The sequence below is a fragment of the Ramlibacter agri genome (assembly GCF_012927085.1).
GTDB classification, from domain to species: domain Bacteria; phylum Pseudomonadota; class Gammaproteobacteria; order Burkholderiales; family Burkholderiaceae_C; genus Ramlibacter; species Ramlibacter agri.
In genome coordinates this window covers 3,044,424-3,100,778 of sequence record NZ_JABBFX010000001.1, presented here as the reverse complement: position 1 = coordinate 3,100,778, position 56,355 = coordinate 3,044,424, and the positions used below count along the sequence as shown (strand labels likewise).

Genomic DNA, 56,355 nt, shown 5'->3' with positions numbered 1-56,355 from the left:
CCGTCGGTGTCAGCTTGAACATCGCCCGCAGCAAGGCCGGATCGATGCCAGGCGCCGACCGGGGGTGGTACAGCAGCACGAGGAGCAGCGGCTGCGGGTCCAGGACCGGTGCGCCAAGCAGGCCGTAGACCGCCTGCAGGCTTTCCGTGCCGGCCTCGACCCGCAGCGATTCGAAGTGCGTGCCGGACGCGGCGTGCGCCAGCGCGAGCCGGTCGCAGCGCGCCAGCAAGGGCGTCCAGGCTGGCGCGGGCAGGCCGAGGCTGCCATCCGCCCGTTGCAGCAGCGCCGTGTGCTGCCGCAGGTCATGCGCGGCCCGGTTGGCATGCTGCACTTCGCCGCGCAGCGTCAACAACAGGGCTGGCTGCTGCAGGCGGTCCAGCAGTTGGTGCGACAGGTAGTGGGGATTGAAAGCTGGCTGTCCTTCGAGGACGGACTGAAGCGGTGGATCGGACAGATCCATGGACGGTGGGACTCCCTGCAATGCGCGCTCAGATGGCACGCTGCCTTGAGTGTTCCACCGGGTCCAGCGATCCAGCCCCCTCGCGTCGGGGGGGGCCGCTAGCGCGGCTCGTAGCGCAGGGCCACCGTCAACGCCACCTGCGCGATCACTGCAGCGACCACCAGCACCACGGCCGCCGCCAGCGCCGGATCGCCGCCCACCGCGGCGAGCGCCGTGCACGCGGCGCCCACGGCCATCTGCGAGAAACCGTACAGGCCCGCGGCGGCGCCGATGCGCAGCGGATCGACGCTGACGGCTTTCGCCAGCGCCGCCGGGCTCGCCAGGCCGCAGCCGCAGGTGAAGAGCAGCATCAGCGCCATCGTGCTCGCCACGCTCAGGCCGCCCGCGAGCACCAGCACCAGCAGGCCCACGCCGCTGGCGAGGCTCAGGCTGCTGCCCACGCGCAGTAGCACCGCCGAAGGCACGCGCCGGCTCAGGCGGCTGGTGATGGCGTTGCCCGCGGCCATGCCCAGCACCAGCAGGCCGGCGTAGATGCCCACCGCGTGCACCGACTGGTGCAGCGTGTGGGTGAAGATGAAGGGAGCCGCGGCCAGGAAGGCGTACACCGAAGTGGTGGCGCAGCCGCCGCCGAGGGCGAGGCCGACGAAACGCGGCGAGCGCAGGAGGACCGCGTAGTCGCCCAGCACGCGGCGCAAGCCGACGTTGCCGGTGGGCCGCCCGGTCTCGGGCAGCCAGCGCCAGGCGAAGGCCAGCGTGGCCGCGCCCACCACGAACAGCAGCACGAACACGGAGCGCCAGCCCCATGCGCCCGCGAGCGCGCCACCGATCGGCGGCGCCAGCCCCGGGCCCACCATCACCATCAGGTTCAGCATCGCGAGCTGGCGCACGGCGGTCTCGGGATGGGAGGTATCGCGCACCATGGCGCGTCCCAGCGCCAGGCCGGCGCAGCCGCCCAGGGCCTGCAGCAGCCGCGCACCAAGCAGCAGGTAGAGGCCGGGCGCCAGGGCCGCGGCGAGGCCCGCCGCCGTGTACAGCGCGAGTCCGACCAGCAGCATGGGACGGCGTCCCAGCGAATCCGACAAGGGCCCGTAGAACAACTGGCCGACGGCGAGGCCGGCGACGTAGAGGCTGATGGCCATCTGCATCGCACCGGCGCTGGCGCCGAGGCCGCGGGCGGCGTCGGGCAGCGCGGGCACGAACATGTGCATGGCCATAGTGCCGCTGAGCGTGACGAGCACCAGCAGCCAAAGCGGCGGCGCCGCTTGCGGTGCGGAGGAATCTGGCATCGGGAGAACCCTAGGATACGCGAAACCTGCAGACAGCAAGCTGACGGATGCAGAATGGCCCCCATGCAGCGCCCGGAAGCCTTCCTCCTCCAGCGTCGCCGCGCCCTGGCCTGGGTGCCGCTGCTGCTGGTGGCCGGCTGCGGCACGGTCGCCCGGATGGAACCTCTGCGGGTGCAGGTCGTCGACGTGCAGCCGGCCGGCGGCGAGAACCTGGAGATCCGCCTGCAGGTCCGGCTGCGGCTGCAGAATCCCAACGAATTCGACATCGCCTACGACGGCATCTCGGTGGAACTGGAATTGCGCAACGCCCTGGTGGCGACCGGCGTCACCAATGCGAGCGGCACCATCCCGCGCTTCGGCGAAACGGTGGTCACGCTGCCAGTCAGCGCCTCGGCGCTGAACATCGCGCGCGAGGCCTTCAACCTGTTCCTGCGCGGCGACTCCCACCTGCCCTACGTGGTGCGCGGCAAGGTGGGTGGTGCGCTGTTCAACACGGTCAGCTTCGAGTCGCGCGGCGAGCTGTCGCTGCCGGCGGCGCTGCTCGTTCCGGGCCGGTGAGGCGCGCCGCCTCCGCTAGTGCCCGGCACCCGGCTGGCGCGCCTCGAACAGCCGCTGCAGCAGGCAGAAGGCGAACAGCAGCGCGCCGATGGCGATGCGGGTCCACCAGGAGCTGAGCGTGCCGTCGAACATGATCAGCGTCTGGATGATGCCCAGCATCAGCACGCCGAACAGCGTGCCGAACACGTAGCCGACGCCGCCGGAAAGCAAGGTACCGCCGATCACCACGGCGGCGATTGCATCGAGCTCCAGGCCCACCGCATGCAGGCCGTAGCCAGACAACATGTAGAAGGTGAAAACGACGCCGCCCAGCGCGGAGCAGAAGCCGCTGAAGGCATACACGCCCACCAGCGTGGAACGCACCGGCAGGCCCATCAGCATCGCCGACTGCTCGTTGCCGCCGATCGCATAGACCGTGCGGCCGAATTGCGTGTAGTGCGCGGCCAGCATGCCGCCGGCCACCATCACCAGCGCGATCACCGCGCCGACCGACAGCGAGGCATCGGCCCAGGCGGGAATGCGCGCCTGCGAGATCGCCTTGTAGGTCTCGTTGGTGATGCTGATCGAGTCGATCGAGATCAGGTAGCAGAGCCCGCGGGCCAGGAACATGCCGGCCAGCGTGACGATGAAGGGCTGCAGCCGGAAGCGCTCGATCAGGAAACCCATGAGCCCGCCCAGGCTCGCGCCCATCAGCAGCACCAGCGGGATCACCTCCAGCGGACTCCAGCCGTGCCGCTCCACCAGCGCCGCCGACACCATGGTGGTCAGCGCCACCACCGAGCCCACCGACAGGTCGATGCCGCCGGAGATGATGACGAAGGTCATGCCCACCGCGACGATGCACAGGAAGGCGTTGTCGATCAGCAGGTTGAGGAACACCTGCGCCGAGAAGAAACCGGTGTACATCACCGAGCCGACGCCTGCCATCGCGACGAACAGCGTGATGGTGACCAGCAGCGGCACGTACTTGCGGTCCAGCCGCGCGCGGCGACGCGGCGGCGCCGGCTGTGCCACGCGTTCTTCCGCGGACAGGCTCAGGCCGGGGGTCATTGCGCGGCCTCCAGCGGCAAGGGCCTGCGTACCAGGCGCGCCACCGTCCGGCGGAACTCGGGCGACTGCATCAGCATGACGAAGAACACGACGGCGGCCTTCACGACCAGGTTCACCTCGGGCGGCACGCCCATCGAGTAGATCGCATAGGTCAGGGTCTGGATGATCAGCGAACCGATCAGGCTGCCCGCCAGGCTGAAGCGGCCGCCGGTCAGCGCCGTACCGCCCAGGGTCACGGCCAGGATCGCATCCAGCTCCAGCAGCAGGCCGGCGTTGTTGCCGTCGGCACTCTTCACCGTCGAACTGACGATCAACCCCGCGACGCCGGCGCAGACGCCGCAGAAGGCATAGGCCCAGAAGGTGATGCGCCGCGCCGGCAGGCCGGCCAGGTGCGCCGCCGCCGGGTTGACGCCCACCGCCTCGATGAACAGGCCCAGCGCCGTGCGCCGCACCGTGAACAACAGCACGGCGAACACCGCCAGCGCCAGCAGGAAAGGAAAGGGCAAGCCCAAGAGGTAGCCGTTGCCGATGAAGAAATACGGCGCGTAGTACACCGTGATGATCTGCCCGTTGGTCACCAGCTGCGCGATGCCGCGCCCGGCCACCATCAGGATCAAGGTCGCGATGATCGGCTGCATGCCGACGAACGCGACCAGCGCGCCGTTCCAGGCGCCGCACGCCAGGGCCACGCCCAGCGCGCACCCGATGGCCAGCCACATCGGAAAGCGGCTCACATAGGTGCTGACGCCGTCGTGGATGACCAGCGAGCCGCCGATCATCCAGGCCGCCACGCCGCCGGCGATGGCCACCACCGCGCCCACCGAAATGTCGATGCCGCGGGTGGCGATCACCAGGGTCATGCCCAGTGCCACCAGCGCCAGCGGCGCCGCGCCCTTGAGGATGTCGACCAGGCTGCCATAGAGGTGGCCGTCGCGCACCGACAGGCGCAGGAAGCTGGGGCTGAACGCCGCGTTCAGCACCAGCAGCAGGACCAATGTCACGACCGGCCAGAACAGCCGGTGGCCCCAGAACTTCATGCGTCCTCCGCGATCAGGTGGTACACGTCCTGCTCCTGGCTGCCGGCCGGCAGCTCGCCCACCTTGCGCCGGTCGCGCAGCACCGCGATGCGGTGCGACACGCGCACCACCTCGTCGATCTCGGACGAGATGAACAGCACCGCCATGCCCTCGCCGGCCAGCCGGAGGATCTCGTCCATCACTTCCTGCTTGGCGGCGACGTCGATGCCGCGCGTGGGTTCGTCCAGGATCAACAGGCTGGGCCGCGTCGCCAGCCAGCGCGCCAGCAGCGCCTTCTGCTGGTTGCCACCCGAGAGCTGCCCGATCGGCGTCTCCAGGTCGGCGGTGACGATGCCCAGCGCCTTGATGAAGGACTCCGCCAGCCGCGCCTGCTCCTGCGCGCCCAGCTGGTTCAGCACACCGCGCCGCGCCTGCAAGGCCAGGATGATGTTCTCGCGCACCGACAGCTCGCTGACGATGCCGTGGGTCTTGCGGTCTTCCGGCAGCAGCGCCATGCCCAGGCGCACGGCCTCGGCCGGGCGCTCCACCTTCGTCGTCGCGCCGCGCACGCGCAGCTCGCCCTGGTCGGCACGTTCCAGCCCGAACATGAGCCGCGCCAGCTCGGTGCGGCCCGAACCCAGCAGGCCCGCCAGGCCGACGATCTCGCCGGCGCGCAGTTGCAGGTCGGTCGGCTGCACCACGCCCTTGCTGCCCAGCCCGCGCAGTTCCACCAGCGCCGGCGCGGCGTCATCAGCGGCTTCCGGCACCGGCGCCGCCTCGCGCCGCGCCGCGAGTTCGCGGCCCACCATCGCGGCGACCAGAGCCGGTGCGGGAAGATGCTCGACCCGGTATTCACCGACCTGCTCGCCATTGCGCAGCACCGTGATGCGGTCGGCAATGGCGTAGACCTGGTCGAGGAAGTGGGTGACGAACAGGATGGCCATGCCCTCGCCGCGCAAGCGCCGCAGCACCGCGAACAGGCGCCGCACTTCGTCCTCGTCCAGGCTCGAAGTGGGCTCGTCCAGCACCAGCACCTTCGCGGACACGCTGAGCGCGCGCGCGATGGCCACCATCTGCTGCACCGCCACCGGATAGCTCGAAAGCAGGCGGCTGACGTCGATGTCGAGGCTCAGGCGCGCCAGCAGCGCGCGCGTCTGCGCTTCCATCGCCTTCCAGTCCACCATGCCGAAGCGGCGCGGATAGCGGCCGGCGAACACGTTCTCGGCCACCGACAGGTTGGGACAGAGGTTGACCTCCTGGTACACCGTGCTGATGCCCAGGCGCTGCGCCTCCAGCGGCGAGCGCGGCTGCACGTAGTCGCCGGCCAGCCGCATCGTGCCGGCGTCGGCGCCGTACACGCCGGTGAGCACCTTGATCAGCGTCGACTTGCCGGCGCCGTTCTGCCCCATCAATGCATGCACCTCGCCGGGAAAGAGGCGCAGCCCCACCCCGGCGAGCGCGCGCACGCCGAGGAAGGACTTCGAGATGCCGGCCAGTTCCAGCACCGGCAACTGCACTTCCGCCATCAGTACTTGCGGTTCGGGAATTCCTTGGCGGCCGTATCCATCGGGAAGATGCCTTCCTGCGTGACGATGCGCTTCGGTACCGGCTTGCCGGCCACGACGTCCTTCACCGTAGCCATCAGTTGCGGGCCCAGCAGCGGGCTGCATTCGACGGTGACGTTCAGCTTGCCGGCCATCATCGCCTCGAAGGCGCCCTTCACCCCGTCGACCGAGATGATGGTGATGTCCTTGCCCGGCTTCAGCCCGGCTTCCTCGATCGCCTGGATGGCGCCGATGGCCATGTCGTCGTTGTGCGCGTAGAGCACGTTGACCTTCGGGTCGGCCTTCAGGAAGGCCTGCATCACTTCCTTGCCCTTGGCGCGGGTGAAATCGCCCGTCTGCGAGCGCACGATCTTGTACTGCGGCTTGCCCTTGATGATTTCCTCGAAGCCCTTCTTGCGGTCGATCGCGGGCCCCGAGCCCACGGTGCCCTGCAGCTCGACGATCTTGACGTCGCTGCCCTTGACGTTCTCCGTCAGCCAGCGGCCGGCCTTGCGGCCTTCTTCCAGGAAGTCGGAGCCCATGAAGGTGACCCACAAGGTGTCGTCCTTCACGTCCACGGTGCGGTCGGTCAGGATCACCGGGATCTTGGCAGCCTTGGCTTCGCGCAGCACAGTTTCCCAGCCGCTCTCGACCACCGGCGAGAAGCCGATCACGTCGACCTTCTGCGCGATGAAGGAACGGATGGCCTTGATCTGGTTCTCCTGCTTCTGCTGCGCATCGGAGAACTTCAGGTCGATGCCGGCATCCTTGGCGGCCTGCTTGATCGACTCGGTGTTGGCGGTCCGCCATTCGCTTTCCGCGCCGATCTGGCTGAAGCCCAGCACGATCTTCTTCTGCGCGAAGCTGGATAGCGGCAGGCCGCTGGCGAGGGCCAGGGCCAGCGAGGCGTGGCGTCGGTTCATCATGGTGTGTCTCCTTCTCGTGGTTGGGTGGATGGAACCGTTCAGGCGCAGGTGTAGGCGGTCTTCATGGTGGTGAAGAACTCCGCCGCCTGGCGCCCCTGTTCGCGCGGCCCGAAGCTGCTGGCCTTGCGGCCGCCGAAGGGCACGTGGTAGTCGACGCCCGCCGTCGGCAGGTTGGTCATGACCATGCCGGCCTGCGCGTTGCGGCGGAAGTGCATCGCCCGCTTCAGCGAGGTCGTGCAGATGCCGGCGCACAGGCCGTAAGGTGTGTCGTTGGCGAGCGCGAGCGCGTGCTCGTAGTCGTCGGCGCGCAGCACCACCGCGATCGGGCCGAAGATTTCCTCGCGCGCGATCCGCTGCTCGGGCGTGGCCAGGAACAGCGCGGGCGACATGAAGTGGCCGCGCGTGGGCCGCTCCAGCACTTCGCCGCCGCAGATGTGTTCGGCGCCTTCGGTCCGGGCGACCTCGATATACGAAAGATTCGTGTCCAATTGCGCGCGGCTCGCCACCGGCCCGATGTCGGTGCCGCGCTCTTCCGCGTGCCCCACCTGCAGCGCCCGCGTGCGCTTGCGCAGGCGGGTGAGGAAGGTGTCGTGCACCTTGGCGTCGACGATGAGGCGGCTCGACGCCGTGCAGCGCTGGCCGGTGGAGTAGAAGGCGCCTTGCAGCGCGCAGTCCACCGCGCGGTCCAGGTCGGCATCGGCCAGCACCACCAGCGGGTTCTTGCCGCCCATCTCCAGCTGCACCTTGGCGCCGCGAGCGGCGGCCTGCTGCAGCACCTGCTTGCCGGTCGTCTCGGAGCCGGTGAAGGTGATGGCGTCAGCGAGGCGGTTTTCCACCAGCACGCGCCCGACCTGCCGGCCGCTGCCATTGACCAGGTTGAACACGCCGGCCGGCAGCCCGGCTCGGCTCAGGATCTCGGCCAGCGCCCAGCCGCAGGCCGGCACCAGCTCCGCCGGCTTGAACACCACCGTGTTGCCGTAAGCGAGCGCCGGTGCGATCTTCCAGGCCGGGATGGCGAAGGGGAAGTTCCAGGGCGCGATGACCGCCACCACGCCTACCGGTTCGCGCGTGATGTCGACCTCGATGTCCGGCCGCACGGAGGCGAGCTTCTCGCCCGGCGTCCGCAGCGCCTCGCCGGCGAAGAACTTGAAGATGTGTCCCGCCCGCGCGACCTCCGCCACAGCCTCCGGCAGGGTCTTGCCCTCCTCGCGCGCCAGCAGGCTGCCGAGTTCGTCCCGGCGTGACAGCAATTCGTTGCCCACGAAGTCCAGCACGTCGGCGCGGCGCTGCGGCGTGGCGCCGGCCCAGCTGGCGAAGGCCTCGCTGGCGGCTTCCAGGGCCGCCTCGGCCTGGCGGGCGTCGGCGCGGGCGTAGTCGGCCACGGGCGCGGCCAGGTCCGAGGGGTTCTCGCTCGTACCCGTGGTCACACCCATTTCCCAGTGGCCGTTGATGTAGTTTTTCAGGACTTCGCCCATTTGCCCACACGCTCCTTCGGGGTGGGCCGCATGGTAGGTGGGTCAGGGATACACGACCAATCGCGATTCGGCCTTCTGCGATATACGATTCGGCATTCATACAAACCCGGGGGAGGCAGTCTTGGTCAACTACTCGCACTGGTTCATCCGCGCCCGGCTCAAGACGCGCCAGCTGCTGCTGCTGGTGGCGCTGGACGAGGAAGGCAACATCCACCGGGCCGCCGAGGTGCTGGCCATGACGCAGCCGGCGGCGTCCAAGCTGCTGAAGGACCTGGAGGACGTGCTGGGCGTCCCGCTGTTCGAGCGGCTGCCGCGCGGCATGCGTCCCACCGCCTATGGCGAGGCGATGATCCGCCACGCGCGCACCGCCTTGTCGAGCCTCAACCAGGCGCACGACGAAGTGCAGGAGCTGAAGGCCGGCCGCTTCGGCCAGGTGAGCGTGGGCGCGATCACCACGCCGGGCATCATGCTGCTGCCGCAGGCCGTGGCCCGAGTGAAGCAGGCGCATCCGGCCTTGCGCGTGTCATTGCACATCGAAACCAGCGACGTGCTGATGGAACGCATGGCGCAGGGCCGCATCGACATCGGCGTGGCGCGCCTGTTTGCCCAGCATGACAAGACGGCGATCCGCTTCGAGGCGCTGGCCGAGGAGCCCGTCGTGGCGATGGTGCGCCCGGGCCACCCCTTGCTGGGCGTGGACAAGCTGAGCCTGCGCGACCTGAACGGCTGGGGCTGGATCGTGCCGCCAGAAGGCAGCGTGCTGCGGCACCGCTTCGACCTGATGTTTCGCGAAGAGGGACTGGAAGCGCCGGCCAACCTGATCGAGACGGCGGCGGTCCTCTTCATGACCAAGATGATCGCGCAGGGCGACATGATCGGCCTGGTGGCCGGCGACGTGGGCCAGTACTACGCCAGCCACGCGCTGGTGGCGGTGTTGCCGGTGGACCTGCCCTGCCACATGGACGCCTTCGGGCTGATCACGCGCGCCGACCGGCCGCTGTCGCCGGCGGCCCGGGTGATGCTGGCCGCGATCAAGAGCGCGGCGGCCGAGTCGTATGGGGTCGCTTTGGAGGCTGGCGCCTGACTACGCGTACCGCAACACCAGCGGATCCAGGCGCTTCGCCGTCGCCAGCAGACCTTCGCGGACCGCCGCGTTCATCGCCGGAAACGGATGCCGCGGCGCCTCGCAGTCGATGATCCCGCCGGCCTTCATCAGCGCCTTCGCGGTCAGGATGCCGCCCTGCCGGTTCTCGAAGTTGATCAGTGGCAGCCAGCGGTAGTAGGCCTGCGCCGCCGCTTCGCGGTCGCCCTGTTGCCACGGGTCGAGGATCTGCCGGATGCCGTCCGGGAAGCCGCCGCCCGTCATCGCGCCGGTCGCGCCTGCTTCCAGGTCCGGCAGCAAGGTGATGCCCTCTTCGCCGTCCCACGGACCTTCGATCGCCTCGCCGCCCAGCCGGATCAGCTCGCGCAGCTTGCTCGCCGCGCCGGCGGTCTCGATCTTGAAGTAGGCGACGTGCTCGATCTCCTGCGCCATGCGCGCCAGGAAAGGGGCCGGCAAGGACGTGCCCGCCACCGGCGCGTCCTGGATCATGATCGGGATCGCGATGCGGTCCGACAGCCGCGCATAGAACTCGTGGATGCCGGCCTCGCCGACACGCAAGGTGGCGCCGTGATACGGCGGCATCACCATCACCATGGCCGCGCCCTGCTCCTGCGCGCGCCGGCTGCGCGCCGCGCACACCTCGGTGCTGAAGTGCGTGGTGGTTACGATCACCGGCACGCGGCCGGCCACGTGTTCCAGGAGGGTCCGCGTCAGGACCTCGCGTTCCTCGTCGGACAACAGGAACTGCTCGGAGAAATTCGCCAGGATGCACAGGCCCGTGGAACCGGCCGCGATCATGAAGTCGACGCAGCGCTTCTGGCTCGCCAGGTCCAGCGTGCCGTCCTCGCGGAAAGTGGTGGGAACGACGGGAAAGACGCCCTGGTAACGCGTGCGCGGCATGTTGGACCTCAGAGATGGGTGAAGCGGTAGACGGTGGTGCTGTGGAAGGTTTCGCCGGGCCGCAACAGCGTGGACGGATAGTCCGGGTGGTTGGGCGAATCGGGAAAGTGCTGCGTCTCCAGGCACAGCCCGTCGCTTTGCCGCAGCACGCCGTCGCGCCCGGCCAGCGTGCCGTCCAGGAAATTGCCGGTGTAGAACTGCACGCCCGGCTCGGTGGTCAGCACTTCCATCACGCGGCCGGACGTGGGCTCTTCCACCCGCGCCGCGAAACGCAGGCCTTCGCCATCGAGCACCCAGTTGTGGTCGTAGCCGCGCGCGCGCAGCAGCTGCGGATGCGGCTCGCGAATGCGCTCGCCGATCCGCGTGGCAGTGCGGAAATCGAAAGGCGTGCCGGCCACCATTTCCACGCTCTCAGGAATCAGGGAGGCGTCGACCGCGCAATAGCGCTGCGCCGCCAGCGTGAGCGTGTGATCGAGGACGCTGCCGCCGCCCGCGAGGTTGAAGTACGAATGGTTCGTCAGGTTCACCACCGTGGCCCGGTCGCAGCGCGCCTGGTAGTCGATGCGCCATTCGTTGCGAGGCGTCAGCGTGTAGCGCACCTGCACCTCGAGCCGGCCAGGGAAGCCCTGGTCGCCGTCCTCGCTCGCCAGGCGCAGCTCCAGCGAACTGCTGCCGTGCGGCGTGACTTCCCACCAGCGGCGGCCGAAGCCTTCGGGGCCGCCATGCAGGGTGTTCTGGCCGTTGTTCTGCGGCAGCTGGTAGTTGTGGCCGTCGATCGCGAAGCGCCCATGCGCGATGCGGTTCGCATAGCGGCCCACGAGCGCACCCAGGTGCGGATGCGGCTTCTCGTAGTCGGCCACCGTGGGTAGTCCGAGCACGACGTTGGCCAGGCGGCCGTGGCGATCCGGCACCTGCAGGCCGGTGACGATGCCGCCGCGGTTGATGACGGACAGCGCCAGTCCGGCGCCGTTGTCCAGGTGGTATTCGCGCAGGCCGGTGTTCATCGCCGCAGCTGGAAGCGGGTTTCCGGCAGGCCGCGCCAGCCGGTGTCGGCTACGGCGAAGACGCCGCCGGCCGCAGGCTCGTCGCGCAGGCGCTCCTTGCTCAGCGAACCGCGCGCGGAGGTGACGTACAGCACGTCGAGGTCGGGGCCACCGAAGGCCGGGCAGGTCGGCCGCGACACCGGCAGTTCGATGCGCGCCGTCTCGGCGCCGGCCGCGTCGTAGCGCACCAGGCACTTGCCTTCCCACTGCGCGTTCCACAGCCCGCCCTGCGCGTCGATGCAGGAACCGTCGGCAAAGCCTTCCTGCTCGCCCAGCCGCACGAACTCGCGCGGCGTGCCGAGCCAGCCGTCCGCGTGGTAGTCCAGCGACCAGATGGTGCGCGTGGGCGAGTCGGTGTAGTACATCGTCGCGCCGTCCGGGCTGAAGCAGATGCTGTTGCCCACCGCGGCGGGCGGCAGTGGCAGGCGCTCGATCCGCAGGTCCGCATCGACACGATAGAAGCCGCTGATCGCGGCTTCCTTCGGGTTGTACATGCCGAAGACGAAGCGGCCCTGGCGATCGCAGCGGCCGTCGTTGATGCGCGTCGTTGGCTCGTCCGCTTCTACAGCGATCACCGGCGACAAGGATTCGCTGGCCGTGTCGAACAGAGCGATGCCCGAGTCCAGGCCCAGCAGCATCTGCGTGCGGCTGCCGGCGCAGAAAGCGAAGCTGCCCACGCGCTGGGGCAGCTTCCATTCGTGCACCAGGCCATCGGCTTGCAGCCGGCTGATCTTCAGGCCTTCGATGTCGGTCCAGTACAGCGCCTGCGCCGACTCGCACCACATCGCGCACTCGCCCAGGCGGTCGCGCGCGTCGACGGCCAGCCGCACGTCAGGAATCAGGAGAGCCTCCGGGCTTCGCACTCCGGCTCGAGCGCCTTCGGGCGGCCGTGCGGCGCTCACACCCAGCCCCCGTCGACGATGAAGTCCTGTGCCGTGCACATGCCGCTGTCGTCGGCGGCCAGGAACAGCGCCATGCGGGCGATGTGTTCCGGCAGCAGCGGCGCGTCGATGCACTGGCCGCGCTTGATCTCGGCCCGGCCCTCGTCGGTGAGCCACAGGCGCACCTGCTTCTCGGTCATCACCCAGCCCGGCACCAGCGTGTTGACGCGGATGTTGAAGGGCCCGAAGTCGCGCGCCAGGCTGCGCGTGAGGCCCTGCACCGCCGCCTTCGAGGTGGTGTAGACCGGCATGCCGCCCTGCTTCAGCTTCCAGCTGACCGAGCCGAAGTTGACGATGGAGCCGCCGCCGGCCTGCTTCATGTCGCCGGACACCGCGCGCGCCGCGAAGAACTGGTGCTTCAGGTTCACGGCGATGGCCGCATCCCAGGATTCGGGCGTGACCTCCTCGATCTTGTGGCGCTGGTCGTTGGCCGCGTTGTTCAACAGCGCGCGGATCGGGCCGAAGCGTTCGCGCACGGTGCCGATGGCCGCCTCGAGTGCGCGGGTGTCGGTCAGGTCGGTCTGCAGGAACAAGGGCGCGTGGCGGCTGCCGGCCAGCTCGCGCGCCAGCTTCTCGCCGGCTTCGCGCTGCAGGTCGACGAAACCGACCTTCGCGCCCTGCGCGGCGAACTCCTGCACCAGGCTCGCGCCGATGCCGGTAGCGCCGCCGGTCACGAGCACCGTGCGGTCGACAAGGCTGGGATAGCGCGCGAATTCGCTCATGGCAGGGTCTCCGGATTGGAACGGTTGCGGATTATGTAGTCAGACTAATTGGCCGCATTACGGAAATTCCCTCAGGGTTTCCCCGGGAGGACGATTGAATTCGTCTGACTATATTCGCCGGCATGTCCAAGCCGCCCCCCAAACTCCGCTCCGCCGAATGGTTCGGCACCACGGACAAGAACGGCTTCATGTACCGCAGCTGGATGCGCAACCAGGGCATCCCGGACCACGAATTCCAGGGCAAGCCGATCATCGGCATCTGCAACACCTGGTCCGAACTCACGCCCTGCAATGCCCATTTCCGCAAGCTGGCGGAGCACGTGAAGCGCGGTGTCTTCGAAGCCGGTGGCTACCCGGTGGAGTTCCCCGTCTTTTCCAACGGCGAGTCGAACCTGCGCCCCACGGCCATGTTCACGCGCAACCTGGCCAGCATCGACGTCGAGGAAGCCATCCGCGGCAACCCGATCGACGGTGTCGTGCTGCTGGTGGGCTGCGACAAGACCACGCCGGCGCTCCTCATGGGCGCGGCCAGCTGCGACGTGCCGGGCATCGCGGTGAGCGGCGGCCCCATGCTCAATGGCAAGCACCAGGGCCGCGACATCGGTTCCGGCACCGCGGTGTGGCAGCTGTCGGAGCAGGTGAAGGCCGGCCACATCACCTTGCACGAATTCATGGCGGCCGAAGCCGGCATGTCGCGTTCGGCCGGCACCTGCAACACCATGGGCACGGCCTCCACCATGGCCTGCATGGCCGAGGCGCTGGGCGTCACCCTGCCGCACAACGCGGCGATCCCCGCGGTGGATTCGCGCCGCTACGTGCTGGCCCACATGAGCGGCATGCGCATCGTGGAGATGGTGAAGGAGGACCTGCGCCTGTCCCAGCTGCTGACGCGCGCCGCCTTCGAGAACGCCATCCGCACCAATGCCGCCATCGGCGGCTCCACCAACGCGGTGATCCACCTGAAGGCCATCGCCGGCCGCATCGGCGTGGACCTGGCGCTGGACGACTGGACCACGGTCGGCCGGGGCACGCCGACGCTGGTGGACCTGATGCCTTCCGGCCGCTTCCTGATGGAAGACTTCTACTACGCCGGCGGCCTGCCGGCCGTGCTGCGCCGCCTGGGCGAAGCGGGCCGCCTGCCGCACCCGGACGCGATCACCGCCAACGGCAAGTCGCTGTGGGAGAACGTGAAGGACGCCCCTTCGTACAACCCGGAGGTGATCCGCGACTGGGAGCAGCCGCTGGTGCCGGACGGCAGCATGCGCATCCTGCGCGGCAACCTGGCGCCCAACGGCGCGGTGATCAAGCCTTCGGCTGCCACCGCCAGCCTGCTGAAGCACCGCGGCCGCGCCGTCGTCTTCGAGAACCTCGAGGACTACAAGGCCCGCATCGGCGATCCGGACCTCGACGTCACCGCCGACTCCGTGCTGGTGCTGAAGAACTGCGGCCCGCGCGGCTACCCCGGCATGGCGGAGGTGGGCAACATGGGCCTGCCGCCGAAGCTGCTGGAACAGGGCATCACCGACATGGTCCGCATCTCCGATGCGCGCATGAGCGGCACCGCCTACGGGACCGTGGTGCTGCACGTCGCTCCCGAGGCGCGCGCCGGCGGCCCGCTGGCCGTGGTGCGCGAAGGCGACTGGATCGAGCTGGACGCCGATGGCGGCCGCCTGCACCTGGACATCCCCGACGCCGAGCTGAAGGATCGCCTGGCCACCTGGGCCGCTTCGCAGCAGCCGGTGCCGGAGGACGGCTCGGGCTACCGCAAGCTGTACGTCGAACACGTGCTGCAGGCCGACGAAGGCTGCGACTTCGATTTTCTCGTGGGACGCCGGGGCGCCGGCGTTCCCAGGCATTCCCATTAACCACGCAACGCCCCTCAAGGAGACAAGCATGAAACTCACTACACGAAGCTTCCTCGGCGCCCTCGCGGTCGGAGCCGCGCTGCTGGGCCTCGCGCCCGGCGCCTTCGCCCAGGGCAAGGGCATGGTCGGCATCTCGATGCCCACCAAGTCCTCGGCGCGCTGGATCGACGACGGCAACAACATGGTCAAGGTGCTGCAGTCGCGCGGCTACCAGACCGACCTGCAATACGCCGACGACGACATCCCCAACCAGCTGGCCCAGGTGGAGAACATGATCACCAAGGGCGCCAAGGTGCTGGTGATCGCCGCCATCGACGGCACCACGCTGTCCAAGGCGCTGCAGAACGCGGCCGACAAGGGCGTCAAGGTCATCGCCTATGACCGCCTGATCCGCGGCAGCAAGAACGTCGACTACTACGCCACCTTCGACAACTTCCAGGTCGGCGTGCTGCAGGCCACCTCCATCGTCGACAAGCTGGGGCTGAAGCAGGGCAAGGGCCCGTTCAACATCGAGCTGTTCGGCGGCTCGCCCGACGACAACAACGCCTTCTTCTTCTACGACGGCGCCATGTCCGTGCTGAAGCCCTTCATCGACAAGGGCCAGCTGGTGGTGCGCAGCAAGCAGATGGGCATGGACAAGGTCGGCACGCTGCGCTGGGACGGCGCCGTGGCCCAGTCCCGCATGGACAACCTGCTGTCCGCCTTCTACGGCAAGGACAAGGTGCACGCCGTGCTGTCCCCGTATGACGGCCTGTCGATCGGCATCCTGTCCTCGCTGAAGGGCGTCGGCTACTGCACCCCGCAACAGCCCTGCCCCATCGTGAGCGGCCAGGACGCCGAAGTGCCTTCGGTCAAGTCCATCCTGCGCGGCGAGCAGTACAGCACCGTGTTCAAGGACACGCGTGAACTGGCCAAGGTCGCCGCCGACATGGTGGACGCCGTGCTGGCCGGCAAGCAGCCGCAGATCAACGACACCAAGACCTACAACAACGGCGTGAAGGTCGTGCCGTCCTACCTGCTGAAGCCCGTGGCCGTCGACTCCAGCAACTGGAAGAAGGTGCTGATCGACAGCGGCTACTACAAGGAAGCGCAGGTCAAGTGAGCACTCTCCTGGAGATGCGGGGGATCACCAAGGCGTTCCCCGGAGTCATCGCCCTCAAGGACGTGAATCTGTCGGTGCAGGCCGGCGAGATTCACGCCGTGGTGGGCGAAAACGGCGCCGGCAAGTCCACGCTGATGAAGGTGCTGAGCGGGGTCTACCCGCACGGCAGCTACGAAGGCGAGATCCACTTCGGCGGCGAAGCGCGGCACTTCCGCGACATCGCCGCCAGCGAGCACCTCGGCATCATCATCATCCACCAGGAGCTGGCCCTGGTGCCCCTGCTCTCCATCGCCGAGAACATCTTCCTCGGCAACGAACCGTCGAAGCGCGGCGTGGTGGACCGCCACGCCGCCTACGTGCGCACCCGCGAGCTGCTGGCGAAAGTGGGCCTGCACGAATCGCCCGCCACCTTGGTGGACGACATCGGCGTCGGCAAGCAGCAGCTGGTGGAAATCGCCAAGGCGCTGTCCAAGCAGGTGAAGCTGCTGATCCTGGACGAGCCGACCGCGAGCCTCAACGAAACCGACAGCGAGGCCTTGCTGGACCTGCTGCTGGAACTGAAGGCGCAAGGCATCGCCTGCATCCTCATCTCGCACAAGCTGAACGAAGTGGAGCGGGTGGCCGACGCCATCACGGTGCTGCGCGATGGCAGCACGGTACAGACGCTGGACTGCCGCACGCAGGCCGTCAGCCAGGACATCATCATCCGCAACATGGTGGGCCGCGAGATGGCCGACCGCTATCCGCGGCGCGAGCCGCAGATCGGCGAGACGGTGTTCGAGCTGCGCGACTGGACGGTGCACCATCCGCTGTACGCCGAACGCCGGATGGTGAAGGGCGTCAACCTGCAGGCGAAGCGCGGCGAGATCGTCGGCATCGCCGGCCTGATGGGCGCCGGCCGCACCGAGCTGGCCATGAGCGTCTTCGGCCGTTCCTACGGCCAGAAGATCAGCGGCAAGGTGCTGCTGCACGGCCAGGAGATCGACGTCTCCTCGGTGGAAGCCGCCGTGCGCCAGGGCATCGCTTACGTCACCGAGGACCGCAAGGGCTACGGCCTGCTGCTGGACGACGCCATCGCCCGCAACGTGTCGCTCGCGAACCTGCGCGCGGTGTCGAAGCGCGGCATCGTCGACGAAGGCCGCGAGTTCGGCGTGGCCGAGGGCTACCGCAAGCAGCTGCGCATCCGCTGCGCCGGCGTGTCGCAGCCCGTGGGACAGCTGTCCGGCGGCAACCAGCAGAAGGTGGTGCTGGGCAAGTGGCTGTTCACGCAGCCGGAGGTGCTGATCCTCGACGAGCCCACGCGGGGCATCGACGTCGGCGCCAAGTTCGAAATCTACAGCCTGATGGCCCAGATGGCCGCCGAGGGCAAGTGCATCGTCATGATTTCTTCCGAGATGCCCGAGCTGCTGGGCATGTGCGACCGCATCTACGTGATGAACGAGGGCCGCTTCGTCGCCGAGTTCGGCCGGATGGAAGCGAGCCAGGAGGGAATCATGCGGGTCATCGTGAATACATCCGGAGTGCTGCAATGAGCTCCCACGTCGCCGAGCCGGGCGCCAAGCCGGCCGAATCGAGTGGCCAGCGCGCCTGGGCCTTCCTGAAGGCCCACTTGCGCGAATACGGCATGCTGCTGTCGCTGGTGGCCATCATGGCCTTCTTCCAGTACATGACCGGCGGCACGCTGATGCAGCCGCTGAACCTGACCAACCTGGTGCTGCAGAACAGCTACATCGTCATCATGGCGCTGGGCATGTTGCTGGTCATCGTGGGCGGCTCTATCGATCTCTCGGTCGGCTCCGTCTGCGGCTTCATCGGCGCGCTGGCGGCAGTGCTGATGGTCGAGAAGAACATGCCCATCGTGCCGGCCACGCTGATCTGCCTGGCCACCGGCGCCGTGATCGGCGGCGCGCAGGGCTGGTTCGTCGCCTATATGCGCATCCCGTCCTTCATCGTCACGCTGGCCGGCCTGCTGGTGTTCAAGGGCCTCGCGCTGCTGGTGCTGCAGGGGCAATCGGTCGGGCCCTTCCCGTCCGAGTTCCAGCTGCTGTCCACGGGCTTCCTGCCGGACCCTTTCAAGGGCGAGTCCTATCGGCTGTCGTCCATCCTGCTGGGTGTGGTGGCGGCCGGCGCGATGCTGTTCTTCAAGTTCCGCGAACGCGGCCAGGCCGCGAAGCACGGCATGGACGTCGAGCCGCTGCCGTTCTTCCTGGGCAAGAACCTGCTGTTCGTGGCGCTGATCGTGCTGCTGACCGCGCTGCTGTCGGCGTACAAGGGCCTGCCCAACGTGCTGCTGGTGATGGCGGTGCTGATCGTCGTCTACGACTTCGTCGCGCTGCGCACCACGGTCGGCCGGCGCATCTACGCGCTGGGCGGCAACGAGAAGGCGGCGCGGCTGTCGGGCATCAAGACCGAGCGGCTGGCCTTCCTGACCTTCGTCAACATGGGCGTGCTGGCGGCTCTGGCGGGGCTGATCTTCGCGGCGCGGCTGAACACCGCGACGCCGAAGGCAGGCCTGGGCTTCGAGCTGGACGTGATCGCCGCCTGCTTCATCGGCGGCGCCTCGGCCTCGGGCGGCGTCGGCAAGGTGCTGGGCGCGGTGGTCGGCGCCTTCATCATGGGCGTGATGAACAACGGCATGTCGATCCTGGGCATCGGCATCGACTACCAGCAGGTCATCAAGGGGCTGGTGCTGCTGGCCGCGGTGTTCATCGACGTGGCCAACAAGAGCAAGCGCTAGGCCTGCGCGGGCTATATTCATGCGCATGGAAGTCAAACCTTCGCACCGCGACTCCAGTTACCGGAGCCCGCCGGAGCGCAAGAGCATGCACCCCCAGATCGTGCGCGACCTGGGCATGCGCATCGTGGCCGGCGAGTTCCCGCCCGGCAGCCGCCTGCCCGGCGAACCCGTGCTGCTGGCCCAGTTCAACGTCAGCCGTTCCGTGCTGCGCGAAGCGACGCGCGTGCTGGTGGCCAAGGGCCTGGTCGTGTCGCGCCAGCGCGCCGGTGTCATCGTGCGCCCGCGCAGCGACTGGCACCTCCTGGACCCGGACGTGCTGTACTGGCTGATCCAGTCCAAGCAGACCGACGACTTCGTCGATTCGCTGATGACCGTGCGCCGCATCTTCGAGCCGGCCGCCGCGGCGCTGGCCGCCCGCGCCGCCACCGAGGAACAGCTGCAAGGCATTGCCGAGGCTTACACCGGCATGGAGACGGCGCGCACGCCGGAGGAACTGCTGGAGCCCGACCTGGCCTTCCACCGCCGCATCGCGGAAGCAACGGGCAACGACCTGCTGGCCTACATCGGCAACATGCTGTCGCTCGCGCTGCGGGAATCGATCAAGCTCACCAGCAAGCTGCCCAACACGCACGCGCTCTCGCTGCCCCGGCACAAGGCCATCCTCACCGCGCTGCTGAGCCGCGACGCGCTCGGTGCGCGGCAGGCCACGCTGGTGCAGCTGGAGGAAACGCAGGAGGACATCTCCCGCATCCTGCATTCGGACCTGGAACCGGCCTGAAGGCCTAATGCCACGTCGTCGCGCCGCCGTGCGACGCATCGCCCCGGCCGGCTTCGGCCGGAATGTCCTCCGGTTGGTCGTGCGCCCGCAGGTCGGCATGCACCTGGTTGCTGCCCGCGGCCCGCTGCACTTCGCCGAGCAGCGCATCGACTTCGTTCTTCAGCACATGGCCGCGCAGCATCACGTGGCTGTCGTGCACTTCGACCTGCACGGCCTTCGGGTTGGCGACGGCGCGGCCCAGCCGCGAGCGGATGCGGTCCCGCAGCTGCAGGTCGGGGTCGGGCGGGCGGCGCGCCATTGCACGCAGCCTCGGCGTGGCCTGGACGGCCTGCGCCCGGACGAGGTAGTGCAGCGCCACGGCGCCAGCGAGGAAGCCAGCGAGGAAGGACAGGGGATGCTTGGTCATGGCGCACCACTTTGCGGCCCGGCGGCGAGGCTTCTTGTCGGACTGGGCGAGGTGCTGGGGTGCGCTGGCGCGCAACCAGCTCAGGCAATCTCGCCGCAATACAGAAGCCCGCCGCCATCCGCCGGCGACGCCCGCAAAGCCAGCGCAAAGCGCCCACCCGCCAGTTCATCCAGCGGCAGCGGCGCCAGCTGCGACAGCGTGAACGCGCCGCGGCGGCTGGCCGCCAGGTTGCCCTGCGGCGTGCGCACCAGCACCTGCTGCGTCAGCGCATAGGCCGGGGCCGCCGGCAACGCGCCGCAGCGGCCTTCGTACAGATAGGTGTACACGTGCAGCGGCGCGGTCGGCTGCAAGCCCGCGCTGGTGAAGAACAGCTCGATGCGCGTGCCTTCGGGCGCGGCGAACAGCGTGGCGCGGCCCAGGCTGCCGCCGTTGCCCGGCGCCGGCGCCAGCGGCACCTGCATCGGCGGCACGTCCGCCCAGGCGGCGGTGGATGCGCAGGCCGCGAGGACCAGCGCGCTCGTGATCGCCTTCACCGCATTCCTCCTTGACAGCCTCCAGGCCATGTTCGATTCTGGCCCGATGGCAAGCACAACTCCACCCCGCAAGCTGGCCGTCCTCGGGGGCGGCATGGGCTCCATGGCGGCCGTCTTCGCGCTGACGCAGGACGCAGGTTGGCAAAGCCGCTACGACATCACCGTCTACCAGCTCGGCTGGCGCCTGGGCGGCAAGGGTGCCAGCGGGCGCGGGATGGCGCCGGAGGACCACCACCGCATCGAGGAGCACGGTGTGCACGTGTTCTTCGGCTTCTACACCAACGCCTTCCGGCTCATGAAGGCCTGCTACGAGGAACTCGGCCGCCCGCCCGGCAGCCTGCTCGCCACCTGGCAGGACGCCTTCAAGGGCATGAACAACGTGGTGCTGGCGGAGCAGATGCCCGATGGCAGCTGGGACCCGTGGCAATGGAAGCCGGCGCCGCGCCCCGGCGACCCCACGCTGGACGGCACCACGCAAAGCCTCGGGGCTTACCTGGAGACCGTGGCGTCCTGGTTCCACGAAGCCTGGGAAGACCTGTTCGCCACTTCCAAGGCCGCGCCGGCCGACTCCGCGGCGACGGCGCAACTGCAGCAGAAGCTGGGCCTGCACCAGGACCTGATGCAGCACCTGGCCGGCGCGCCGCGCATCGCCGCCGCGCAGCTCCATGCGCTGCAGGCCGGCCCGGGGCAGGCGCCCGCGCTGCAGGGCGCGGTCGACGTCTTCGAGCAATTGCTCGCCGGCATCGTCACGGCGTCGCGCCTGGCGCTGGAGTTCGGCTGGTCGGTGTTCCACGAAGCGATCCAGCAACCGCGCTCGCCGCTGGAGCGCCAGGTCCGCAAGACCTGGATCCTGGGCAACTACCTCTATGCGAACCTGAACGGCATCCACGCCTGCGGCGTGCTGCGCCAGGGCTACGAGAGCATCAACGGCCAGGACTATCGGCAGTGGCTGGCCGCACATGCGATGGCGGACAACGGTGCGATGGCAGGGTCCTCGCTGGTCCGCTGGCTGTACGACGCGCTGTTCGCCTACCAGGCGGGCGACATGGGCAAGCCGAGCCTGGAGGCAGGCACGATGCTGCTCACCACCGTGCGGCTCGCGCTCACCTACAACGGCGACTTCCTGTACAAGATGCAGGCCGGCATGGGCGACATCGTGTTCGCGCCCCTGTACGAGGTGCTGGCCAGGCGCGGCGTGAAGTTCGAGTTCTTCCACCGCGTGCTCGCGCTCGAGGAGGAAGAAGGCAACACCATCGCGCGGATCCGGCTCGAACGCCAGGCGCGCACCAAGGACGGCTCGCCTTACCGGCCGCTCGTGGATGTCGTCGACAGCGAGAACCTCACCCTGCCCTGCTGGCCAGCCGCGCCGGACTACGAGCAGCTCGAAGGCGGCGCAGCCCTGCGCGCCGCGCTTGCAGACAGCGGCAACACGCTGGAGTCCTATGCGCCTTCGCCGCAGGCCGAAACCGTGGTGCTGGAGCGCGACCAGTTCGACCAGGTGCTGCTGGGCATCAGCCTCGGCGCGTTGCCGCAAGTGGGCCAGCAGCTGGTGGACGCCAACGAGCGTTGGAAGAACCTGGCGGCCAAGGTCGGCACCGTCGCCACCTTCGGCGCGCAGCTGTGGATGGACCGCACCTTGCAGCAGCTCGTGCCGGATGCGGCGGCGCCGCTCCACCAGCCGGCCATCTTCGTCGGCTTCGACTACGACGGCCAGCCGCTGGACTCCTATGCCGACATGACGCAGGTGCTGCCGCGCGAGTCCTGGCCCGCTGGCTCCGCCGCGCCGGCGAGCATCGCCTATTTCTGCAGCCCGCTGGACGACGCGCAGGGCACGGAAGGCCAGCCCGGGGCGGACCGTGCCCGCGCGCTGGCGCTCCAGTTCCTGCGCACGCAAGCCAAGGTGGTCTGGCCCGCTTCGCTCGACGCCGCCGGCGCCTTCGACTGGAACCGGCTGGTCGACCCGCGGCCCGAACCGGGCACGGGTGAAGCGCGACTCGATGCGCAATTCTTCATCGGCGTCGCCAATCCCTCGGACCGCTACGTCGCCACCTTCGCCGGCAGCTCGCAATACCGCCTGTGGCCCAACGACTGCGGCTTCGACAACCTCGTACCCACTGGCGACTGGGTGCGCAACAGCTTCAACATCGGCTGCATCGAGGCGACCACGATGTCCGGCCTGCAGGCCGCGAACGTCATCGCCGGCCGCCAGCTCGGCGAAGGCATCGCCGGCTGGGGCTTCCTGGCAAAACCGCTAGCGTGATTGCGTGGCCGCCAGCATGCGGTGCGCGTAGCTCGCCGTGATGGCGTTGAGCCAAACGTCCAGGATGCCATCCAGCACGAAGGTTGGCAGCAGGCACCAGTCGCTGGGCGGCGCGTAGCTCAATTGCTTCTGGCACACCAGCGCGCAGGAGTTCGGCGACAGCTCCACGAGGCGCAGGTAGCCGGAGTCCATGTTCAGGCCGCCCGCCAGGCATTGCTTCAGCGTGAAGTCCACCGACGCGCCGGCGGCTATGGCGAAGTCGATGTTCAGCAGGTTCTGGTAAACGATCGTCTTGTCGAACAGCTTCCAGGCCAGCCGCTCCTCGATGGTGCCCTGCCAGCCGCCGTCGGGCCGCGTCACGCTCTTCACGCAGTTGCTGGTCTGGATCTCCGAGAAGTCGCCCCAGCGCACCGGGTCGATCAGCGTCGCCACCTGTTCCGCCGCGCAGGGGATCTCCACCTGGCGCGTCGTGGCCTGGAAGGGCTGGCAGTCCGAACTGCCTCCCAGCACCGCGGGATGGGCGCTGACTTCCAGCGAATGGAACGAGGACGTCGCCAGGGGCGCGACCGACAGCTTGCCGTCCGCGGCAATGGAGATGGAGCGCAGCTGGGACTGCTGCAGCAGCTGCGACTGCAAGGCCTGGATCGTCATGGCGTCGTCTCCTCCGGTTCAACCCGGTTTGTGGTCACGGAAGCGCAGGTAGCGCAGCCCGCGCGCCGCGTCCCGCTCGGACGGCGGCGCCAGCAGGCGCGTGGCGAAGCACCCGTACACCGCGCGATGCAGCGCCGTGGGCCGGTAGATGCGGGACAGGAAACGCAGGCCGTCACCGCAGCGGCGCTGGTCCCATTGCCAGGCCTTCAGCAGCAGCGCCAGCCCGCTGGCGCCGGCGCTGTCGATCGCCAGCCGGTTCGCGAGCGACGCCACCTGCAGCGGCCGCAGGCGGCGCCGCACCGCCTGCTCGTAGCTGGCGCCGGTGAGGATCTCCTGCGCGGCCAGCCAGCCCGAGGTGATGGCATAGCGGATGCCGAAACCCCAGAAGCAGTCCTGCAGTCCGGCGGCCTCGCCGACATAGCAGCGCGCCGCCTCCTTGTAGTGGCCGGCCAGCGCGAAGCAACCGGCGCCGGTGATGCGATGCGGGTTGCGCCGCTGCAGGGCCGGATAGTGGCGCTGGTAGGCCGCGATCGTGGCGTCGAGGTAGGCGTCGACCTCGTGCTCGCGCCGCAGCAGCACGGTGGCGATCATGCCGACGCCTTGGACGATCACGAGGTAGGTGTAGGTACCCGGCGCCAAGGCCTGGTTCAACTGCAAGGTGACCTGGTCGGGATGTTCGGTCTCGAACAGCTCCGCGCGCACGATGCCGGAGGTGCCGCGCGGGCCGGTGGCGATGACGTCGCAGCTGTCCGGCTCCACGCGCGAGCCGTAGCGGATCTCCACGCCTTGCCGCAGCGCATCGGCCTTGAGCCCCTGGTCGAGGCAGCCAGGCAGCGTGCCGCGGCGCACAACGCGGCAGGCCACGCGCCGGCTGGCAAACCGCGCCACGCTGTCGTCCGCGCCGATCACGCTGATCTCGCGCAGCTCGGTCGCATCGAAGCCGTCCGTGGCGATGCCCCACTGCCGCATCTCGTCGAAAAAATCGACGTCGCTGGTCCAGTTCTCGATGCCCTGGAAATCGTCGGCGAAGCGGGCGCCGCTGTCCTCGCGCAGTTCGTGGATGACGACCTCGCGTCCGGCGCGGGCGAGCGCGATGCCGCAAGCCAGCCCCGACAGGCCGGCGCCCAGGATGCGAACCGGCTCGTTCAGTGGGCAACCTCCGTGCTGCGCACTGCGGTATTCGCCCTTGGGGCGGCCCGGCGGGCTCATGCGCTCACCGCCTGCAGCAGGCCGCGCGCCTCGGCGATCTCCGCCGTCGGCGCCATGCACTTGATCGAAGCGAGCAGCGGCTCCAGCAGCGGCGGCAGTTCGTCGTCGCGCTCGCGCGCCTTCAGCACGCGCGCCCAGCCCAGCGCGGCCCGCAGCTCGAGGCTGCGCGCACCGGTGGAACGCGCGTGGCCCAGCGCCGATGCGTACAAGGTCGCCACGGCATCGGCATCCGCGCCCAGGGCCAGCGCGAGGTCGGCGCGCAGGCGCAGCAGCTCGGAGCGCGAAAGCTGCTCGCCGCTTTCCTCCGCCGCGGCGAAGCCCTCGCCCAGGCTGCGCTCGCAGTCTTCCAGCGCCCCGGCCTTCAACTGTGCCTCCGCGATCGTGGCGAGGTAGTAGGTCTGCGTCAGCCGCGCGCCCGCTCCTCGGTAGCCGCCCAGGCCTTCGTGCATGTGGCGGATGCCGGCGGCCATGCCTTCGCGGTCCGCGCCGGCCGCGGCGACCTCACCCCAGCCCAGTTGCAGCACGCACAGCGCGCCCCAGAACAGGTGCTTCTCCGTGCACAGCGCCAGGCATTCGCGGCCCAGCGTTTTCACGGTGCGCAGGTCGCGGCAGAAATGCGCCAGGAACACGTTGAAGTACAGCGCGAAAGCCAGGCTGATCGGCTGGCCGACCTGGCGGGCGCGATACAGCGACTCCTGCGCGACGTCGCGCGCGCGGTCGACCTCGCCCTGGTGCCAGTAGACGATGGCGAGCCAGGACTTGGTGCTGGCCCGCACGTCCTCGCCGGCGGTGAAGAACTGCGGGCCGTCCGGCCGCCACAGCGCCAGGATGGCCTCGAAGTTGCCGGCGGCTTCCTGCAGCCGGCCTTCGTAGAACGAGGTCAGGCCGGCGGCCAGTTCGCCCTCCATCTGCCGCAGCACGTCGGCGCCGGCGATGCGCTGCATTTCGGTGGCGAGCTGGCGCGACCGCGCGAGGTCGGCGCGCACCAGGTAGTAGGACCACAGGCCGTACAGCACCGTCGCCAGTTCCGCCGTCGGCCCGATGTGCGTGCACAGGTCGAAGGCGCGCGAGAAGGTCTGCTGCACCTCCGCGTTGGCGTAGCCGCGGGTGGCGCACAGCGCCGGCATCAGCGCGGTGAGGAAGCCCAGCTCCTGCATCGGCCGCAAGGCGGGATCGAGAGCGTCGACCTGCGCCAGGCCGCGCCGCAGGTGCTCGATGGATTCGACGTTGGCCAGCCGCTCCATGGCGCGCGCGCCGGCGCGGTACCAGTAGCCGATGGCGCGCTCGCGCCGTTCGCCTTCGCTGAAGTGCTGCGCGACCAGCTCGGGCCGGCTCGCCACGATCTCCGGGAAATGCGCTTCGAAGCTCTCGGCGATGCGCAGGTGCACCGCCTTGCGGTCCTCGCGCACCATCGACTGGTAGGCCGCGTCGCGGATCAGCGCATGCGAGAACTCGTACTCGTCCTGCAATCCCGCGCCGGGAGCAAGCAGGCCCTTGCGTGCCAGTTCGTCCAGCTCGCCCGCGATGTCCAGGCCGCGGAAATCCGGCAGCGCCGCCAGGTGCGCCAGCGAAAACGCGCGGCCATACGCCGCGGCCACCTGCGCGATGCGCTTGGCCGCGCCGATGCGGTCCAGGCGCGTGGCCAGCGATTCCTGCAGCGAGTCGGGGATCGTCACCGCGGCGGCTTCCTGCTCGTTGCCGGCGTCGGCCAGCAGGCTGGTGAACTCCTCCAGGAACAGCGGGTTGCCCTCGGCTCGCTCGACGATCTTCTCCACCAGCGCGGCGGGCACTTCGCGGCCGGCGAGCAGGCTGCGCACCAGGTTGCGGCTGGCCGCGGCGCTCAGGCGCTGCAGCGACAGCGTCGCGCGGCCCTCGGCCTCGCCCCAGGGCGGCACGAAGTCGGGCCGGTGCGTGACGACCAGCAGCAGGCGCGGCGGCAGCGCGCGCTCGACCAGCGACTGCAGGAACTCCAGGGTCGACGGGTCGCACCAGTGCAGGTCCTCCACCACCATCAGCGTCGGCGCCAGCCTGGCATGGGCCGCAACCAGCGCAGCCAGCGTCTCGAGGGTCTCGCGCCGCAGTTCGGTGGGCGCGGTGGGGCCGGTGCCCGCGTCCACGCCCGCCAGCATGGCCAGCGGCGCGACCGCGTGCGCCGGCAGGCCGAGGCGGGCGACGCCGTCCTTCAGCCGCGCCAGCCGCTGGGCGTTCTCCGCCGGGGCGTCGAGGCCGAAGGCGGCCTGCAGTTGGGCGGCCGCGGGATGCAGCGGGCTGCCCTGGTGCTGCGCGGCGCAGCGGTAGGCGACGTGGTTGAAGTTGTCGCCCTGCAGTTCATCGACAAAGGCGCGCACCAGGCGCGACTTGCCGACGCCCGCCTCGCCGGCGATGGCCAGCACGCCGGGCACCGAGCCCTTGGCGCGCTGCCAGGCGCTGCGCAGTGTCTCGCGCTGGGCGTCGCGCTCCACCAGCGGCGAGAACAAGCGTTCGGCGCGGCGCAGGAAGGGGTCGCCCTCGGCGCCGTCCGCATCCACCGTGTACACCGCGACCGGCCGCGCGATGCCTTTCAGCGTCACCTGGCCGGCGCTGCGGCATTGCACCGAGTCGCGGATGCGGTGGTAGGTGGCCTCGCCGACCACGATGCGATTCGGCGCCGCCAGCGACTGCAAGCGCGCCGCCATGTTGGGAACCGTGCCCACAACGGCATCGCGTTCGACCGCCGCGGCGCGGTCGATGTGGCCGATCAGGACCGAGCCGGTCTCGATGCCCACGCGCACCTGCAGGTCGATCTCGCCGTGTCCTGCCAGCGGCACCTTGAGTTTGCGCACGGCGGCGACGATGTCCAGGGCGGCGCGCACGGCGCGCAGCGGCGCGTCTTCGTGCGCGCGCGGGTGGCCGAAGCAGATCAGCAGGCCGTCGCCGACGTAGCGGGCGATGGAGCCGCCATGCAGTTCCACGGCGGCCTTGCAGGCGCGCTGGTAGTGCCCCAGCAGCGCCCGCAGGTCCTCGGGTTCCAGGCGCTCGGACAGGGCCACCGAGCCGACCAGGTCGCAGAACATGACCGTGACCCAGCGCCTTTCGGCCTCCGCCGGCGCCGCGCCGGCGGCGGGCAGCACAGGGGCACCGCAGCGATCGCAGAACGCCGCGTCATCCCGGAGCTCCCGCTGGCAGGCCTTGCAGTGCATGTAACCAAATGATGGCCCTGCGCGGGGATCTTGAGAAGGTCAGCCGGATTGGGGAGGGATCTCCCAATTCCCCTACCTTTGGCTTAGGGCACTTGCTCAAGAAGCGGTAAAAATTTCACACGCTGAAATGCCATAGGACATTTGCAAACAAATTACCAGTTTTTTATTACAGACCCTTAGGCATGGACACGACGGCAGCTCAACCGTTAGGTGATGGAATGACGAGGTCCCCGCAAAGACGGGGAACGGCGGCCCAGGCCGCCGCGGAAATCAACTCGTTGGGGAAACCGTCATGTCCACCTTGCTCTGCTGCGTGGCCGCCGTAGGCCTGCACCTGGCCTCTTATCACAGCAATCCCGGCTTCAACAACCTCAATCCCGGCGTCTACGTCGTGACGAAGGATGGTTGGACCGTGGGCACGTACCGCAACTCGGAGTACCGCCAATCCTTCTACGGCGGCCTCACGGTCCAGGGAGACCTGATGGCCCGGACTTCGGTGAGCCTCACCGTCGGCGGCATCACCGGCTACAAGTCCGAGAACCTGCTGCCACTGGCCGTGCCGAGCTTGAAGTACATGGTGACCGACCAGATCGGGGCGCGGGTCGCCTTCGTGCCGCGCCACGAAAAGGGCGGCACGGCGACCACGCACCTGATGCTGGAATACAAGGTCTGAGCGCGCGGGGCGCCCAGCCCCTTATTTCGCCTCGAGCCCGGCCTCGCGGATGACGGTGCCCAGCCGGCGCACGTCTTCCTGCAGCCACTTCTGGGTCTCGCGGCTGTTCATCCAGGCCACCTGCACTTCGAGCTCCTCGAGCTTCTTGCGCACGGTGGGGTCCTGCATGGCCTTCTCGAGGGCCTGCTCGAGACGCGCAACCACCGCCGGCGGCGTGCCCTTCGGCGCCTGGACGTTGACGAAGGCGTCGTTGCCATCCAGCTCGGGGAAGCCTTGCTGGCCCGTCGTCGGCACGTCGGGCAGCCAGGGCAGGCGGCGGTGGCTCTGCACGGCGAGCACGCGCAGGTCCTTGCCATTCAGCTGCTTGACCAGCGAAGCGTAAGGCAGCACGCAGGCGTGGATGCTGCCCTCGCGCACGGCGGTGAGCGCGGGCGCCAGGCCGTTGTACGGCACGTGCGTGACGTTGAACTCGCGGCCGGTCTTGGCCTTCACCGCGCGCTTGAACATCTCCAGCTGCAGGTGGTTGAGGCCGTTCGCGCCGGTCGAACAGAAGCTGATTTCGCCGGGCTTCGGGTAGTTGGCCAGTTCCTGCAGCGACTTCACCGGCAGCTTGTTGGTGGCGACGATCACCGAGGGGTTCACTGCGACGGCGGCAACCGACACGAAGTCATCGAGCTTCAGGTCCAGGTTGGGCACCAGCATGTGCAGGTAGCCGAAGGCGGAGCCGGAGGTGAAGAACAGCGTGTAGCCGTCCGGCGCGGCGCTGGCGACGGCGCGCGCACCGACGGCGCTGCCGGCGCCCGGCCGGTTGTTGATGATCACCGGCTGCCCCAGCAGGTCCTTTTCCTTCAGCCGGTCCGCGATGATGCGGGCCGTGACGTCCAGGCTGCCGCCCGCCGCAAAGGGCACGACCAGCTGGATCGGCTTGTCCGGGTACTCCGCCAGCGCGCTGGTGGCGGCGAAGGCGGCGAACAGGCCGGCCAGCAGGCCCTTGCCAAGCCAGCGGCGAGTGGGTCTTGCGAAATGCATTCTTGTCTCCTCGTTGTCGGTTCAGCGTGCCGGCCGCGGGCCCGCGATCGTCACGCGCGTCATGAAGCGGTCCTGCCCCGTGTAGTCGGGGATGGCGCGGTGCATGGTGCAGCGGTTGTCCCAGATCAGGATCTGGTCCTTGCGCCAGCGCGCGCGGCAGGTCAGGTCGAAGCGCGCGCAGTGATCGTACAGGTGCGCCAGGATGGGCGCGCTTTCCTCGTGGGTGAAGCCCTCGATGCGCTGCGAGTAGGTCTTGTTGACGTACAGGAACTTGCGGCCGCTGAGCGCATGCGTGCACACCAGCGGGTGGCTCACTTCGCGGTCGCCCAGCTCCACGTCGAGGTTGCTGCGCGCGCCCGAGGAATTGAACTTGCGGCCCTGCGCCAGGTAGGCCGAGCCGAAGATGCGGGTCGCGCTGTGCACGATGTTCAGCGGGGCGATCATGGCCTTGTAGGCCGGCGACAGCGCTTCGTAGGCGGCATACATGCTCATGAAGCCGGTATCACCGCCATAGGCGGGAACATCGACGGCGCGCATCACCACCGCGCCGGGAGGCTCGTCCAGGTAGGTGCTGTCCGCATGCCAGTTCTCGCCGACCACGCGGCCGGTGTCCTTGGCGAGGCGGCGGATGATCTGCACCTCGGGATAGCCGTCCACGTTGTGCAGCTGCGGCAGCCGGATCACCTGGCCGAAGTTGCGCGAGAAGGCCAGGTGCTGCTCGTGCGAGACCGGCTGGTCGGGAAACAGGATGACCTGGTGGTCGGCGAAGGCCTGGCGGATCTCGTCCCACACTTCGGGCGCCAGCGACTGGCGCAGGTCGACGCCGAAGATCTCGGCGCCGAGCACGCCGGTGAGCGGCTGCACGTCGATGTGGCGGTAGGCGCGCGGATGCACCAGCACCGGGTGCGAATCCATGGACGATTGGGCTTGCATCATGCGTTTTCCTGTTGCGGGGCCCGGGCGCGGGCGGTCTGGATGATTTCGTCGGCGGCTTCGGGCGCCATGCCTTCGGGCAGCACGGCCTGGGTCGCGTGCACGTTGTAGAGCCAGGGCTTGGCGACCGCGGCCGGCGCCTGGCCGCTGGCGGCGCAGGCGCTCGCCGCCTCGATGATCGTGCGGCGCATCGCAACCACCGCCGTATCGCTGGAGCCGAGGTGCTCGCGCGAGCGGTCCGCGATCGGGCCGGCGCTTTCCGTCACCATCGCGTCCTGTGCGCGCACGCCGTGGATGCCGGTGAAGGACACGGTCTTCTGCAGCTGGCGGTCGATCAGGTAGTCGTTGTCCTTGCGCTCCATCGGCGTCGTGGTGCCGGGAATGACGCGCCGATGCGAGTTCTCGCCGTTGCGCCAAGCCGCGAGCTCCTGCTCGCCCAGCGGCGCTTCTGGACGCCAGGTCACGCAGATCACCCAGCAGCGTTCGTCCGTCATCGGGATCCACATGCGCACCAGCTGGGCGTCGCCCGGGCGCGGCGGGATCATCGTGTAGAAGGGCAGCAGGAACTGGTTCAAGCGCCAGTAGCGCTTGTCGCCGTCGACGCGCCGGCCGTTGCAGGCCATGAAGCCCGCCTCAGTGGACAGCAGCTTCCACGAGGGCGCAGTGTCTTCCTGGAAGTACTTGCCGGTCAGCGCCTGGTGGTCGGCGTCGATCTTGCTCACCATGCGGTGCAGGAAGCCGACGTGCGCGCTATCGAGCTCGCCCTCCATCGCCTGCGCGTAATTGCACTCCTGGTGCCAGCGCGAGGCGTAGATGCTCTCCCCCGGCAGGCCGATGAACTCGAACGCAGGCAGCTCGGGCGCCGCGCCCTCCCCCATGTACACCCACAGCAGCTTGCCGGCGATGCGGGCCGGATAGGACCTGGCCTTGACGTTGTGCCGCATGCGGCTGGTGGACGGCTCGGTCGGCATCTCCATGCAGGCGCCCGTCACGTCGAATTTCCAGCCGTGGTAGACGCAGCGGATGCCGCCTTCCTCGTTGCGGCCGAAGAACAGGCTGGCGCCGCGGTGCGGGCAGTGTTCCTCCAGTACGCCGACGCGGCCTTCGCTGTCGCGGAACACGACCAGGTTCTCGTTCAGCAGCTGCAGGCGCACCGGCGGCTCGTCGGCCGCGGGCACTTCGGCGGCCGTCATGGCGGGCGTCCAGAAGGAGCGCAGGAACTTGCCCAGCGGCCTGTCGGGTCCAGACTGGGTAAGGATGGCGTTCTTCTCGTGGCTGAGCATGGATGGCTTTCCGGGTTTGCCAGCAGCATAGGAGCGAACCGGATCTTTGATCCAGATCAATAGAATCTCGGATCACGATGCCGGCTCCCAACCTCAACCTGCAGGCCATGAAGATCTTCGTGGCGGTGTTCGACCTGCGCAGCGTCAACCTGGCGGCGCGCGCGCTGGGCATGAGCCAGTCCGGCCTGAGCACCACGCTGGCCAAGCTGCGCCGCGACCTGGGCGACGCGCTGTTCGTCAGCACCGCGGCCGGCATGCAGCCCACGAGCCGCGCCAAGGAGGTGGCAGCGCCGATGCGCGAGGCGATCCAGTGCATCGAGCAGCGCATCCTGAACAAGGGCAGCTTCGACCCGGCGCACGACGAGCGCGAGTTCCGCATCGCCCTCTCGGACACGGCGGAGACCATGTACATGCCGCGCGTGCTGAACGCCGTCCTGCGCGTGGCGCCGCAGGTGCGCCTGCGCACGGTGGCCACGCCGCAGCCGCAGTTGCAGCGCGCGCTGTCCGAAGGCCAGGTCGATTTCGCCCTGGGCTACTTCCCCGACCTGCAATCCAGCGAGTTCGTGCGCCGCAAGATCGACCAGCACGGCTTCGTCTGCATCTGCAGTTCGGCCAACCGCGAATTGATCCGCGACTTCAGCCTGAAGAAATACTGCGAGGCGCGCCACGTGGTCGTCGAAGCGCCGACGCGCACTCAGGGCCTGCTGGAAAGCTTCGTGCTCAAGCGCGGCATCCATCGCGACGTGGCGCTGACCACACCGCACTTCATGAGCCTGCCGGAGATCATCGCCGGCACCGACCTCATCGCCACCGTGCCCGACGCCATCGCCGACGTCTTCGCCGAGATCCAGCGGCTGGCCCGCCTGGACCTGCCCTTCCGCTCGCCGGTGTTCGAGGCTTACCTGCACTGGAGCAAGAGCGTGCACAACGACCCGGCGAACAAGTGGTTCCGGGGCATCGTGTTCCAGGCCTTCGGAAAAACCTAGGAGCCCCACGGCTCGACGGCTTGCGGCTAGGCATTTCGTGGCGGGGGTGATCCGCACGGCGCAGCTGCGCAAGAAGATCGACTGGCGCGTGTTCACGCCCTTTGCCGTGATGTCGGCGGTGTTCACTCTGGCGGGCGCGCTGCTGCAGTCGCGCGTCTCCTCTTCGATCGTCACGCACGTGTTCGCCGCGCTGCTCGTCGTCTCGGGCCTGCTGGGCTTCACCGGCCTCCTGAAGCGCGAGCACAAGGGCAAGGCCGCAGCCTGGGTGCCGGTGGCCGGCGCGCTGGTCGGCGTGGTGGCGGGCCTGTTCGTCGGCCAGAAGCTGTTGAAGAAGCTGCCGCAGGACCTCTTCGACGAGGTGGTGTCGGGAGTGATCGTGGCGGTGGGGGTTCTGCTGTTCTTCCGGCACGAGTGACGCCGCAGACTCGGGCTCGTTTTTCGTAGGGGGCGCAGCTTGCTGCGCACCCCACGGTTAGGTCGAGCCGGGCGTCAGCGACTCAATCCACCCGCAACTTCGCCAGCTTCGCCATCCGCTGCCAGGTGTCGATGTCCTGCCGCACCGTGGCGGCGAACTGGTCGGCGCTCTTGAGCGGCGGGCGCGCCATGTTCTGGACGGCGAACTGCTTGATCACTTCGTCCTTGGCCAGGATCTGATTGATCTCCTGGTTCAGGCGCACGACCACCTCGCGCGGCGTGCCGGCCGGCGCGAACACGCCGTACCAGCCGTCGGCATCGAAGCGGTAGCCCTGCTCGGTCAGCGTCGCCACTTCAGGCAGCGCCGGACCGCGCGCAGAGCCGGTGCAGCCCAATGCGATCAAGCGGCCGGATCGGATGTGCGGCACCGGCGAAGCGATGTCGACGAAGCCCACGCTGAGGTTGTTGCCCAGCAGGTCGGTCACCTCCTGCGCCACGCCCTTGTACGGCACGTGCGGCATGGCGATGCCGTAGTGCGCCTTGATGCCTTCCATCACCAGGTGGCCCGTGGAACCGCTGCCCCAGGAACCGTAGGACAGCTTGTCGGGATGCGCCTTCGCATACGCCACCATGTCGCCCAGCGACTTGAAGCCCGTGGACGGGTGCGCCACCAGCAGGATGCCCGCCGCGCCCACCTGCGCCACCGGCACCAGGTCCTTCTGCGTGTCGTAAGGCATCTTCGGCTGGATCACCGGGTTGATCGCGATCGCCGACGAAGGCGACATCAGGATCGTGTAGCCGTCGCCGGGCGCCTTGGCCACGGCGTCGTTGCCGATCAGGCCGTTGGCGCCGGCCTTGTTGTCCACCAGCACCGGCTGCTTCAGCACGGCCTGCAGCTGGTCGCCGATCATGCGCGCGAAGATGTCCGAGCCGGCGCCCGCTGGGCCGGGCACCACCAGGCGGATCGAGCGCGCCGGCCAGTTGCCCTGGGCGCGCGCCTGCAACGCAAACAAGGCGGCGCTGGCGAGCACGGCGCGGCGGCTGAGGGAAGTGTCGAACATGGCTTGTCTCCTGGTCTTGTCAATGGCCGGCGCCGGGACGCAGCACCTGGCCGGTGAGGAACTGGGCGCGGGCGCCCATCACGTAATCCAGCAGCGGCAGGCAGTCGGCCGGCGCGCTGCCGCGGGCGATCTCCAGCGCGTTGACGCGCAGCCCGCGCTTGCCCCATTCAGCCGCCAAGGTCGCGACCAGCATGCGGGCGGCAGCGGCGTCACCCGCCAACTCCCACGCGAGGTCGGGGGCCGCCGCGGGCAGCAGCAAGGTCAGGCTGGCCTGTGCATCGTGGCTCGCGCAGAAGCGCCGGGCGGAGCGGCGCACCGTCTCGAGCATGTTGCCGGGCGCGGCCTCCAGCGCCGCGCCATCCAGCACGGCGGGGTAAGCGTTCGCGCGCTCACGCTCGGGCGCCCACGCGGCCAGTGCCTCGCGCCAGCCCGGCGCCTGCACGTCGGCGCAGCGCAGCGCCAGCGGGAGCTGCGAATCCAGGGTCGGACGTTCGGCCGGAGGCAGCGCTTCGCTGCCGCCATACACAGAGGAGCCGCCATCCAGCACCAGCAGTTGCCCGCTCAGAACGCGGGCGCCGGGACTGGCCAGGAAGCACAGCGCTTCGGCCATGTCTTCCGGTTCGGCCATGCGCCCCAGGGGAATCTTGGCCACTGCGCGCGTGGGATCCAGGCGTTCGCTTTCGATCAGGCGCTGCACGAGCTCCGTGCGGACGAAGCCCGGCGACAGCGCCGTCACGGTCCAATCGGGCCGCGCGCGGGCCAGCGCCTGCGTCTGCGCGATCACGCCGGCCTTGCTGGGGCTGTAGAGGCCGCGCCAGGGGATCGCGCGCAGGCCGGCGCCCGAGGCCACGTTGACGATGCGCGCGCCGCTGCGCAGCCGCGGCGTGCAGGCTTGCACCAGGCGTGCCGGAGCGGCGAGGTTGAGTGCGAGCAGGCGCGCCACCGCGGCGTCCTCGCTCAAGGCGTCGGCACCGCCGGCCGACAGGCCCGCGTTGTTGATCAAGGCATCGAGCTGCGGGACATCGCGGGCGAGCGCTTCGATCTGCGCCGCGTCGGTGAGGTCCGCCACCAGGCCCAGCGGCGGGATCGCATCCGCCGGCCAGGCGCTGCGCAGGCGCTGCAGCGCACCGGCGTCCGCATCCACCAGCACGCAGTGCCAGCCGGCGCGCGCGAGACGCAGCGCCGTGGCCCGGCCGATGCCCGCGCCCGCACCGGTGAGGAGGACGGCGGGCGGGGAACTCGTGGCGTTGCGGATCATGGGCGGGGACTTTCGGATCGCCGGAGTATCCGCAGCCCCACCCGCGCTTCACCGCCTGGCCCTGCAAAGCAGCTTTGCAGGTTCTTGCGGGCCTTAGCGGCGGAACAGCACCAGGCGCTGTTCCTGCCCGCCGCTCGTGATCCGGATGTCGTAGCGAACGCCGGGCTGCACGAACCCCGTGGGCGAGAAGTTCAGGCGGAAAGTCCCGCTGCCATCGGCGCCCGTCGTCTCGTCCAGCAGCCGCTCGGTGGTGCCGACGACGGTCTGGTTGTCGACCTCGATGCGCACCGACGAGCCCGGCGCGGCCTGGCCCAGCAACTGCACGTTCTCGTAGCGGCTGATGGTGGCGCCGCTCTGGTGGCTGGTCACCATCAGGCGCATCGGCACGCCGGGCGGCACCACGCCGATGGGAGGCACCGGCCGCATCGGCGGCGGCACCACGCCGATCGGGGGCACCGGGCGCACCGGCGGCGGCGCGGGCCGCGAGGCCACTTCGAAGCTCCAGGTAGCGCGGGCCGGATTGCCGGCGTTGTCGCGCGCCACCACTTCCGCGGTATAGCGGCCGGGGCGCAGGTCGGTGCGCAGGCGCACTTCGCCGGCGTTGACGCGCGCATCGTCCGTCACGTCGCGGCCGTTCAGGCGCAGGCGCACGCTGCGCGGGTCGACGCCGCTGCCCTGGTCGAACAGCCGGGCCGAGACTTCGACCGGGCCCGGAGGCACGACCTGGCCGGCGCCGGGCGCGAGATTGCCGATCTGCGGCGGGCGCTCGTCGCGGCCGAAGCGCGAACGCTCGTCACGCTGTTCCCAGTCGCGGCCGCCAGAGGGCTGGGCCAGCACGGGCTGGACGGCCGCCACCGCGGCAAGCAGGACCAGCAGGGACGGGGCAATTCCTTGTTTCATGGGACCTCCGATTCGCATCGGTTCCCAATGTAGAGCGATCCGGATGAACAAAAGCTGAACCGGACGATTCGCTACACGTTTGCAACATCGAAGGGCAGAATGGTCGCGACCCTTAGCCGGGAGTGCCCATGAGCCACGCCCCTGCCCCTGCCCTTGTCGTGGACGACGAGCCGGTGACCCGGCTCCTGGTGAAGCGCGCGCTCGAGAGCCTGGGTTGCAGCCCGGTGCTGGAGGCCGCCGACGGCATCGCGGCGCAGCAGGTGCTGCGCGAGCACCCGGACACCGCCCTGGTCCTTACCGACATCATGATGCCGCGCATGGACGGCCTCGAGCTGCTGCGCTGGGGCCGCGAGGCGGTGCCCGATGCGATGTGGATCGTGCTGTCCGGCCTGGAGACCTTCGATTCCGCCGTCGCCGCCATCCGGCTCGGCGCCTTCGATTTCCTGCCCAAGTCGCCGCGCACCGAGGAGATGGGCGTGACCGTGCGCAACGCGCTCGGCCGGCGCCAGCTGCTGGCCGAACGCGAGCGGCTGCACCGCGAGCTGCAGCGCAAGGTGCGCGAGCTCGAGGAAACGTCCAACGCATTGCGCCGCGACCTGGAGCGTGCCGAAGTGATCCAGCGCGCCCTGCTCCCGCGCAGTCCGCCGCCCATGGAAGGCTTCTGCATCCAGGCCGTGTACCGGCCGGGGCAGCACGTGGGCGGCGACCTGTACGACGTGGTGCGGGTCAACGACCGGCATTTCGCCTTCTATCTGGCCGACGCCACCGGCCATGGCGTGACCTCGGCGATGCTGTCGGTGCTGTTCAAGCAGCGGCTGGTGTTGGTGGATGCAGCCACTGGCCTGGCGCTGCCGCCGGCGCAGGTGCTGGAAGCCGTCAACCGCTCGATCTGCCAGGCGCACGCGTCGCCGGGCCTGTTCCTCACCGCCGTCTTCGGCTTGCTGGACACGGCGGACGGCAGCATCACCCTGGCCTCGGCCGGCCATCCGCCCGTGCTGCACATGCACGAAGGCGGCGAGATGCGCCTGGTGCGCCGCACCGGCCCCGCGCTCGGCCTGGCGCCCGATGCGCAGTTTCGCGAGGAGCGACTGCAAGTCCGCCGCGGCGACCGCATCCTGCTCTATACCGACGGCCTGCTGCCCTCCGGCAGCGAGCGCGACCTGGAGCAGTTGCAGCGCGTTCTGGCTTCACCCGTGTCCAGCGCGCAGGAGGTGATGGTGCAGTTGCAGGAGGGCGCGGAGCCCGCGGCCGACCGCGATGACATCACCATCCTCCTGATCGACGCGCATGCCGGCGCCTCCTGGTTCGACAACGGCGCGGCCCGGCCCACGACGGCGACCTCGGCGCCGCGCGCGCAGGGCGAAGTGGTGTTCTACGGCGAAACCGACACGGCCGACTACCTGGCGCTGCGCGGGCGCGCCAGCTGGCTGCATTGCGATGCCTTCCACGAAACGGCGCTCGCCGTGCTGGAGCGCAAGCATCCGCTGGTGCTGGACCTCTCGCGCTGCGAGTACCTGGACAGCACCTGCCTGGGCACGGTGCACGAACTGGTGGCGCGCGGCGGCGTGATGCTCACCGGCGTCACCGACGGCGTGCGGGCGCTGTTCGAGGAGCTGAGCATGCGGCAGGTGCTGGACGCGATCCGCGACGAGCTGCCGTCGCCGCCCGAGCTGTATGCGCTGGGCAGCGAAGGCGACCAGGCCACGATGCAGAAGCGCATCCTGCAGGCGCACGAGGCGCTGTCCGGCCTGAGCGAGCGCAATCGCGAGGAGTTCCGGGGCGTCGTCGAATCGCTGCGCGGCGAACCGGACGGCAGCGCATGATCCGCGTGCTGCACCTGGAGCCCGACGCGCGCGAAGCCCAGCGCATCCGCGAGCGGCTGCAGGACGAGGAGCTCGCCTGCGAGATCACCTGGGTGAAGACGCTGGACGCGTTCCTGGCCGCCGCGCGGGAGCAAACCTTCGACATCGCGCTGTCGGACTACGAACTGGGCGGCCTGGACGCGCTGCGCCAGCTGCGGCAGCTGCGCCCCGAGCTTCCCGTGATCACGCTGTCCGCCGGCCTCAGCGAGGAGGAGGCAGTGGACTGCATGAAGGCCGGCGCCACCGACTACGTGCTCAAGCCGCGGCTGCGGCGCCTGGCCTTCTCGGTGCGGCGCGTGGTGGTGGAGCGCCAGCAGCAGGCGGCGCTGCGCAGCGCGGAGGAAGACCTGCGCGCCATCAACGCCGAACTCGAATCGCGCGTGCGCCAGCGCACCGCCGAACTGGAGACCACCAACGCCTTCCTGAACTCGGTGATCCAGCACATCCCCTACCAGGTCATCGTCAAGCGGGTCAGCGACATGACGATCGTGCGCGTCAATCGCGCCGTCGAGGAAATGACCGGGCACAGCGAGAAGGAGCTGCTGGGCACGGTGCTGCGCGAAGTCATCGGCACGCAGGAGGAGTCCGAGTTCTTCGCCGCCAAGGACCGCGAGGCGCTGGAACTGGGGCGCGAAGTGGACATCCCCGAGGAGACGCTGCACACCCGCAGCGGCGAGGTGCGCGTGCTGCACGCGAAGAAGCTGCCGATCCTCGACGAGACCGGCCAGCCGCGCTACCTGCTCACCATGTCGGAAGACATCACGGAGCGCAGGAAACGCGAGCGCGAGATCGAGCGGCTCAACGCGGCGCTGGCCCAGCGCACCGACGAAGTGGAAGCGGCCAATCGCGCCAAGGGCACCTTCCTCGCCACCATGAGCCACGAGATCCGCACGCCCATGCACGGCATGCTGGGCATGCTGGAGCTCCTGGGCCTGAGCCAGCTGGACCCCGAGCAGCGCGAGACGCTGGAAGTGGTGCGGCAATCCAGCCGCTCGCTGCTGCGGATCATCGACGACATCCTGGACTTCTCGAAGATCGAGGCCGGCAAGCTGGACATCCATCCCGAGGTGGTGTCGATCAAGCAGGTCATCGAGGAGGTGCAAAGCATCTACCTGGGCAACGCCAGCGCCAAGGGCCTGGTCGTGCGGCGCATGGTGGACCCGCGCATCAGCCCGGCGCTGCGCGTGGACCCGGTGCGGCTGCGCCAGATCCTCAACAACTTCGTCAGCAACGCCATCAAGTTCACGTCCGCGGGCTGGATCGACATCAACGTGCAGTGGCTGGGCCGCGCCGATGGCGTGGAGAGCCTACGCTTCGAGGTGAAGGACACCGGGGCCGGCATCTCGAAGGAGGACCAGGACCGCCTGTTCCAGCCCTTCACGCAGGCTCTCGTCGGCGAGGCGCGGCGGCGCGCCAGCGGCACCGGGCTGGGGCTGGTGATCGCGCGCCAGCTGGCGCAGTTGATGGGGGGCGCGGTCACGCTTGCCAGCGAGCCTGGCCTGGGCACCACGATCACGCTGGACCTGAAGCTGCCCATCGTCGAAGGCCCGGTCGGCAACGGCGGCACGCATGCGCACGGCCTGCCAGCGACCCTGGCCACGCGCCGCGCGGCGCCCAGCGTCGCGGAAGCGGAAGCGGAAGGCACGCTGGTGCTGCTGGCCGACGACCATCCCGTCAACCGCATGCTGCTGCTGCGCCAGGTGGCGACCCTGGGCTATGCGGCGCAGGCAGCGGACGACGGCCGGCAGGCGCTGGAGCTGTGGCAGTCCGGCCGCTTCGCGCTGGTCATCACCGACTGCCACATGCCGCACATGGACGGCTACGAACTGGCGCGCGCCATCCGCCAGAGCGAAGCGCAGGCGGGCCGCAAGCGCATCCCCATCATTGCCTGCACCGCCAACGCGCTGCAGGGCGAATGCGATGCCTGCTTTGCCGCCGGCATGGACGATTTCCTGGTGAAACCGGTGGAACTGTCGGCGCTGGTCGAGAAACTGGATCAATGGCTGCCGTTGCCGCAACAGCCTGCCGTGCCGGCGCGCCCGGAGCCCGCGCGCAGCGAAATCCCCATCGACGAAGCGCTGCTCGCGGCCAACTGCGGCGGCGACGCCGCGATGTTCGGCGAAGTGCTCGCCGCCTTCCGCCGCACGTGCGAGGACGACACGACCGGACTGCGGCTGGCGCTGGCCGCCAACGATGCGGCGCAGGTTTCGCAGTTCGCGCATCGGATGGCAGGCGCCAGCCGCATGGTGGGCGCGCTGGGCTTCGCCGCGGCCTGCGAGCCGCTCGACCGCGCGGGACGCGCCGGCGACTGGCCCGCGATCCAGGCCGCGCTGCCGGCCTTCGAGCGCGAAAGCCGGCGGTTGGCGGACTGGTTCGAAGCGAGGAAGGAAACGGCCTGAGTCGCGAGGCTCAGGGCGCCAGCTCGCCGGTCCCCACCAGCGCCGCCCGCGTCTCCCGCACCGACTCCGCCAGCAGCAGCCGGTGGCCTTGCATGTCCTGGCCGCTGGCACAGGCGCGCTCCAGCGCCTCGGCCAGCGCGCTGATGCGCGCCAGGCCCATCATGCCGGCCGATCCCTTGAGGCGGTGCGCGGCGGCGGCGATGACGGCTGCTTCGACGGCGGTGGCGATTTCCTCCAGCGTCCGCTCCACGTTGTGCATGCCCTTGTGCATGATCATCCGGAACTCCGGCCCGGTGGAGACGCTGCGCAGCGAGGCGATCTGGCTGGTCGCCAGCAGCGGCACGTCCTCGGGCGGGCTGTCCGACTCGAGCGTCTCGAAGTCGTCGGCCTCGCCGTCCCCGGACGCGAAGCGCGCGATCGCGGCGTGCAGCCGATCCCATTCGATCGGCTTGGTCAGGCAGTCGTCCATGCCGGCTTCCAGGTAGCGCGCCTGCTCCTGGCTCATGACGTTGGCCGTGAGGCCGATGATCGGGACGCGGCCCGCCATGCCAGGCATGGCGCGGATGCGCCGGGTCGCCTCGACGCCATCCATCACGGGCATCTGCACGTCCATCAGCACCAGGTCGAAGGCCTGCTGCTTCACGCAGGCCACCGCGGCTGCGCCGTCGTGCGCGAACACGACGTCGTGCCCGCGCGAGCCCAGCACCGCCTGCAGGATGTCGCGGTTGATCTGCACGTCTTCCGCGACCAGGATGCGCAGTGGCAGCGCCGCGGCGATGCTTGCCGCGGCCTCGGCCCGGCCGTATTCCGGGTCGCCCGGCTCGAACGGCACTTCCAGCGTGAAGACGCTGCCCTGTCCCAGCAGGCTCGCCACGCTGATCTGCCCGCCCATGGCCTCGGCCAGCCGCCGGCTGATGGCCAGCCCCAGCCCGCTGCCGCCGAACTCGCGCGCGGTGCTGCGGTCCGCCTGCGTGAAGGGGGTGAACAGGTGGCGCAGCTTGTCGGGCGGGATGCCGATGCCGGTGTCGCGCACCTTGAAGCGGTAGCGCCCGGCTTCCACCGTGACCTCGAGGCGGACGCTGCCTTTCGGGGTGAACTTGACGGCGTTGCCGGCCAGGTTCAGCAACACCTGCCGCAGCCGCGTGGGGTCGCCGCGGACCACGGCCTGCGCTTCCGGCGCCACCTCGAGCTCGAAGGCCAGGCCTTTCTCCATGGCGATCGGATGCAGCAGCGAGCGCACCTGCTCGACGACCTCGGCCAGCCGGAAGTCGACGGTCTCCAGCGCCAGCTTGCCGGTCTCGATGCGCGAGAAATCGAGGATGTCGTTGATGACGCTCACCAGGTGCCGCCCCGAAGCGCGCATGGCATCGACGTAGCGCCGCTGTTCGGCGGTCAGGTCCTGCGCCGCCAGCAGGTCCGCCATGCCCAGCACGCCAGTCATCGGCGTGCGGATCTCGTGGCTCATGGCCGCGAGGAATTCGGCGCGCGCATCGCTCTTGCGGCGCAACTGCGCCCACAGCAGCTCCTGCTGCGCCAGCAGCACGGCAAAAGGCAGGCTGCACATGGCCGTCGCCGCCAGGTAGACCTGCAGCGCCTGCATGCGCGCCGGCAGGGCGCTGGCGAGCGGCAGCAGGTGGGACAAGGCCCCCACGCCGCGCATCGCCATGAAACTGCCAGTGATGGACAAGGCCGCGATCGCCGTGGTGGCGCCGGCCAGGCCGTACCACCAGGTGGTCAGCACCAACAGCGGGAAGGTGAGGAGCAGGAGCGGCGGATGCAGCTCCTGCCGCAGCAGGGCGACGCAGGCCAGCGCGATGACCGCGATGCCGGCCGGACGCCAGCTGCCCCGCGCGCGCTGCAAGGTGCGCTGGCGCACGTCCGCGTCGGTCCACGTCAGCAGGACCGGCGTGAGGATGATGTAGGCGAGGAAAGACGCGAGGTACCACGCCAGCCACTGCGACCCCACCGGCATGCCGGCACCGCTCGAAAGGACGGCAGTGGCGCCGGCGGCGCTGAGGAGCGGGACGGCGCCCACGGCCAGCAGCAGGCGCCCGAGCTGCTCGCGGCCGTACCAGGGGCTGCTGAGGCCGTTGGGTCCGTGCAGCACCGCCGCCACCGCGAACATCTCCAGCACGTTGCAGGCGCCCACCAGCCAGGGCTGCGGCGCCTGCGCGACCACGCGCGCCGCGCTGGCCGCCAGCCAGAGCAGCGGCGCCAGCATGCGCCAGTGCCGCCGCGGCTCCACCAGCAACGCGAACACGGCCACCGCATTGGCGCCGCGCATCGCGGGGATGTCGCCATACAAGGTGGTCGGGATGGCCTGCATCGCGAAGTAGATCGCCGCGAACGCAGTCCAGCGCAGGATGTCCTTCGGTTGCAAGCCGGTCCTCGAAGTCCTGGGGCAGCACGGAAACGCCGTGCTGGACCGCGAGCATAACGCGGCGACCGGGGAAGCCGGAATCAGCGTTCGCTATCCAGGTGCGCCAACTGCGCCGGCGCATAGCGTCCGCCCTGCGCGGCGCCCTTGGGCATGGCCCGTTCGATGGCGGCCAGGTCGTCGGGCGTCAGGCGCACTTTCAAAGCGCCCAGTGCCTCCTGCAGCCGCGTGCGCGTGCGGGCACCGACCAGGGGCACGATGTCCTGGCCCTGCGCCAGAACCCAGGCGATCGCGATCTGCGCCACGGTCACGCCGCGCGCATCGGCAACCTGCCGCAGCGCATCCACCAGCCGCAGGTTGGCCTCGACGTTGCCCTGCTGGAAGCGCGGCGAGGCGTTGCGGAAGTCGCCCTGCACCTTGCTGCCCGCGTTCCAGTGGCCGCCGATCAGCCCGCGCGCGAGCACACCGTAGGCGGTGATGCCGACGCCCAGCTCGCGGCAGGCAGCCAGGATGCCGCTGTCCTCGATGCCGCGCGAGATGAGCGAGTACTCGATCTGCAGGTCCGCGATCGGGTGCACGGCGGCGGCGCGGCGGATCGTCGCGGCCCCCACTTCCGACAGGCCGATGTGGCGCACCCAGCCCGCCTTCACCATGTCGGCGATCGCGCCGATGGTGTCCTCGATCGGCACGGCCTCGTCCAGCCGCGCGGGCCGGTAGATGTCGATGTAATCCACGCGCAGCCGCTGCAGGGTGTAGGCCAGGAAGTTCTTCACCGCTGCAGGCCGCGCGTCGTACCCGTGCCAGTTGCTGCCCGCATCGCGCAGCGCGCCGAACTTGACACTGAGGCGGTAGCTTTCGCGCGGACGGCCCACCAGCGCGTCGCCGATCAGCATTTCGTTATGCCCCATGCCGTCGAAGTCGCCCGTGTCCAACAGGTCGATGCCGGCATCGAGCGCGGCATGGATCGTGGCGATGCTTTCTGCGCGGTCCGCCGGGCCGTACATGCCCGACATGCCCATGCAGCCGAGGCCGATGGCGGAAACCTGGGGGCCGGTGCGCCCGAGCTGGTGCTTGTCCATCGAAGGACAGTACACCATCCGGCCGGAGCGTGGGACGCTACGGCGCTTCGTTTTCCCAGCCGCCGCCCAGCGCCATGAAGACGCGGATCTGGTCGTCGGCCAGCTGGGCCTGCGTGTCCGCGAGCGCAGCGTCGGACGCGGCGAGCGAACGCTCGGCGTCCAGGCTTTCCAGGTAGCCGGTCTTGCCGGCGCGGTAGAGGCGGCGCGCCTGCTCGGCCACCGTGGCGGACGCTTCGCGCGCGGCGGCCAGCGCGGCGCGGCGCTGCAGTTCGCGGGCATAGGCATCGAGCGCGGTTTCACTTTCGCGCAGCGCGGTCAACACCGTGCCATCGAACTTGGCCAGCGCACCGCGCGTGCTGGCTTCAGCCTCGGCGATGCGAGCCTGCACGGCACCGGTGTTCGGGATGGTCCACGAGATCAGCGGGCCGACGTTCCAGGCCAGCGTATCGCGGCCGCCGAAATCGGCGAGCGGGCCCGCGCTGGTGGTCGACAGGCCCAGCCGGATCTTGGGATAAAGGTCGCCGGTCGCCACGCCAATGCGCGCGGTGGCCACGGCCAGCTCGCGCTCGGCCTGGCGCAGGTCGGGGCGGCGCCGCAGCAGCGCGGCGCCGTCGCCCACCGGCAAGGCCTGCGCCAGCACGGGCGGCTGCGCGCAGTCGGCAACCGCGGCGGGCAAGGGATGCGCGGGGTCGCCGGGGATCGCGCCCACCAGCGCCTGCAATTGCAGCAGGGCGGCCTGGCGCTGCGCCTGCACGCTGGGAACGACGGCATGCAGCTGCTGCAGCTGCGCCCTCGCCCGCTCCACGTCGACGACGCCCACGCGGCCGGCCTGTTGCAGGCGTCCTGCCACATCCAGTGCCTCTTGCTGCAGCTCGATGGAATGCTGCGCGGTCCGCAGCCGCAGGCCCGCGGCGCAAGCCTGGGCGTAAGCGCGCGCGGTGCCGCCGGCGACGTTGACGCGCGCCAGGTCCAGCGCGGCCTGGGCCGAGCCGGTGCCGGCTTCGGCCGCTTCGATCGCGCGGTGCACCTGGCCGAACAGGTCCAGCTCGTAGGAGAGCTCCAGGCCGGCACTGGCAAGCCAGTCGGCAGGCGGCTCATAGCCCTTCTGCAGCACCGAGAGGCCCGACACGTGGCCGTAGACCGGCGCGGCAGAAACGCTGGCATGCACGCCTTCGCTGGCGTGGACGCCTTGCTGCAAGGCCTGCACGCGCTGCAGGTTGGCCTCGGCCTGGCGCAGGTCGGTGTTGTGCTGCAGCGCCTGCCGAACCAGCGCGTCGAGCGCCGGGTCCTGGTACAGGCGCCACCACTGCGGCGGCAGCGGCGCGGCCTGCGCCTGCCGCGAATCCGCCACCGCATGGTCGAACGAAGCCGCCGCGCCGGGTTGGCGCACCGCGGCTTCCGGGGGGATCTTGTAGTCGGGGCCGACCGGCGTGCCGCAGCCCGCCAGCAAGGCCGCGGCCGTGGCACACGAGACGAGCGAAAGGACTGCGCGCACGGCTCTCAGCTCCTCGTGCCTTGCACCACTTCCACCGTCACCGTCTCGCCGGACACCAGGCGCAGGTCGGACGGCAGCGCGTCCAGCCGCACCCGCACCGGCACGCGCTGCGCGAGCCGCACCCAGTTGAAGGTGGGGTTGACGTTGGGCAGCAGGTCGGCGCTGGTGGAGCGGTCGCGGTCGGCGATGCCGGCCGCGATGCTGTCGACGGTGCCGCCGATCGCGCGGCTGCTGCCCATGGGCTGGATGCGCACGCGGTCGCCGATGCGGATGCGCTGCAGCTTGGTTTCCTCGAAGTAGCCTTCGACGTAGAGCGATTGCGTGTCCACCAGCGCCAGCACCGGCCGGCCCGCGCTGGCGTAGCCGCCCGCGCGCAGGTCGAGGTTGGTGACGATGCCGGCCACCGGCGCCTTCACCTGCGCGCGCTGCAGGTTCAGGCGCGCCGAGGCCACGGCCAGTTCGCCCTGCGCCACGGCGGCGCGCGCCTGGTCCACGCGCATCGCGGTCTGCTCGCGGGCTTCCTGCGAGATCAAGGTGCCGAGGCCGGTGTTGCGCTGGTTCTCGCGCTGCGCCTGGGCCAGCACCACGCGCTGCGCGGCCACCGCGGCTTCGGCCTGGCGCACCGCCAGCTCGTAGCGGGCGCGGTCGACCGCGAACAGCGTGTCGCCCGCATGCACGGCCTGGTTGTCGTGCACGGCCACTTCGTTGACGAGGCCCGACACGTCGGGGGCGATCTGCACCACGTTCGCGCGCACGCGGCCGTCGCGCGTCCACGGCGCGAGCTCGTAGTGGTCCCACAGGCGCAGCACGGCCCAGGCGGCCGCGGCCACGACGGCCAGGGTCACGAGGGCGCGCAGGGCCTGCGTCATGCGGCCCGGGGCCGCGAGGGTGGTGGATGTCATGCGAGTCTCAGGGATGAAGTGGTGGCGGCCAGCGCCCACACCACCAGCGCATATAGCGCCAGGTCGAACAAGGCCGGGTGCCACACCCAGCGGTAGAAGCCGATGGAGGCCAGCACGCGGCGCAGCGCCCAGGACACGGCGACGCCCAGCAGGCACAGCACCAGCAGCCAGGGCACGTAGAGGCCATAGAGGTCGGCGTCGCCGATCACGCGGGTTCTCCTTGCAGGGGCGCGCCGGCCAGCACGGCCGGCGCATCGGGACAGAGGTTGCGGCGCAGGCCCACCAGCGCGGAGATGGCGCGGCGGCGCTCGGCGCTCTCGTCGCTTGAATCCAGGGCGGCATGCAGCGCGCCATCGAGTTGCGGCAGCAGCACACGCGCATCGGAAGATGTAGCCCGCGCGCGGAACAGCGCGGCGACGGCAGCCAGCACGGCATCAGCGCTGGATGGCGGCAGGCCCGCACGGGCGCGCTGCAGGGCCACGATGTCGGCGCCGGTGCGCAGGTCGTGCAGTGCGTCCTGCGCGGCGCCCGGCGCCACCGGCCCCTTGGCCTGCGCGATGCGCGGCGCCAGCAGGCCGATGCGATCCAGCATGCGCACGGCATAGGCGTCACCGGCCGCGCGCCGGCGCGGGCCGGCCGCCAGCTCGCCCAGCTCCTGCCAGGTGGCGCGCTGGATGCGCCGGGCCGACCAGTCGGCGCTGACGGAACGCACCAGCGCCGTCACCTGCGCCGCGGCCACGGTGCCGAGCACCTGGCCCACCATCGAATTGGCGAAGCTCACGAGGTCGGCGTTGGCGGTGTCGTGCATGGCCAGCGCGCCGGCCACGCCGAAGATGATGGGCATGGCCTGGTTGCCCGGCGTGGTGCGCGGGACGAAGCAGCCGAGGAGCACAAAGGCCGGCGCGCACAGCAGCACCACCATGCCGAAGTCGTGCATCAGCGGCATGGCGACCAGCACGTACAAGGCGGCCAACGGCACCGACCACAGCGTGCCCTTGAGGAAGCCGTTGATGGCCGGCACCGGGTCGTCCAGCGTGGAGAACAGCATGCAGAAGACCGCCGCCATCATCGGCATCGCGGCGCCGCTGGGCCAGCCGGTGAGGATCCAGAAAGCGCAGCACGCCAGCACCGCGAGCACGGTGGAGAAGGCCGACAGCACCGCCATGCCGCGGTCGTAGTGCAGCACGTGGTTGCCCAGCGCCCGCACCTGCGCCGCGGCCGGCTCGCCGCGCAGGCCGCGGTCGATGGCCGCGCGCAATTCGGCGCATTGGCGCCAGCCCACGACCAGTTCTTCCAGCCTCTGCGCCAGGCCGATGCGCAGCGCGCGCTGCCAGTCGTCGCCGCCTTCGCCGGGCAGCGCGCGGATGGCGGCCAGCAGCGTGTCGGCATCGTCCTGCGTCGGCTCGCGCACCCAACGGTCCACGCTCTCGACGAGCGCGGCGATGTCTTCATCGAGCACGCCCTGCTGCGCGTCGCGCAGGGCTTGCAGCCGGTCTTCCACGGCGGAGAGGACCGGCGCCAGGGCCGCGGCCCCGTCCTGCATCGCGCTCAGTGCACCTGCCGTCCAGCGCAGGTGGCTGGTGTCGTAGGGAACGTGCGTGGAGAGCATGCGCAGTTGCGTGATGTCGGCGGCAACGCGGCGGCGGTCGGCATCCACGGTCGTCGCCTCGCGCCGGGGCTGCAGCACGTCGTGCAGCCATTGCGCGGTGTCGCGCAGCGTGCGATCCAGCATCTCCAGCAGCACGGGCGCGATGGAGCGCGGGAACACCAGCGTGTGCACGAGCGAGCCGCACAGGATGCCGAGGCCGATCTCCTCCACCCGGGCGATGGCGGTGTCGAAGACTTGCAGCGGCGTGTCGACCGAGGGGAAGCCGATCAGCGCCGCGGTGTAGCCCGCGAGCATGAAGACGTAGGAACGCGGCGTGCGGTCGCGCAATGCCAGGTACAGGCAGCCGGCCATCCAGAGCGACAGCGCCAGCATCAGCAGTTCGCGCGCATTGGACAGGTTGCCCACCAGCAGGATCGCCGCGGCGCTGCCCACCAGCGTGCCGCCGAAGCGGTAGGCGGCCTTGGAGCGCACGGCGCCTGCCAGCGGATGCGCCACCACGTAGGTGGTCATCATCGCCCAGAAGGGCCGCGGCAGCCCGAACCACAGCGCGATGAACATCGCCAGCATGGCGGCGGCAAAGCACTTGCAGGAAAACAGCAACTCCTCGCGCGTGATGGGCGCGAGCCCGGCCAGCGGCAGCTTCATGCGCGGGCCTTGCGGCGCTTCGGCTTGGCGGGCAATTCGGGCACGGGCGAGCCGAGCCGGTCGCTCAGCGTGCCGAACACGCGCAGGCAGGCCGCGATGTCGGCATCGGGCAGGCCGGCGAACAGCTCCGCGCGCAAGGCGTCGAGCGCCGCTTCGATCTGCTCCCAGGCTTCGTGCCCGGCGTCGGTGAGGTGCAGCGTCTTGGCGCGGCCATCGGCCGGATCGTCCTGGCGCTCGGCCAGCCCGGCCTGCACCAGCTGCTCGATGGAACGCACGACCGAGGCCGCTTCGATGCCCAGCGACTCGGCGACGACGCCCGGGCGCACGCCCCCGCCCAGCCGGCCGATGGAAAGCAGCGGCCAGGCCAGCGCATGGGAGATGCCGAGATGCGCCACTGCGCGATCCGCCGCGGCGCGGTAGGCGCGCTGGAGCGTGGCGAGGCCGCCGGTGAATTGCATGAGGGCGGCGGCGCGGGAGTTTGCGACCGACATGGGAAGATAAATACTTAGCTAGCTAACTATCATAACCCAGCATACCGCAGCGCGGCGGCGGCCCCGCTCCGCTGTTGCTTCCCCGCTTTACTACTTTCGAATCGGCCGCGCGCCACCTTCACGAACGTGTCACCAGCTGTTTCTATCGTGGGCTCCGCCACGAAAAGAACAAGCTGTCATGACGCGCATTTCCCTCTTCTCCGCCCTCGCCTCCAGCCCCGAGCTCGACGCCCGCCGCGAGGACTACGCCACCCTCGCCGCCGGACTGGCGCGCCTGATGCGGCGCTGCTCGCTGCGCCACGCGCGCCGCGAATTCCGCGCCGCGCTGCACGCGCATCGCGTGCTGCAGGTCCGGCTGCGGCTGCGCGTGCCGGTGCGGCTTTCAGCGGCGCTCCTGAGCGACCTGAGCCACGAAGTCGCTCCCTATGTGGAACCGGCGGTGCGGGCCGCGGCCCTGCGCTGCCTGCAGGTGGCCGCGCGCGGCCACTGCGCGTGATGCTGGTCCGGCGAACGCCCAAGGGGCAGGAGGAGCTGCGGGCGCGCGAGCGCACGCTGGGCCTGCGCGAGCGCGGCCTGCTGTTCCTGGCGGACGGCACGCGCACGCTGGCGAGCCTGGCCACGGCGCTGGGGCCGGATACGGGAGTGCTGCTCGATGCCTTGCTGCGCGATGGATATCTCGTCCTGGCTGTGGGCGACTCTGCGCCGCCTGTGGCGCGCCTGGCGGAGGCTGCTGCGCCCGCCCCCGCCCCGCACGCGGCCGATTCCTTCCAGGCGGGCCGTTCGCTGGCGGGCATGCGCATGTACCTGTTCGACGTCTGCGAGCGCATGTTCGCGCGCGGGGCGCCGGAGACGGCGGAGCGCTACCGGCAGCGCCTGCGGCAGGCGCGGGAAGTAGAAGCGATGCTGGCCGTGGCGCGCGAGATGCTGCAGGACGTGGAAGAACTCGCGGGCGAACAGCGGGCGCGGGGCCTGCGCGAACGGATCGAAGCGCTGATGCCGGACGCAGGCGGCGCGTAGCGGCGAGCCGACAGTGTCACGGTTCCGTCACGTGGCTTGCCTATGGTTCGCAGCGCTAAGAACAAAGCAAACATCGAATACACCATGAAATTCGCGAACAAGAAGAGATGGACCTGGCGCGAGGGCGCTTTCGTGCTGCTGGTCGCCACGGGCATCGCGGCCGGCCTGGCCGCCTGCGGCGGCAGCGACGGCCCCAGCGTCTCCGGCCAGGTGCTGGGCAGCTACATCCAGAACGCCAAGGTCTGCATCGACCTGAACGACAACGGCAAGTGCGACGGCGGCGAGCCCTCGGCGACGAGCGATGCGCAAGGCCGCTTCACCATCGCCGACAGCAGCAACGGCAGCTGGAAGAACCTGGTGGCCGACCTGGGCAGCGCCCGCGAGAACGACGCGAACGGCAACGACATGGGCGCCAGGTTCGGCGCCGGCGCCTTCTTCCTGGCGCCCAAGGGCGCCACCGGCACCATCAGCGCCATCACCACGCAGCTGGCGCAGCTGGTCTCCGCCGGCGCCGCCTTGGCCGACGCCAAGAACACGCTGGCCGCCAGGTACGGCGGCGTGGCCGCCGACAAGCTGCTGGCCGACTTCAACAGCGACACCAGCCTGGCCAAGGTGAAGGCCGCCAGCGACAGCTACATCAAAAGCGTCGTCAGCGCGAAGTCCGTGCGCCACGTGTTCGTGATCACGCTGGAGAACAAGAACTACGAAGAGTCGTTCGGCACGACCGCCGCCGCCAGCAACCAGGATCCGTACCTGAAGTCGCTGGCCACGCAGGGCGCGATGCTGAACAACTACTACGGCACCGGCCACGTCAGCCTGGACAACTACGTCGCGATGATGAGCGGCCAGCCGTCGACGGTGGACACCGAGACCGACTGCTTCGGCATCTGGTCCGACATCGTCGACGCCGGCAACGACAGCGCCAACGCCAAGGTGCTGAGAGCCGGCACCGACGCCAACGGCCACGCCGGCGGCGGCTGCGTGTACCCGGCGCGCGTGAAGACCTTCGTGAACCAGCTGGATCACGCGAAGTTCACGTGGAAGGGCTACATGGGCGACATGGGCAACGACCTGAACCGCGACGGCACCAAGGCCTGCAGCTACCCGACGCGCACCGCCAAGCTCGCCGGCAAGGACCTGACGAAGGTCGTCGACGGCACCCAGTCGGCGCAAGCGGCCTCCGCATCCGGGGACGTCAAGGCCGATGCGTACGCGACGCGGCACAACCCCTTCGTGTACTTCCACTCGATCATCGACGACACGGACTATTGCGACCAGCACGTCGTGAACCTGGACGACAACCTGCAGAACGACCTGAAGTCCGTGGCCACCACGCCGAACTTCGTGTTCATCACGCCCAACCTGTGCGACGACGGCCACGACGGCGACGGCACCGGCGCGGCCGGCAAGGGCTGCAAGACCGGCCTGCCCGGCGGCCTGACCTCGATCGACGCGTTCCTGAAAAAGTGGATTCCGATCATCCAGGCTTCGCCGGCCTACCAGCAGGACGGCCTGATCGTCATCAACTTCGACGAGTCCAACGCGGCCGGCGGCACGATGGCGACCTCGTTCAACGCCGACTACTCGCAGATGAACCTGACGATCCCGCTGGCCGGCGCCTCGTGCTGCACGCAGCAGGTCGGCCCGAACGTCAAGCGGCCCGAGGACCAGATCCTGAGCACGCTGCCGATCGCCTACGCGTCCTCGCTGGGCATCGACACCACCAAGCTGCCGGCGAGCGTGAAGACGATCCAGATCGGCATGCACTACGACGGCGTCGGCGGCGACCGCACGGGCGCGGTGCTGCTGTCGCCTTTCATCAAGGCGGGCACCAGCACCGACACCGGCTACAACCACTACTCGCTGCTCAAGAGCCTGGAGAACTTCTTCGGCATCCCGGAGTACCTGGGCTACGCCGACGACGCGAACCTGGCGCCTTTCGGCTCGGACATCTTCAAGTAGCCATGCACCTGCATTGCAGGAAAGGGACCGCCCGCAGGGCGGCCCTTTTTTTCCTGGTGGCCCTGTTCCTGGCGGGCTGCAGCCGGCAGCCCACCCCGCCCTCCGACAAGGAGATCGCGGCGCTCGGCAAGCTGGCGTTCTTCGATGCGTCGCTGTCGGCGTCGGGCAAGCAGTCGTGCGCCAGCTGCCACAGCCCGGAGCACGCCTACGGCCCGCCCAATGCGCTGGCCGTGCAATTGGGGGGCGCCGACATGAAGCACGCCGGCACGCGCGCCGTGCCTTCGCTGCGCTACCTGCGGCGCGTGCCGGTGTGGACGCACACCTATGCGAGCAGCTTCAAGGAGCGGCTGGAAGACGGCGACAACATGCCTTCGGGCGGCTACACCTGGGACGGCCGCTTCGACCGCCCCGCCGACCAGGCCGCCGCGCCGCTGCTGGACCCGAACGAGATGGCGAACGCCGACGCTGCCGCCGTCACCGCGCGATTGAGCAAGGCCGCCTACGCCGGGCGCTTCCGCGACGTGTTCGGCCAGGACATCTTCTCGCGCCCTGCCGACGCGCTGGCCGCGCTGGGCAAGGCGCTGGAACGCTTCCAGTTCGACGACGCGAGCTTCCAGCCCTTCGACAGCAAGTTCGACCAGGTGCTGGAAGGCAAGGCGCAGTTCAGCGTGGAGGAAGCGCGCGGCTTCGCGCTCTTCGCCGACCCGAACCGCGGCAACTGCGCCGCGTGCCACCTGGTCGACAAGGGCGCGGCCGGCGCGCACCCCACGCTCACGGACTACAACTTCCAGACGCTGGGCGTGCCGCGCAACCCGGAGATCCCGGCCAACGCCGCCCCGGACTACTACGACCTGGGGCTGTGCGGCCCGGCCCGCACCGACAAAGCGGACAACAAGTGGTACTGCGGCATGTTCCGCACGCCCACGCTGCGCAACGTCGCCACGCGCCAGGTGTTCTTCCACAACGGCCGCTTCCACACGCTGGACGAGGCGCTGCGCTTCTACGTGCAGCGCGACACCGATCCGCAGAAGTGGTACCCGCACCCGGGCGGCGAGCAGCAGTTCGACGACCTGCCACCGAAGTACCAGAGCAACGTGGATCGGCGGACCGCGCCAATGACGAACCGCAAGGGTGGGAAACCGGTTTGGTCTGAGGAGGAGATCGGGGATGTGGTCGCGTTCCTGAAGACCTTGAACGATGCGGATGCCGCGTCAGCGCATTGAGATGCTGGGCTGACCGATCCTGCCTCATGGGTGTTTTCCCGTAGAAAACACGGGTCCGGGTGGCCCCGACAGCCAAACGACAGCGACAGCCCCTAGAGTTCGCCCCGAACCAGATCCACAACAGGAGACCCCCTCTTGAAGAATTCCCTCACCCGCAAGACCCTGGCCGCCACCGGCCTGGTGGTGGCCGGCCTGGCCGCCGCCCACGCCGCCGAAGACCCGGCGAAGTTCCCCACCAAGACGATGACGCTGGTGGTGCCGTACGCGCCGGGCGGCAGCTCGGACACGCGCGCGCGCATGCTCGCTGCCAAGATGCAGCAGACCCTGGGCCAGACCATCATCGTCGAGAACAAGGCCGGCGGCGGCGGCAACATCGGCACGGCGCAGATCGCCAAGGCGGCGCCGGACGGCTACACCTTCGGCATCGGCAACTTCGCCCCGCTGTCGGTGAACAAGGCCATGATGCCCAAGATGCCCTTCGACCCGGACAAGGACCTGGCCCCGATCATCCTGATCGAGCGCGGCCCGCTGGTGCTGGTGGTGCCCGAGAAGTCCCAGTTCAAGTCGTTCAACGAGATGATGTCCTTCGGCAAGGCGCATCCGGACAAGATCAGCTTCGCCTCCGCGGGCGTGGGCGGCGCCTACCACCTGGCCGGCGAACTGCTGTCCGAAGCCACCGGCGTGCCGATGGTGCACGTGCCCTACAAGGGCGGCGGCCCCGCCACCACCGACCTGCTGGCCGGCCAGGTGACCTTCATGTTCGACATGGCCCCCGCCGTGCTGCCCCACATCAAGGAGCACAAGATGCGCGCCCTGGCCGTGGCCAACGAGAAGCGCCTGCCCCAGCTGCCTGATGTGCCGACGCTGGACGAACTGGGCCTGAAGAACATGGCCATGTCCAACTGGTTCGGCCTGGTCGCGCCCAAGGGCACGCCCCCGGCGATCATCGCCAAGCTGAACGAAGCGGCCAACAAGGCGCTGAAAGAGCCCGAGCTGGTCAAGGCCATCACGGAACCCGGCAACATCATGGGCGGCGGCACGCCCGAGCAGTTCCTGACCTTCGTCAGCGGCGAGACGGCGCGCTGGAGCAAGGTTGTGAAGGACAAGAAGATCACGGCAGAGTGACGCGCGATTGGCCCGGCCGCGGGAGTGGCTGGGCTTCGCGCCGGGGCCGGCAGAGGCCCCACGGACCCAGGGCGAGGCAATCCGGTCCATAATATAGGGCGCCGGTGCGGAACGTGCCGTGCGCCCCACGCGGTGTCGGTCAATTTCGCGCTTTCGAATCCAGTCCCATGCGTTTGTGACTGCGTCCTGGACTCCATCGCTTCCCTTCATCTATGGAGTCCCCATGAGCAGCAAACTTTACGTGGGCAACCTGCCCTACTCTTTCCGCGACAGTGACATGGAACAGGCTTTCAGCCAGTTCGGCACGGTCAGCAGCGCCAAGGTCATGATGGATCGCGACAGCGGCCGGTCCAAAGGCTTCGGCTTCGTCGAGATGGGCAGCGCTGCCGAAGCGCAAGCTGCCATTGCCGGCATGAACGGCAAGGATTACGGCGGCCGCGGCTTGGTCGTCAACGAAGCCCGCCCGATGGAGCCGCGCACCGGCGGCGGCAACCGCCGCTTCTGATGGCGAAGGAAGAACTCATCGAGATGCGCGGCCGGGTGGAGGAAATCCTCCCGGACTCGCGCTGCCGCGTCAAGCTGGACAACGGCCACGAGCTGGTCGCCTACACCGGCGGCAAGATGAAGAAGCACCGCATCCGCATCATCGCGGGTGACGACGTGACCCTGGAGATGTCGCCTTACGACCTGACCAAGGGTCGCATCATGTTCCGGCACCTGCCCGAGCGCAGGTCGGGCCCGCCGGGACAGAGGCCGCCGGTCCGCCGGCGCTAAGAGCTCGAGCCCCGCTTGCGGGGCAAGAGCGCCGGGTGTTCCGACACGAAGGCCGCTTCCACGCGCTGGAAGCGGCTTTTGCTTTTCCGGCCGCTATCATCCTCCGCCAACGAGGCGGGGAGGCCTGGGTGATCAACTGGTTCAAGGGCGCCTTGCGCGCCGCGAAGGCGGGCAAGGCGGCGGAGTGGAAGGCCAAGGGCAACGCCGCGATCCGGGAAGGCAAGCTGGCGGAGGCTGCCCGCTGCTACGAGCAGGGCATGCTGGCCGACACGGCGGACTCCGCGCTGCGCCTCAACCTCGGCTTCGCGCTGCTGGAGCAAGGTGAATTCGAGGGCGCCTGCCGGCGGCTGAACGAGGCGCTGTCGCTGCGCCGACCGGACGAAGATTTCGCGCACGAAGCCCACTACCTGCTGGCGCGCGCGCATCGGGCCGCGGGCCGGCCCGCGGAGGCCCTGCGCAGTTGCGAAGCCGCCCTGGAAGCAGCGCCGGAATTCGCGGAACCTCTCGCGCAAGGGGTGGACGCGCTGCAGGCGCTGCAACGCCATGACGATGCCGCGGCATGGGCACGCCGGCTGCTCGCCCTGCAGCCCGCCCCGGAAACACACCTGCTGCTGGTTCGCGCGCTGGACGCCGCCGGCCGCAAGGCGGAAGCCACCGAGGCGCTGAGGGCGGCATGCGCCGCGGAACCGGCGAGCCGCGACCTGTCGCTGGCCTGCTTCACGGCGCTGTTCCACGCCCGCCGCATGAAGGAGGCATTGGCCGAAGCGCAGCGCCTGCTTGCGGTCCGCGGCCCGGACGCCGGCGTGTTGTGCAACATGGCAGCGGCGCTGGGCAGCCTGGGCCGCCCGGCGGATGCCCTTGCGGCCCTGGACGAAGCGCTGCGGCTCGAGCCCGGCAACCGCGAGATGCTCGTGAACCGCGCCGCGCTGCTGTTCCTGGTCGGCCGGCCGCAGGAAGCCGCGAACTGTGCGGAGGAAGGACTGCGCCTGTTCCCCGACGATGCGCAGTTGCACTGGAACCTGGGCCTCACCCGCCTGCTGCTCGGCGACTTCGAACGGGGCTGGCCCGAGCACGAGTGGCGCGACATGGCCGATTCGCTGGGCGCGCCGGGCCGC

50 protein-coding genes (2 of these 50 running past the window's edge) are annotated in these 56,355 nt (G+C 69.6%); 21 read left to right on the top strand and 29 right to left on the bottom strand.

Annotated elements, in window-relative coordinates; translation table 11 throughout:
• Both HHL11_RS15130 and HHL11_RS15125 read right to left on the bottom strand, forming a co-directional pair.
• Window positions 1–460: the 5' portion of a helix-turn-helix transcriptional regulator gene (locus tag HHL11_RS15130; protein WP_169419176.1), read on the bottom strand. 173 nt of this gene lie to the left of the window's left edge; 460 of the gene's 633 nt are visible here — the first part of the coding sequence; its start codon is at window positions 458–460; its stop codon lies beyond the left edge, outside the window.
• Window positions 461–558: 98 nt separating this feature from the next.
• On the bottom strand, window positions 559–1,746 hold the full coding sequence (locus HHL11_RS15125) for a Bcr/CflA family efflux MFS transporter (RefSeq protein WP_169419175.1): 1,188 nt from the start codon (window positions 1,744–1,746) through the stop codon (window positions 559–561).
• 63 nt (window positions 1,747–1,809) lie between these two features.
• On the opposite strand from HHL11_RS15125, the gene HHL11_RS15120 reads away from it, so the two are divergent.
• Complete coding sequence (locus HHL11_RS15120) at window positions 1,810–2,304, top strand: LEA/WHy family protein (protein ID WP_240980082.1); 495 nt, start codon at window positions 1,810–1,812, stop codon at window positions 2,302–2,304.
• A 15-nt stretch (window positions 2,305–2,319) separates the two neighbouring features.
• Here HHL11_RS15120 and yjfF read toward each other — a convergent pair whose 3' ends face one another.
• From yjfF to HHL11_RS15095, 5 genes are read right to left on the bottom strand one after another with little or no spacing between them, the layout of a single operon-like run.
• A complete protein-coding gene (gene yjfF, locus HHL11_RS15115; RefSeq protein WP_169419174.1) occupies window positions 2,320–3,354 on the bottom strand; it encodes a galactofuranose ABC transporter, permease protein YjfF in 1,035 nt (344 codons plus the stop codon).
• On the bottom strand, window positions 3,351–4,391 hold the full coding sequence (locus HHL11_RS15110) for an ABC transporter permease (protein ID WP_169419173.1): 1,041 nt from the start codon (window positions 4,389–4,391) through the stop codon (window positions 3,351–3,353). The genes yjfF and HHL11_RS15110 overlap by 4 nt, the downstream gene beginning before the upstream one ends.
• The gene (locus HHL11_RS15105) at window positions 4,388–5,896 is read right to left on the bottom strand and encodes a sugar ABC transporter ATP-binding protein (RefSeq protein ID WP_169419172.1); all 1,509 of its coding nucleotides are present in this window, start codon (window positions 5,894–5,896) and stop codon (window positions 4,388–4,390) included. Before HHL11_RS15105 ends, HHL11_RS15110 begins: the two co-directional genes overlap by 4 nt.
• The gene (locus tag HHL11_RS15100) at window positions 5,896–6,840 is read right to left on the bottom strand and encodes an ABC transporter substrate-binding protein (RefSeq protein ID WP_169419171.1); all 945 of its coding nucleotides are present in this window, start codon (window positions 6,838–6,840) and stop codon (window positions 5,896–5,898) included. The genes HHL11_RS15105 and HHL11_RS15100 overlap by 1 nt, the downstream gene beginning before the upstream one ends.
• A 38-nt stretch (window positions 6,841–6,878) precedes the next feature.
• A complete protein-coding gene (locus tag HHL11_RS15095; RefSeq protein WP_169419170.1) occupies window positions 6,879–8,315 on the bottom strand; it encodes an aldehyde dehydrogenase family protein in 1,437 nt (478 codons plus the stop codon).
• Window positions 8,316–8,436: 121 nt separating this feature from the next.
• Between HHL11_RS15095 and HHL11_RS15090 the strand changes: the two genes are divergently transcribed.
• Window positions 8,437–9,399 carry a LysR family transcriptional regulator gene (locus HHL11_RS15090; protein WP_169419169.1) on the top strand — a complete coding sequence of 321 codons (963 nt, stop codon included), beginning with the start codon at window positions 8,437–8,439 and terminating at the stop codon, window positions 9,397–9,399.
• Here HHL11_RS15090 and HHL11_RS15085 read toward each other — a convergent pair whose 3' ends face one another.
• From HHL11_RS15085 to HHL11_RS15070, 4 genes are all read right to left on the bottom strand, one after another.
• Entirely contained in the window at window positions 9,400–10,317 is a 918-nt protein-coding gene (locus HHL11_RS15085) for a dihydrodipicolinate synthase family protein (RefSeq protein WP_169419168.1), read from the bottom strand.
• An 8-nt stretch (window positions 10,318–10,325) separates the two neighbouring features.
• Entirely contained in the window at window positions 10,326–11,321 is a 996-nt protein-coding gene (locus tag HHL11_RS15080; RefSeq protein ID WP_169419167.1) for an aldose epimerase family protein, read from the bottom strand.
• The gene (locus HHL11_RS15075) at window positions 11,318–12,190 is read right to left on the bottom strand and encodes an SMP-30/gluconolactonase/LRE family protein (protein ID WP_342593220.1); all 873 of its coding nucleotides are present in this window, start codon (window positions 12,188–12,190) and stop codon (window positions 11,318–11,320) included. The genes HHL11_RS15080 and HHL11_RS15075 overlap by 4 nt, the downstream gene beginning before the upstream one ends.
• A 68-nt stretch (window positions 12,191–12,258) precedes the next feature.
• Window positions 12,259–13,023: an SDR family NAD(P)-dependent oxidoreductase gene (locus tag HHL11_RS15070; protein WP_169419166.1), complete on the bottom strand. Its 765-nt coding sequence runs from the start codon at window positions 13,021–13,023 to the stop codon at window positions 12,259–12,261.
• 122 nt (window positions 13,024–13,145) lie between these two features.
• Between HHL11_RS15070 and HHL11_RS15065 the strand changes: the two genes are divergently transcribed.
• From HHL11_RS15065 to HHL11_RS15045, 5 genes are read left to right on the top strand one after another with little or no spacing between them, the layout of a single operon-like run.
• Window positions 13,146–14,888, top strand: coding sequence for an IlvD/Edd family dehydratase (locus HHL11_RS15065; RefSeq protein ID WP_169419165.1), 1,743 nt, complete (start codon window positions 13,146–13,148; stop codon window positions 14,886–14,888).
• A gap of 28 nt (window positions 14,889–14,916) precedes the next feature.
• Window positions 14,917–15,990, top strand: a complete 1,074-nt coding sequence (gene chvE / locus HHL11_RS15060) for a multiple monosaccharide ABC transporter substrate-binding protein (RefSeq protein WP_169419164.1) — start codon at window positions 14,917–14,919, stop codon at window positions 15,988–15,990.
• Window positions 15,987–17,522: a multiple monosaccharide ABC transporter ATP-binding protein gene (gene mmsA, locus HHL11_RS15055; protein WP_169419163.1), complete on the top strand. Its 1,536-nt coding sequence runs from the start codon at window positions 15,987–15,989 to the stop codon at window positions 17,520–17,522. The genes chvE and mmsA overlap by 4 nt, the downstream gene beginning before the upstream one ends.
• Entirely contained in the window at window positions 17,519–18,727 is a 1,209-nt protein-coding gene (gene mmsB / locus HHL11_RS15050; RefSeq protein ID WP_169419162.1) for a multiple monosaccharide ABC transporter permease, read from the top strand. Before mmsA ends, mmsB begins: the two co-directional genes overlap by 4 nt.
• 25 nt (window positions 18,728–18,752) lie before the next feature.
• A complete protein-coding gene (locus tag HHL11_RS15045) occupies window positions 18,753–19,505 on the top strand; it encodes a FadR/GntR family transcriptional regulator (protein ID WP_169419161.1) in 753 nt (250 codons plus the stop codon).
• A 4-nt stretch (window positions 19,506–19,509) separates the two neighbouring features.
• On the opposite strand, the gene HHL11_RS15040 is transcribed toward HHL11_RS15045, so the two are convergent.
• Both HHL11_RS15040 and HHL11_RS15035 read right to left on the bottom strand, forming a co-directional pair.
• Window positions 19,510–19,911, bottom strand: coding sequence for a hypothetical protein (locus HHL11_RS15040; protein ID WP_169419160.1), 402 nt, complete (start codon window positions 19,909–19,911; stop codon window positions 19,510–19,512).
• Between the two features lie 80 nt (window positions 19,912–19,991).
• A complete protein-coding gene (locus tag HHL11_RS15035) occupies window positions 19,992–20,444 on the bottom strand; it encodes a hypothetical protein (RefSeq protein WP_169419159.1) in 453 nt (150 codons plus the stop codon).
• Window positions 20,445–20,490: 46 nt separating this feature from the next.
• On the opposite strand from HHL11_RS15035, the gene HHL11_RS15030 reads away from it, so the two are divergent.
• Window positions 20,491–22,704 (top strand): NAD(P)-binding protein, encoded by a 2,214-nt coding sequence (locus tag HHL11_RS15030; RefSeq protein ID WP_169419158.1) that lies wholly within the window; start codon window positions 20,491–20,493, stop codon window positions 22,702–22,704.
• Here HHL11_RS15030 and HHL11_RS15025 read toward each other — a convergent pair.
• From HHL11_RS15025 to HHL11_RS15015, 3 genes are read right to left on the bottom strand one after another with little or no spacing between them, the layout of a single operon-like run.
• Window positions 22,696–23,355, bottom strand: a complete 660-nt coding sequence (locus tag HHL11_RS15025; protein ID WP_169419157.1) for a hypothetical protein — start codon at window positions 23,353–23,355, stop codon at window positions 22,696–22,698. The genes HHL11_RS15030 and HHL11_RS15025 overlap by 9 nt on opposite strands.
• Before the next feature lie 18 nt (window positions 23,356–23,373).
• Window positions 23,374–24,564 carry an NAD(P)/FAD-dependent oxidoreductase gene (locus HHL11_RS15020; RefSeq protein WP_169419156.1) on the bottom strand — a complete coding sequence of 397 codons (1,191 nt, stop codon included), beginning with the start codon at window positions 24,562–24,564 and terminating at the stop codon, window positions 23,374–23,376.
• Window positions 24,561–27,674: an AAA family ATPase gene (locus tag HHL11_RS15015; RefSeq protein WP_169419155.1), complete on the bottom strand. Its 3,114-nt coding sequence runs from the start codon at window positions 27,672–27,674 to the stop codon at window positions 24,561–24,563. The genes HHL11_RS15020 and HHL11_RS15015 overlap by 4 nt, the downstream gene beginning before the upstream one ends.
• A 361-nt stretch (window positions 27,675–28,035) precedes the next feature.
• Here HHL11_RS15015 and HHL11_RS15010 point away from each other — a divergent pair, with 361 nt between their 5' ends.
• Window positions 28,036–28,416: a hypothetical protein gene (locus HHL11_RS15010; protein ID WP_169419154.1), complete on the top strand. Its 381-nt coding sequence runs from the start codon at window positions 28,036–28,038 to the stop codon at window positions 28,414–28,416.
• A 21-nt stretch (window positions 28,417–28,437) separates the two neighbouring features.
• On the opposite strand, the gene HHL11_RS15005 is transcribed toward HHL11_RS15010, so the two are convergent.
• From HHL11_RS15005 to HHL11_RS14995, 3 genes are read right to left on the bottom strand one after another with little or no spacing between them, the layout of a single operon-like run.
• Window positions 28,438–29,445, bottom strand: coding sequence for a Bug family tripartite tricarboxylate transporter substrate binding protein (locus tag HHL11_RS15005; protein ID WP_169419153.1), 1,008 nt, complete (start codon window positions 29,443–29,445; stop codon window positions 28,438–28,440).
• A 21-nt stretch (window positions 29,446–29,466) separates the two neighbouring features.
• Entirely contained in the window at window positions 29,467–30,381 is a 915-nt protein-coding gene (locus HHL11_RS15000) for a TauD/TfdA dioxygenase family protein (RefSeq protein ID WP_169419152.1), read from the bottom strand.
• Window positions 30,378–31,661 carry a Rieske 2Fe-2S domain-containing protein gene (locus tag HHL11_RS14995; RefSeq protein ID WP_169419151.1) on the bottom strand — a complete coding sequence of 428 codons (1,284 nt, stop codon included), beginning with the start codon at window positions 31,659–31,661 and terminating at the stop codon, window positions 30,378–30,380. The genes HHL11_RS15000 and HHL11_RS14995 overlap by 4 nt, the downstream gene beginning before the upstream one ends.
• Before the next feature lie 77 nt (window positions 31,662–31,738).
• Between HHL11_RS14995 and HHL11_RS14990 the strand changes: the two genes are divergently transcribed.
• Both HHL11_RS14990 and HHL11_RS14985 read left to right on the top strand, forming a co-directional pair.
• Entirely contained in the window at window positions 31,739–32,647 is a 909-nt protein-coding gene (locus tag HHL11_RS14990) for a LysR family transcriptional regulator (RefSeq protein WP_169419150.1), read from the top strand.
• Between the two features lie 37 nt (window positions 32,648–32,684).
• A complete protein-coding gene (locus tag HHL11_RS14985) occupies window positions 32,685–33,062 on the top strand; it encodes a TSUP family transporter (RefSeq protein WP_169419149.1) in 378 nt (125 codons plus the stop codon).
• Between the two features lie 82 nt (window positions 33,063–33,144).
• Here the strand turns inward: HHL11_RS14985 and HHL11_RS14980 are convergent, their stop codons facing one another.
• The 3 genes from HHL11_RS14980 to HHL11_RS14970 all read right to left on the bottom strand — a co-directional run bounded on the left by HHL11_RS14980 (window position 33,145) and on the right by HHL11_RS14970 (window position 36,280).
• Window positions 33,145–34,122, bottom strand: coding sequence for a Bug family tripartite tricarboxylate transporter substrate binding protein (locus HHL11_RS14980; RefSeq protein ID WP_169419148.1), 978 nt, complete (start codon window positions 34,120–34,122; stop codon window positions 33,145–33,147).
• Between the two features lie 19 nt (window positions 34,123–34,141).
• Window positions 34,142–35,380: an SDR family NAD(P)-dependent oxidoreductase gene (locus HHL11_RS14975; protein ID WP_169419147.1), complete on the bottom strand. Its 1,239-nt coding sequence runs from the start codon at window positions 35,378–35,380 to the stop codon at window positions 34,142–34,144.
• A gap of 93 nt (window positions 35,381–35,473) precedes the next feature.
• Window positions 35,474–36,280, bottom strand: coding sequence for a hypothetical protein (locus HHL11_RS14970; RefSeq protein WP_169419146.1), 807 nt, complete (start codon window positions 36,278–36,280; stop codon window positions 35,474–35,476).
• Between the two features lie 128 nt (window positions 36,281–36,408).
• On the opposite strand from HHL11_RS14970, the gene HHL11_RS14965 reads away from it, so the two are divergent.
• A complete protein-coding gene (locus HHL11_RS14965; protein ID WP_169419145.1) occupies window positions 36,409–38,103 on the top strand; it encodes a SpoIIE family protein phosphatase in 1,695 nt (564 codons plus the stop codon).
• The gene (locus HHL11_RS14960; protein ID WP_169419144.1) at window positions 38,100–40,541 is read left to right on the top strand and encodes a hybrid sensor histidine kinase/response regulator; all 2,442 of its coding nucleotides are present in this window, start codon (window positions 38,100–38,102) and stop codon (window positions 40,539–40,541) included. Before HHL11_RS14965 ends, HHL11_RS14960 begins: the two co-directional genes overlap by 4 nt.
• A gap of 10 nt (window positions 40,542–40,551) precedes the next feature.
• Here the strand turns inward: HHL11_RS14960 and HHL11_RS14955 are convergent, their stop codons facing one another.
• From HHL11_RS14955 to HHL11_RS14925, 7 genes are all read right to left on the bottom strand, one after another.
• Window positions 40,552–42,921, bottom strand: a complete 2,370-nt coding sequence (locus HHL11_RS14955) for an ATP-binding protein (RefSeq protein ID WP_169419143.1) — start codon at window positions 42,919–42,921, stop codon at window positions 40,552–40,554.
• Window positions 42,922–43,001: 80 nt separating this feature from the next.
• Window positions 43,002–43,997, bottom strand: coding sequence for an aldo/keto reductase (locus HHL11_RS14950; RefSeq protein ID WP_169419142.1), 996 nt, complete (start codon window positions 43,995–43,997; stop codon window positions 43,002–43,004).
• Between the two features lie 37 nt (window positions 43,998–44,034).
• Window positions 44,035–45,501, bottom strand: coding sequence for an efflux transporter outer membrane subunit (locus HHL11_RS14945; protein ID WP_169420057.1), 1,467 nt, complete (start codon window positions 45,499–45,501; stop codon window positions 44,035–44,037).
• Complete coding sequence (locus HHL11_RS14940; protein ID WP_169419141.1) at window positions 45,498–46,394, bottom strand: efflux RND transporter periplasmic adaptor subunit; 897 nt, start codon at window positions 46,392–46,394, stop codon at window positions 45,498–45,500. The genes HHL11_RS14945 and HHL11_RS14940 overlap by 4 nt, the downstream gene beginning before the upstream one ends.
• Window positions 46,391–46,603 carry a DUF1656 domain-containing protein gene (locus HHL11_RS34415; RefSeq protein WP_169419140.1) on the bottom strand — a complete coding sequence of 71 codons (213 nt, stop codon included), beginning with the start codon at window positions 46,601–46,603 and terminating at the stop codon, window positions 46,391–46,393. Before HHL11_RS34415 ends, HHL11_RS14940 begins: the two co-directional genes overlap by 4 nt.
• Complete coding sequence (locus tag HHL11_RS14930) at window positions 46,600–48,648, bottom strand: FUSC family protein (protein ID WP_169419139.1); 2,049 nt, start codon at window positions 48,646–48,648, stop codon at window positions 46,600–46,602. Before HHL11_RS14930 ends, HHL11_RS34415 begins: the two co-directional genes overlap by 4 nt.
• Entirely contained in the window at window positions 48,645–49,139 is a 495-nt protein-coding gene (locus HHL11_RS14925) for a MarR family winged helix-turn-helix transcriptional regulator (RefSeq protein ID WP_169419138.1), read from the bottom strand. Before HHL11_RS14925 ends, HHL11_RS14930 begins: the two co-directional genes overlap by 4 nt.
• A gap of 178 nt (window positions 49,140–49,317) precedes the next feature.
• Between HHL11_RS14925 and HHL11_RS14920 the strand changes: the two genes are divergently transcribed.
• The 8 genes from HHL11_RS14920 to HHL11_RS14885 form a co-directional block, all read left to right on the top strand.
• On the top strand, window positions 49,318–49,635 hold the full coding sequence (locus HHL11_RS14920) for a hypothetical protein (RefSeq protein ID WP_169419137.1): 318 nt from the start codon (window positions 49,318–49,320) through the stop codon (window positions 49,633–49,635).
• On the top strand, window positions 49,635–50,156 hold the full coding sequence (locus tag HHL11_RS14915) for a hypothetical protein (RefSeq protein WP_169419136.1): 522 nt from the start codon (window positions 49,635–49,637) through the stop codon (window positions 50,154–50,156). Before HHL11_RS14920 ends, HHL11_RS14915 begins: the two co-directional genes overlap by 1 nt.
• An 84-nt stretch (window positions 50,157–50,240) precedes the next feature.
• Window positions 50,241–52,118: an alkaline phosphatase family protein gene (locus HHL11_RS14910; protein WP_240980081.1), complete on the top strand. Its 1,878-nt coding sequence runs from the start codon at window positions 50,241–50,243 to the stop codon at window positions 52,116–52,118.
• 2 nt (window positions 52,119–52,120) lie between these two features.
• Complete coding sequence (locus tag HHL11_RS14905; protein WP_169419135.1) at window positions 52,121–53,341, top strand: cytochrome-c peroxidase; 1,221 nt, start codon at window positions 52,121–52,123, stop codon at window positions 53,339–53,341.
• 135 nt (window positions 53,342–53,476) lie between these two features.
• On the top strand, window positions 53,477–54,466 hold the full coding sequence (locus HHL11_RS14900; protein ID WP_240980080.1) for a Bug family tripartite tricarboxylate transporter substrate binding protein: 990 nt from the start codon (window positions 53,477–53,479) through the stop codon (window positions 54,464–54,466).
• Window positions 54,467–54,689: 223 nt separating this feature from the next.
• Window positions 54,690–54,971 carry an RNA recognition motif domain-containing protein gene (locus HHL11_RS14895; protein WP_169419134.1) on the top strand — a complete coding sequence of 94 codons (282 nt, stop codon included), beginning with the start codon at window positions 54,690–54,692 and terminating at the stop codon, window positions 54,969–54,971.
• The gene (infA, locus tag HHL11_RS14890) at window positions 54,971–55,240 is read left to right on the top strand and encodes a translation initiation factor IF-1 (RefSeq protein ID WP_169419133.1); all 270 of its coding nucleotides are present in this window, start codon (window positions 54,971–54,973) and stop codon (window positions 55,238–55,240) included. The genes HHL11_RS14895 and infA overlap by 1 nt, the downstream gene beginning before the upstream one ends.
• 128 nt (window positions 55,241–55,368) lie before the next feature.
• Window positions 55,369–56,355: the 5' portion of a tetratricopeptide repeat protein gene (locus HHL11_RS14885; protein ID WP_169419132.1), read on the top strand. Its footprint extends 828 nt past the window's final position; the window shows 987 of its 1,815 coding nt (coding positions 1–987); it begins with the start codon at window positions 55,369–55,371; its stop codon lies off the right edge, out of view.

Coding starts and splice junctions, on each gene's coding strand:
- HHL11_RS15125 (WP_169419175.1), bottom strand. CDS start 1,746: ATGCCAGATTCCTCCGCACCGCAAGCGGCGCCGCCGCTTTGGCTGCTG.
- HHL11_RS15120 (WP_240980082.1), top strand. CDS start 1,810: ATGCAGCGCCCGGAAGCCTTCCTCCTCCAGCGTCGCCGCGCCCTGGCC.
- yjfF (WP_169419174.1), bottom strand. CDS start 3,354: ATGACCCCCGGCCTGAGCCTGTCCGCGGAAGAACGCGTGGCACAGCCG.
- HHL11_RS15110 (WP_169419173.1), bottom strand. CDS start 4,391: ATGAAGTTCTGGGGCCACCGGCTGTTCTGGCCGGTCGTGACATTGGTC.
- HHL11_RS15105 (WP_169419172.1), bottom strand. CDS start 5,896: ATGGCGGAAGTGCAGTTGCCGGTGCTGGAACTGGCCGGCATCTCGAAG.
- HHL11_RS15100 (WP_169419171.1), bottom strand. CDS start 6,840: ATGATGAACCGACGCCACGCCTCGCTGGCCCTGGCCCTCGCCAGCGGC.
- HHL11_RS15095 (WP_169419170.1), bottom strand. CDS start 8,315: ATGGGCGAAGTCCTGAAAAACTACATCAACGGCCACTGGGAAATGGGT.
- HHL11_RS15085 (WP_169419168.1), bottom strand. CDS start 10,317: ATGCCGCGCACGCGTTACCAGGGCGTCTTTCCCGTCGTTCCCACCACT.
- HHL11_RS15080 (WP_169419167.1), bottom strand. CDS start 11,321: ATGAACACCGGCCTGCGCGAATACCACCTGGACAACGGCGCCGGACTG.
- HHL11_RS15070 (WP_169419166.1), bottom strand. CDS start 13,023: ATGAGCGAATTCGCGCGCTATCCCAGCCTTGTCGACCGCACGGTGCTC.
- HHL11_RS15065 (WP_169419165.1), top strand. CDS start 13,146: ATGTCCAAGCCGCCCCCCAAACTCCGCTCCGCCGAATGGTTCGGCACC.
- chvE (WP_169419164.1), top strand. CDS start 14,917: ATGAAACTCACTACACGAAGCTTCCTCGGCGCCCTCGCGGTCGGAGCC.
- mmsB (WP_169419162.1), top strand. CDS start 17,519: ATGAGCTCCCACGTCGCCGAGCCGGGCGCCAAGCCGGCCGAATCGAGT.
- HHL11_RS15045 (WP_169419161.1), top strand. CDS start 18,753: ATGGAAGTCAAACCTTCGCACCGCGACTCCAGTTACCGGAGCCCGCCG.
- HHL11_RS15040 (WP_169419160.1), bottom strand. CDS start 19,911: ATGACCAAGCATCCCCTGTCCTTCCTCGCTGGCTTCCTCGCTGGCGCC.
- HHL11_RS15030 (WP_169419158.1), top strand. CDS start 20,491: ATGGCAAGCACAACTCCACCCCGCAAGCTGGCCGTCCTCGGGGGCGGC.
- HHL11_RS15025 (WP_169419157.1), bottom strand. CDS start 23,355: ATGACGATCCAGGCCTTGCAGTCGCAGCTGCTGCAGCAGTCCCAGCTG.
- HHL11_RS15020 (WP_169419156.1), bottom strand. CDS start 24,564: ATGAGCCCGCCGGGCCGCCCCAAGGGCGAATACCGCAGTGCGCAGCAC.
- HHL11_RS15010 (WP_169419154.1), top strand. CDS start 28,036: ATGTCCACCTTGCTCTGCTGCGTGGCCGCCGTAGGCCTGCACCTGGCC.
- HHL11_RS15005 (WP_169419153.1), bottom strand. CDS start 29,445: ATGCATTTCGCAAGACCCACTCGCCGCTGGCTTGGCAAGGGCCTGCTG.
- HHL11_RS15000 (WP_169419152.1), bottom strand. CDS start 30,381: ATGATGCAAGCCCAATCGTCCATGGATTCGCACCCGGTGCTGGTGCAT.
- HHL11_RS14995 (WP_169419151.1), bottom strand. CDS start 31,661: ATGCTCAGCCACGAGAAGAACGCCATCCTTACCCAGTCTGGACCCGAC.
- HHL11_RS14990 (WP_169419150.1), top strand. CDS start 31,739: ATGCCGGCTCCCAACCTCAACCTGCAGGCCATGAAGATCTTCGTGGCG.
- HHL11_RS14980 (WP_169419148.1), bottom strand. CDS start 34,122: ATGTTCGACACTTCCCTCAGCCGCCGCGCCGTGCTCGCCAGCGCCGCC.
- HHL11_RS14975 (WP_169419147.1), bottom strand. CDS start 35,380: ATGATCCGCAACGCCACGAGTTCCCCGCCCGCCGTCCTCCTCACCGGT.
- HHL11_RS14970 (WP_169419146.1), bottom strand. CDS start 36,280: ATGAAACAAGGAATTGCCCCGTCCCTGCTGGTCCTGCTTGCCGCGGTG.
- HHL11_RS14965 (WP_169419145.1), top strand. CDS start 36,409: ATGAGCCACGCCCCTGCCCCTGCCCTTGTCGTGGACGACGAGCCGGTG.
- HHL11_RS14960 (WP_169419144.1), top strand. CDS start 38,100: ATGATCCGCGTGCTGCACCTGGAGCCCGACGCGCGCGAAGCCCAGCGC.
- HHL11_RS14950 (WP_169419142.1), bottom strand. CDS start 43,997: ATGGACAAGCACCAGCTCGGGCGCACCGGCCCCCAGGTTTCCGCCATC.
- HHL11_RS14940 (WP_169419141.1), bottom strand. CDS start 46,394: ATGACATCCACCACCCTCGCGGCCCCGGGCCGCATGACGCAGGCCCTG.
- HHL11_RS14930 (WP_169419139.1), bottom strand. CDS start 48,648: ATGAAGCTGCCGCTGGCCGGGCTCGCGCCCATCACGCGCGAGGAGTTG.
- HHL11_RS14925 (WP_169419138.1), bottom strand. CDS start 49,139: ATGTCGGTCGCAAACTCCCGCGCCGCCGCCCTCATGCAATTCACCGGC.
- HHL11_RS14920 (WP_169419137.1), top strand. CDS start 49,318: ATGACGCGCATTTCCCTCTTCTCCGCCCTCGCCTCCAGCCCCGAGCTC.
- HHL11_RS14915 (WP_169419136.1), top strand. CDS start 49,635: ATGCTGGTCCGGCGAACGCCCAAGGGGCAGGAGGAGCTGCGGGCGCGC.
- HHL11_RS14910 (WP_240980081.1), top strand. CDS start 50,241: ATGAAATTCGCGAACAAGAAGAGATGGACCTGGCGCGAGGGCGCTTTC.
- HHL11_RS14905 (WP_169419135.1), top strand. CDS start 52,121: ATGCACCTGCATTGCAGGAAAGGGACCGCCCGCAGGGCGGCCCTTTTT.
- HHL11_RS14895 (WP_169419134.1), top strand. CDS start 54,690: ATGAGCAGCAAACTTTACGTGGGCAACCTGCCCTACTCTTTCCGCGAC.
- infA (WP_169419133.1), top strand. CDS start 54,971: ATGGCGAAGGAAGAACTCATCGAGATGCGCGGCCGGGTGGAGGAAATC.